Annotated in this window: 53 protein-coding genes and 1 other RNA gene (1 of these 54 running past the window's edge); 24 read left to right on the forward strand and 30 right to left on the reverse strand. The window is 67.4% G+C overall.

What is annotated here, in order from left to right:
- Positions 1–239, reverse strand: a 239-nt coding sequence (locus G369_RS36760) for an IS5/IS1182 family transposase (protein ID WP_019658341.1), incomplete at its 3' end; no start/stop codon positions are given.
- Here G369_RS36760 and G369_RS0132975 point away from each other — a divergent pair.
- Positions 207–758 (forward strand): porin, encoded by a 552-nt coding sequence (locus tag G369_RS0132975; RefSeq protein WP_279615618.1) that lies wholly within the window; start codon positions 207–209, stop codon positions 756–758. The genes G369_RS36760 and G369_RS0132975 overlap by 33 nt on opposite strands.
- A 423-nt stretch (positions 759–1181) precedes the next feature.
- On the opposite strand, the gene G369_RS0132980 is transcribed toward G369_RS0132975, so the two are convergent.
- Positions 1182–1640 (reverse strand): lysozyme inhibitor LprI family protein, encoded by a 459-nt coding sequence (locus tag G369_RS0132980; RefSeq protein WP_026346838.1) that lies wholly within the window; start codon positions 1638–1640, stop codon positions 1182–1184.
- 428 nt (positions 1641–2068) lie between these two features.
- Here G369_RS0132980 and G369_RS39175 point away from each other — a divergent pair, with 428 nt between their 5' ends.
- Positions 2069–2311 carry a hypothetical protein gene (locus tag G369_RS39175; RefSeq protein ID WP_167333986.1) on the forward strand — a complete coding sequence of 81 codons (243 nt, stop codon included), beginning with the start codon at positions 2069–2071 and terminating at the stop codon, positions 2309–2311.
- Here the strand turns inward: G369_RS39175 and G369_RS0132985 are convergent.
- From G369_RS0132985 to G369_RS37925, 4 genes are all read right to left on the reverse strand, one after another.
- Positions 2288–2626 carry a hypothetical protein gene (locus tag G369_RS0132985; protein WP_019658344.1) on the reverse strand — a complete coding sequence of 113 codons (339 nt, stop codon included), beginning with the start codon at positions 2624–2626 and terminating at the stop codon, positions 2288–2290. The genes G369_RS39175 and G369_RS0132985 overlap by 24 nt on opposite strands.
- Positions 2627–2911: 285 nt before the next feature.
- Positions 2912–3910 (reverse strand): uracil-DNA glycosylase, encoded by a 999-nt coding sequence (locus tag G369_RS37920; protein WP_244164423.1) that lies wholly within the window; start codon positions 3908–3910, stop codon positions 2912–2914.
- A gap of 128 nt (positions 3911–4038) precedes the next feature.
- Positions 4039–4746, reverse strand: a complete 708-nt coding sequence (locus G369_RS38890) for a thymidylate synthase family protein (protein WP_157773851.1) — start codon at positions 4744–4746, stop codon at positions 4039–4041.
- The gene (locus tag G369_RS37925; RefSeq protein ID WP_502266758.1) at positions 4724–5590 is read right to left on the reverse strand and encodes a nucleoside triphosphate pyrophosphohydrolase family protein; all 867 of its coding nucleotides are present in this window, start codon (positions 5588–5590) and stop codon (positions 4724–4726) included. Before G369_RS37925 ends, G369_RS38890 begins: the two co-directional genes overlap by 23 nt.
- A gap of 530 nt (positions 5591–6120) precedes the next feature.
- Here G369_RS37925 and G369_RS0132995 point away from each other — a divergent pair.
- Together G369_RS0132995 and dkgB are read left to right on the forward strand one after the other, a co-directional pair.
- Positions 6121–7323, forward strand: coding sequence for an MFS transporter (locus G369_RS0132995; RefSeq protein WP_019658346.1), 1203 nt, complete (start codon positions 6121–6123; stop codon positions 7321–7323).
- Positions 7324–7394: 71 nt separating this feature from the next.
- Positions 7395–8207, forward strand: a complete 813-nt coding sequence (gene dkgB, locus G369_RS0133000; protein WP_019658347.1) for a 2,5-didehydrogluconate reductase DkgB — start codon at positions 7395–7397, stop codon at positions 8205–8207.
- A 19-nt stretch (positions 8208–8226) separates the two neighbouring features.
- On the opposite strand, the gene G369_RS0133005 is transcribed toward dkgB, so the two are convergent.
- From G369_RS0133005 to G369_RS0133015, 3 genes are all read right to left on the reverse strand, one after another.
- Positions 8227–8781 carry a ricin-type beta-trefoil lectin domain protein gene (locus G369_RS0133005; RefSeq protein WP_019658348.1) on the reverse strand — a complete coding sequence of 185 codons (555 nt, stop codon included), beginning with the start codon at positions 8779–8781 and terminating at the stop codon, positions 8227–8229.
- Positions 8782–8837: 56 nt separating this feature from the next.
- Positions 8838–9827, reverse strand: coding sequence for a patatin-like phospholipase family protein (locus tag G369_RS0133010; protein WP_019658349.1), 990 nt, complete (start codon positions 9825–9827; stop codon positions 8838–8840).
- 189 nt (positions 9828–10016) lie between these two features.
- Positions 10017–10277 carry a hypothetical protein gene (locus tag G369_RS0133015; protein WP_019658350.1) on the reverse strand — a complete coding sequence of 87 codons (261 nt, stop codon included), beginning with the start codon at positions 10275–10277 and terminating at the stop codon, positions 10017–10019.
- Between the two features lie 302 nt (positions 10278–10579).
- Here G369_RS0133015 and G369_RS38895 point away from each other — a divergent pair, with 302 nt between their 5' ends.
- Entirely contained in the window at positions 10580–12310 is a 1731-nt protein-coding gene (locus G369_RS38895) for a sialidase family protein (RefSeq protein WP_167333987.1), read from the forward strand.
- Positions 12311–12334: 24 nt separating this feature from the next.
- Here the strand turns inward: G369_RS38895 and G369_RS0133025 are convergent, their stop codons facing one another.
- From G369_RS0133025 to G369_RS0133045, 5 genes are read right to left on the reverse strand one after another with little or no spacing between them, the layout of a single operon-like run.
- The gene (locus G369_RS0133025; protein WP_020723431.1) at positions 12335–12829 is read right to left on the reverse strand and encodes a nucleoside deaminase; all 495 of its coding nucleotides are present in this window, start codon (positions 12827–12829) and stop codon (positions 12335–12337) included.
- Between the two features lie 5 nt (positions 12830–12834).
- Complete coding sequence (locus G369_RS0133030; RefSeq protein ID WP_019658353.1) at positions 12835–14136, reverse strand: cyanate transporter; 1302 nt, start codon at positions 14134–14136, stop codon at positions 12835–12837.
- Positions 14133–15335 carry an amidohydrolase family protein gene (locus G369_RS0133035; protein ID WP_019658354.1) on the reverse strand — a complete coding sequence of 401 codons (1203 nt, stop codon included), beginning with the start codon at positions 15333–15335 and terminating at the stop codon, positions 14133–14135. Before G369_RS0133035 ends, G369_RS0133030 begins: the two co-directional genes overlap by 4 nt.
- 31 nt (positions 15336–15366) lie before the next feature.
- Entirely contained in the window at positions 15367–16842 is a 1476-nt protein-coding gene (locus G369_RS0133040) for a sodium:solute symporter family protein (RefSeq protein ID WP_019658355.1), read from the reverse strand.
- Entirely contained in the window at positions 16839–17051 is a 213-nt protein-coding gene (locus G369_RS0133045; protein WP_019658356.1) for a DUF3311 domain-containing protein, read from the reverse strand. The genes G369_RS0133040 and G369_RS0133045 overlap by 4 nt, the downstream gene beginning before the upstream one ends.
- Positions 17052–17217: 166 nt before the next feature.
- On the opposite strand from G369_RS0133045, the gene G369_RS0133050 reads away from it, so the two are divergent.
- The 3 genes from G369_RS0133050 to G369_RS0133060 all read left to right on the forward strand — a co-directional run bounded on the left by G369_RS0133050 (position 17218) and on the right by G369_RS0133060 (position 19891).
- Entirely contained in the window at positions 17218–17997 is a 780-nt protein-coding gene (locus G369_RS0133050) for a GntR family transcriptional regulator (protein ID WP_019658357.1), read from the forward strand.
- Between the two features lie 63 nt (positions 17998–18060).
- Positions 18061–18987, forward strand: coding sequence for a DMT family transporter (locus G369_RS0133055; protein WP_019658358.1), 927 nt, complete (start codon positions 18061–18063; stop codon positions 18985–18987).
- Positions 18988–19060: 73 nt separating this feature from the next.
- On the forward strand, positions 19061–19891 hold the full coding sequence (locus tag G369_RS0133060) for a TorF family putative porin (protein ID WP_019658359.1): 831 nt from the start codon (positions 19061–19063) through the stop codon (positions 19889–19891).
- A 97-nt stretch (positions 19892–19988) separates the two neighbouring features.
- Here the strand turns inward: G369_RS0133060 and G369_RS0133065 are convergent, their stop codons facing one another.
- Positions 19989–21017, reverse strand: coding sequence for a Bug family tripartite tricarboxylate transporter substrate binding protein (locus G369_RS0133065; protein WP_019658360.1), 1029 nt, complete (start codon positions 21015–21017; stop codon positions 19989–19991).
- 138 nt (positions 21018–21155) lie between these two features.
- Between G369_RS0133065 and G369_RS0133070 the strand changes: the two genes are divergently transcribed.
- The 3 genes from G369_RS0133070 to G369_RS0133080 all read left to right on the forward strand — a co-directional run bounded on the left by G369_RS0133070 (position 21156) and on the right by G369_RS0133080 (position 24247).
- Positions 21156–22826, forward strand: coding sequence for an MBL fold metallo-hydrolase (locus G369_RS0133070; protein ID WP_019658361.1), 1671 nt, complete (start codon positions 21156–21158; stop codon positions 22824–22826).
- Positions 22827–22831: 5 nt separating this feature from the next.
- On the forward strand, positions 22832–23551 hold the full coding sequence (locus G369_RS0133075; protein WP_019658362.1) for an RNA pseudouridine synthase: 720 nt from the start codon (positions 22832–22834) through the stop codon (positions 23549–23551).
- A 153-nt stretch (positions 23552–23704) separates the two neighbouring features.
- Positions 23705–24247 (forward strand): hypothetical protein, encoded by a 543-nt coding sequence (locus tag G369_RS0133080; protein ID WP_019658363.1) that lies wholly within the window; start codon positions 23705–23707, stop codon positions 24245–24247.
- On the opposite strand, the gene G369_RS0133085 is transcribed toward G369_RS0133080, so the two are convergent.
- The 7 genes from G369_RS0133085 to rnpB form a co-directional block, all read right to left on the reverse strand.
- Positions 24237–25472: a multidrug effflux MFS transporter gene (locus tag G369_RS0133085; RefSeq protein WP_019658364.1), complete on the reverse strand. Its 1236-nt coding sequence runs from the start codon at positions 25470–25472 to the stop codon at positions 24237–24239. The genes G369_RS0133080 and G369_RS0133085 overlap by 11 nt on opposite strands.
- The gene (locus tag G369_RS0133090; RefSeq protein ID WP_019658365.1) at positions 25469–26944 is read right to left on the reverse strand and encodes an efflux transporter outer membrane subunit; all 1476 of its coding nucleotides are present in this window, start codon (positions 26942–26944) and stop codon (positions 25469–25471) included. Before G369_RS0133090 ends, G369_RS0133085 begins: the two co-directional genes overlap by 4 nt.
- Complete coding sequence (locus G369_RS0133095) at positions 26941–27882, reverse strand: efflux RND transporter periplasmic adaptor subunit (RefSeq protein WP_019658366.1); 942 nt, start codon at positions 27880–27882, stop codon at positions 26941–26943. Before G369_RS0133095 ends, G369_RS0133090 begins: the two co-directional genes overlap by 4 nt.
- 16 nt (positions 27883–27898) lie before the next feature.
- Positions 27899–28105 carry a DUF1656 domain-containing protein gene (locus G369_RS0133100; RefSeq protein ID WP_019658367.1) on the reverse strand — a complete coding sequence of 69 codons (207 nt, stop codon included), beginning with the start codon at positions 28103–28105 and terminating at the stop codon, positions 27899–27901.
- Positions 28102–30237 (reverse strand): FUSC family protein, encoded by a 2136-nt coding sequence (locus tag G369_RS0133105; protein WP_019658368.1) that lies wholly within the window; start codon positions 30235–30237, stop codon positions 28102–28104. Before G369_RS0133105 ends, G369_RS0133100 begins: the two co-directional genes overlap by 4 nt.
- Positions 30238–30241: 4 nt before the next feature.
- Positions 30242–30703, reverse strand: coding sequence for a MarR family winged helix-turn-helix transcriptional regulator (locus G369_RS0133110; RefSeq protein ID WP_020723432.1), 462 nt, complete (start codon positions 30701–30703; stop codon positions 30242–30244).
- 178 nt (positions 30704–30881) lie between these two features.
- Positions 30882–31210: RNase P RNA component class A (gene rnpB, locus G369_RS37290), an RNA gene on the reverse strand.
- A gap of 116 nt (positions 31211–31326) precedes the next feature.
- On the opposite strand from rnpB, the gene cysK reads away from it, so the two are divergent.
- The 4 genes from cysK (at position 31327) to G369_RS0133130 (ending at position 35706) form a co-directional block, all read left to right on the forward strand.
- Positions 31327–32247 carry a cysteine synthase A gene (gene cysK / locus G369_RS0133115; RefSeq protein ID WP_019658370.1) on the forward strand — a complete coding sequence of 307 codons (921 nt, stop codon included), beginning with the start codon at positions 31327–31329 and terminating at the stop codon, positions 32245–32247.
- A gap of 152 nt (positions 32248–32399) precedes the next feature.
- Positions 32400–34070, forward strand: a complete 1671-nt coding sequence (locus tag G369_RS0133120) for an NAD(P)/FAD-dependent oxidoreductase (RefSeq protein WP_019658371.1) — start codon at positions 32400–32402, stop codon at positions 34068–34070.
- Positions 34071–34072: 2 nt separating this feature from the next.
- Entirely contained in the window at positions 34073–34636 is a 564-nt protein-coding gene (locus G369_RS0133125; protein WP_207902222.1) for a VUT family protein, read from the forward strand.
- Positions 34637–34761: 125 nt separating this feature from the next.
- On the forward strand, positions 34762–35706 hold the full coding sequence (locus G369_RS0133130; protein WP_019658373.1) for a ProQ/FINO family protein: 945 nt from the start codon (positions 34762–34764) through the stop codon (positions 35704–35706).
- Between the two features lie 127 nt (positions 35707–35833).
- Here the strand turns inward: G369_RS0133130 and htpX are convergent, their stop codons facing one another.
- The 7 genes from htpX to G369_RS0133165 form a co-directional block, all read right to left on the reverse strand.
- Positions 35834–36709, reverse strand: coding sequence for a protease HtpX (htpX, locus tag G369_RS0133135; protein WP_019658374.1), 876 nt, complete (start codon positions 36707–36709; stop codon positions 35834–35836).
- 160 nt (positions 36710–36869) lie between these two features.
- The gene (locus G369_RS0133140) at positions 36870–37643 is read right to left on the reverse strand and encodes a DUF3025 domain-containing protein (protein ID WP_019658375.1); all 774 of its coding nucleotides are present in this window, start codon (positions 37641–37643) and stop codon (positions 36870–36872) included.
- Positions 37640–38467 carry an NYN domain-containing protein gene (locus G369_RS0133145; RefSeq protein ID WP_019658376.1) on the reverse strand — a complete coding sequence of 276 codons (828 nt, stop codon included), beginning with the start codon at positions 38465–38467 and terminating at the stop codon, positions 37640–37642. Before G369_RS0133145 ends, G369_RS0133140 begins: the two co-directional genes overlap by 4 nt.
- Positions 38464–39495 (reverse strand): dihydroorotase, encoded by a 1032-nt coding sequence (pyrC, locus tag G369_RS0133150; RefSeq protein ID WP_019658377.1) that lies wholly within the window; start codon positions 39493–39495, stop codon positions 38464–38466. Before pyrC ends, G369_RS0133145 begins: the two co-directional genes overlap by 4 nt.
- Before the next feature lie 43 nt (positions 39496–39538).
- Positions 39539–40279: a papain-like cysteine protease family protein gene (locus G369_RS0133155; RefSeq protein ID WP_026346842.1), complete on the reverse strand. Its 741-nt coding sequence runs from the start codon at positions 40277–40279 to the stop codon at positions 39539–39541.
- 132 nt (positions 40280–40411) lie between these two features.
- Positions 40412–41929: a UdgX family uracil-DNA binding protein gene (locus G369_RS0133160; RefSeq protein ID WP_019658378.1), complete on the reverse strand. Its 1518-nt coding sequence runs from the start codon at positions 41927–41929 to the stop codon at positions 40412–40414.
- A 25-nt stretch (positions 41930–41954) separates the two neighbouring features.
- Positions 41955–43217: a putative DNA modification/repair radical SAM protein gene (locus tag G369_RS0133165; protein WP_019658379.1), complete on the reverse strand. Its 1263-nt coding sequence runs from the start codon at positions 43215–43217 to the stop codon at positions 41955–41957.
- A gap of 438 nt (positions 43218–43655) precedes the next feature.
- On the opposite strand from G369_RS0133165, the gene G369_RS0133170 reads away from it, so the two are divergent.
- The 8 genes from G369_RS0133170 to G369_RS0133205 all read left to right on the forward strand — a co-directional run bounded on the left by G369_RS0133170 (position 43656) and on the right by G369_RS0133205 (position 53796).
- Positions 43656–45968: a DUF6351 family protein gene (locus G369_RS0133170; protein WP_020723433.1), complete on the forward strand. Its 2313-nt coding sequence runs from the start codon at positions 43656–43658 to the stop codon at positions 45966–45968.
- 72 nt (positions 45969–46040) lie between these two features.
- Positions 46041–47042: a tripartite tricarboxylate transporter substrate-binding protein gene (locus tag G369_RS0133175; protein ID WP_019658381.1), complete on the forward strand. Its 1002-nt coding sequence runs from the start codon at positions 46041–46043 to the stop codon at positions 47040–47042.
- Positions 47043–47164: 122 nt separating this feature from the next.
- Positions 47165–49234: a sensor histidine kinase gene (locus tag G369_RS36765; protein ID WP_051127688.1), complete on the forward strand. Its 2070-nt coding sequence runs from the start codon at positions 47165–47167 to the stop codon at positions 49232–49234.
- On the forward strand, positions 49227–50618 hold the full coding sequence (locus G369_RS0133185; RefSeq protein ID WP_019658383.1) for a sigma-54-dependent transcriptional regulator: 1392 nt from the start codon (positions 49227–49229) through the stop codon (positions 50616–50618). Before G369_RS36765 ends, G369_RS0133185 begins: the two co-directional genes overlap by 8 nt.
- 23 nt (positions 50619–50641) lie before the next feature.
- Positions 50642–51025: a Rieske (2Fe-2S) protein gene (locus tag G369_RS0133190; protein ID WP_019658384.1), complete on the forward strand. Its 384-nt coding sequence runs from the start codon at positions 50642–50644 to the stop codon at positions 51023–51025.
- A 74-nt stretch (positions 51026–51099) separates the two neighbouring features.
- The gene (locus tag G369_RS0133195) at positions 51100–51663 is read left to right on the forward strand and encodes a YbhB/YbcL family Raf kinase inhibitor-like protein (RefSeq protein ID WP_019658385.1); all 564 of its coding nucleotides are present in this window, start codon (positions 51100–51102) and stop codon (positions 51661–51663) included.
- A 100-nt stretch (positions 51664–51763) separates the two neighbouring features.
- Positions 51764–53266, forward strand: a complete 1503-nt coding sequence (locus G369_RS0133200) for a sensor domain-containing diguanylate cyclase (protein ID WP_019658386.1) — start codon at positions 51764–51766, stop codon at positions 53264–53266.
- A gap of 20 nt (positions 53267–53286) precedes the next feature.
- Positions 53287–53796: a hypothetical protein gene (locus G369_RS0133205; RefSeq protein WP_019658387.1), complete on the forward strand. Its 510-nt coding sequence runs from the start codon at positions 53287–53289 to the stop codon at positions 53794–53796.
- A 6-nt stretch (positions 53797–53802) separates the two neighbouring features.
- On the opposite strand, the gene G369_RS0133210 is transcribed toward G369_RS0133205, so the two are convergent.
- Complete coding sequence (locus G369_RS0133210; RefSeq protein WP_019658388.1) at positions 53803–54696, reverse strand: LysR family transcriptional regulator; 894 nt, start codon at positions 54694–54696, stop codon at positions 53803–53805.
- A 139-nt stretch (positions 54697–54835) separates the two neighbouring features.
- Here G369_RS0133210 and G369_RS0133215 point away from each other — a divergent pair, with 139 nt between their 5' ends.
- Positions 54836–56660 carry the 5' portion of a 3-hydroxyacyl-CoA dehydrogenase NAD-binding domain-containing protein gene (locus tag G369_RS0133215; RefSeq protein ID WP_019658389.1) on the forward strand. The gene runs 314 nt beyond the window's last position, so only the first 1825 of its 2139 coding nucleotides appear in the window; it begins with the start codon at positions 54836–54838; its stop codon lies off the right edge, out of view.

Genomic DNA, 56660 nt, shown 5'->3' on the forward strand with positions numbered 1-56660 from the left:
AGGGCTTCTTCCATCGACGGATCGCTCAGCGCGAACCAGTTCTGCATGAGGTGCACGCGCAGCATGGCTTGCAACGGGTAGGGCCGACGGCCTCGGCCAGCCACTGGATAGTGGGGTTCGATGACCTTGAGCAGCGCCTTCCACGGCACCACCAGCTCCATCTCGCCAAGGAAGACTTCGCGCCTCGTCTTCTTCCTCTTGCCCGCTTGCTCCGCATCCGCAAAACTGATCTGGCTCATCGCTCGTGCTCCTTTTACAGGGTCAATCCTTCATGCAAGAAACGTGCTCTTGATCAGACCTTCCTTAGCGCTTCTGCGTCGCTCCCCGAAGGCAACGGCGGGCGAAAGGTCGGCGCCGGCGTCACGTACATGCGTTCGGGCTTCGGCATTGGGGCCGCGTGGCAGAAAGCCAGGAATAGCGCCACGAGCGCGGACACAGAGACCTCGCAGCTGAGTACGTCATACGATTTTGGCGTCGCGAAACTCTTCGCTCAGACAGGGCGAGTCAACAATCAATCGACACGGAACCGATTCGACATCCATGGTGTGGGCCTTTCCGTACCACTCGGGCCGGGGCGGGCCTTTGCCCAGTACGGTGTTCTCCTCGACGCATCCGCGGCCGACCGTCGTACCGTGACCCTGGGCTACAGCCATTTCCTGTCGAAACGGACTGACGTCTACTGGGCCGCCATGAGCGAACGTGTCGACGGCCTTTCCTCGGGCCGCTCCTTCGCGCTGGGATTGCGGCATCGGTTCTGAGCGGGGCCCGTATCGCTGGCTCATTCAAAGAGGGATACCGAGAAAGGGGAAGCGCCGACCTTGTAATCAACGACTTTGCGGTGATACAGCTATATCCGAACTTGAAGACTTCGAAGCTGCCGGGATGCAATCCCGGTCGGCCCGATGGTTTGGAGCGTTGATGCGAGTGCAAAGGCATATCTCCGCCTTGACGAAATCGCCGGCCTTCTGAAGACGCTCAGCGACGGGACTTCTTTCGAAGTGGAAACCCATGTCGATGAACTCGAAAACCCGCCGACAAGACGCTTGGAGCGCCTGGACAGGCTTCGAGCCACTGTTCAACCAGCTTGCGCCGAGACACGCTCATGCTGCAAGTCGATTGAAGGCCCAGCGGCATCGTCCAAGCAGCAGTAAGCCCATGTACGTGGAGGACCTCGGAAGCACTTAGCGATCGCAGCTGCGCTGGCGCCCGATCTTCATCGCCATCCGCTCGTTCTCGTGCTGAACGCACATGGACATGGCCATCGGCTCAAGCGATCCGCCACCGTAGGCCTTGGCAGCGCTGCGTTTGCAGCCTCGATCACGCTCGATTGCCCAACGGGCAATCCTGGCTTCGAGCCGATCCTTGCAGGCTGGCAACTGCTCTGCCTTGTTGGCGACAGCGTGCTGAAGAACCAGTTCTGCTGCTACAGCATCGCGGTACGCACAGATGTTCATCGCGGACTGACTGGCATCGCAGTTGGAGAGGGGGCCGCGCAGCGCGTCTTCGGTCAACCCGGAGCGATACGCCAATGCAGCCAGCACTTCTTCGGGGCTGGGTTGGTATTTCGCGGGAGAGGAAGAAGACGCGGCCGCGCCTGCAATGGCGAGTAACCCCAGCAATAGCGTAACTACGCGCTTCATCGTGCAGGCCTTGCATCAAGTTGTGTGGGCTGAAACGGCGCTGTCTCCTCACGCCGACGGTTTGCCAATCCCTGCGATCGGATGGCCCGCAACCGACGGCCCTGAGCATCACGCGGACGCACAAAAACGTTGTTGTTCATGTGAGTCACGACATCGGCATCGGCACCTCGGTTAGCCGCGTCAAGTCATTGGCCATTTCAACTCCCTTGATTTCTTTCAGTGGCTCATGCTTGAGTCGCCGAGGGCGCCACCATGTTTTTGTCTTAGCTCACTCGGCGGAGGGCCGATATGGCCCTCGCAAAATCATAGTGTCGCTTTACGACAGGCTGTCTTCGCTGACGCGCTCCCGAGTATTCGCAGGAGAGCAGAGGACCAAGGAAACCGGGCGGCCCACTGCATGAAGATCACGCCCAAGAAACGTGCAAGCCATGACTAAAGAATCATTGACAGCATTTCTGATCGGCCCTGCGGGGTTGCCTCTGGCCATCTCACTCGCCATCTACGCTCGCCATGCGTACAAGCGCAGGAAGTTCAACCTGAAAGATGGCCGGGAGCTGCCAGCAGAAGCAGCCCCCTTTCGATTTTGGGTCGAGGTACTCGGAGCGCTAGGGCTGGCCCTTGTGCTGAGTGTCAGCGGAAGCGTCTGGCTATGGCGCAACCACTTCGCTTGATGAACCGTACGACGCAGCGACGGTGCCTTGCAGCGCTTCGCGCACCGCGCCGGCCGCGAGGTTGATGGCGTCGATGCGCGCCGTCAGCGCGTCGTTGAGCACACCGAGCAAGGCGCTCAGTTCGGTGCGGCTGGGGGTGAGTTCCTCGCTGTCGTTCAGGGCGCTGGTGTCGACGAGCTTCCTGAGCGCGGCGTAGGCGCGCATCACGTTGTTGAGGTTGTCGGCGTCGTCGCAGGCTTGCAGGGCGAGGTCGTCGAGGTTGGGGGATGTGGATCGAGCGCTTGACTGCGCTGACGCGGATGCAGATTCAGCCATCTATGGCCTCCCAGAACTTCGGTTTTGCAACAACCGCCGCAATCGCTTCCAAACGGTGGCGGCAGCTCGAACGGGTTGGAAGACCGGGAAGCTCTGACGAGAACCGGCAAGGCTCGCGCCTTCCCGTTCGAGCCGCCAAAAACTGGAGGCGCAAACAGAAAAGCCGCAGACCATGTGCGGTGGCTGCGGCTTTCGTCGCAGAACTTCGACGGGCTTCCAAACCCGGCCGCGCTTTTTTTGCACGGCAGGGCAGTATATCTAGGAAGAGTGGACGTTTCGGGGTCTCTATTCCCCATCTAGAGAAGCGAAGGGCAACACTGCCGCGTTGTACAAATTTTCCCCAGTCTTCCGCTCTCTTCGCAGCAGGGCACGCATGTATTTGCTCAAATACACAACACGCTTGAGTTCCGCATCTCGCCATGAACCGTACTTGATCAGCACTCGCTCGACCATGACTCGCTCTTGATCCGAGAGATTCATCTTGGTTGCTGGCGAAAGTAGCTGCATTTGCGAAGAAAGATGCAATGACAGTTTGCCCGAATTATTGCGAAATTGGATACCTGGAACGAGCGTTGGCAGCTTTGCCGGATGCAGATCAACAAAGTACGGACCATCTTTTTGCCGGACAACGTACGAATTCGTGAGCCGCTTTCCGGAAGTCTCTAAGCAGGCAACTTCGGCCAAGAAACAGAGTTTATGGAGCGCGAAGTAGCTAAGCCCCTCAGGATGTGACTCAAGAATTTGACGAGCCACATCCCCCAGTTTCTCTGAACCGGACCGCCTTTTCTTTGATGTGACGCGACGAGGAGATTGATTCAAACGCCGTAGGGTTTCAGCTATGAATTGATAGTCCGAAAGCTGATTGGCGAAACTGCGATGAACCATGGCTCGCTGCCCAGGGTGGTATACAGGAATGAGTGCCCGATTCATCCAGCGATTATTGCTTCGGACGCCCTCTTTGAGCGAAATTCCATGGGTCTGGACGATACCGCAGGACTTTAGGGCAACCGCCCCCAAAGTGACTACCATTGACGGATCAAGAATTTCGATGGTCTCCCGCAAGAAGGGAACGCAATTTTCTATTTCTGAGCCAGTTGGCGTCGCATTGTTTCCACGCTCATCCTTCGGATTGCAAAGAACTGCATTGGTGACAAAGACGTCATATCTGCTGATGCCAACCTGTTCAATCAGTTTTTCAAAATTATGCCCCGACTTATCTCCATGAAATGGAAGATGAGATCCGTCTGCTCCCAAGCGTCCGGGAGCCTCACCGACAAACAGCAACGGAGCATCCAATGGCCCACAACCGAGGCCTAGGACACGTGCGCTCCCCTCCATTCTTGGGCACTTCGTGCACCTCTGTACTCTGCCAACTAAGTCTAAGAACTTAGCTTCTTTGTCTTTCTTTTCGGTCATGTAATCAGCGAACGTAGTTGCTGCCGAGAGCAGTCGAAGTAGGCATGGACAGAATGACAGATCAATTTTCCTGGAGTTTTCCCGGAAGCTTCGCAAATGAATTTCAAAAGGTGTCCAAGCCCCACGAAATTGCCTAGGACTTTGTTGAAATAGTCGTGATTTCGATAGACAACAACCAAGTCCAAAGACTCATCGGCGTTCCAGAGAATCTCACCGAAGTGCCAGCAAGGGCCGCCCCTTGTGCGAGGAGCATCAACGGTCGGCGAGGATAGATGAAACACAAGTCCTGTTGTGTTCCGCTGAGGCCATGTGTTGAGCTTCTCTATTGCCCGTTCAAGTTGATTGACCCCCTCAGGAGGAAATCGAACGAGTCGCTCGAAGTAAGTTCCCCACGCATGACGCCCAGACCTCCAATTATGGGCACGATCATGAGCAGCTAAATATCGCTCATAGAGTGCAGATCGATCCGCGAGTCTTTGGTAAATCTTCTCAGGGAATAAGGTATTGGCAACATCTCGAGAATCATCTGCCGTGGCTTTCACGGCTCGAGGTGAATGAGCCTCGAGCCAATGCTGCGCTATTGAGCAGGGCTCACTGATCGTAGTGATCAAGTTGCAAACCTCGCCATGTTCTCGTAGCAAAAGGCTCGCGCCTGCCTTCCAAGCATCAAGCGCCGTCACCTCATTCAGGACGTGCACGGTCATGCTTTTTTCCTTTGATTCCATTCGATGGAGTTTTATAGGTCAATCGTTGCCTATCTAGATCGACAACAATATCGCCTCCACCATTTGCTTTCAATTCATAAAAAGCAGAATAGCCTTGGCGGATTGCTTCTTGCCACTGCTTTGCGGTGCACGCTCTAACTTCCAGTCCAGCTACCATTCTTCGTATTGTTTTCAGGAGTCCGATATCGATGGAACTCCGATCAACATACCAGTTGCGCTCCTCGCCTTGATGAAATACCAAGATTGAAACTGCTTCTTCAATAATTGCCGCGCGTGCTCCATCTTCGACTTCGTCGATTTTTGGATTTGATTTTCGCTTGCACTTTAGCAACGCACGGCAGACGGGTGACCAGCCCAGAACTGCTGCATACGCAAGATGAAATACGTCGTGAAATCGATAGCCATCATCTTCATGTGAGTTATCAGTCAACGCATCTCCAATAACCACATCATTCACCGAAACCTTTACATAAATGCTGCGCTCCAAGGGCTTTTCATAGAAATTCACCGTAAAACGCCTTGGCAAACGCTCGTCTTTCGGAAAGGTAACGTCAAAAATGTTGACGCCACCCTTTGTATACAAAGATTCCGCCTTTTCCGCGTTAGCCTGCGCGATTTCTTGGAGAGAGATCTCATACAAAGAGGCGAGGCTTGTTAAGTACCACATAAGGTCGCCAAACTCTTCTCGAAGCTCAGTACGAAAAAGAGGATTGTCCTTTTGAAGGAGCAGCTTCTTCATCATGCTATGAAGATCACCTACTTCCCCGACCAACCCCATAAGGGAGACAGCACGAGAAGGCCGCTCATTTGTGCGTTCCACCATCTCTTGATATTGGGTGAAAGTGGTAATCGGCTTACTTTCTCCCTTGCCCTCATTTTTTCTCGTTGATTCGATCGAAAGATCTCCATTGAGCATTGCCATCCTCCTCACAAGGTATAACCTTTCCATAAGACCATGCGATCCACAGCTGGTCACATGCGCAAAGAGATCTGCGAGAGAGAGACGAGAGCATTCGCACCACTCTCAACGCGTCCTGCTTTTTAGCTACCCCACTCAATCGAGGGAATGGCTTCTTAAATATGAGAAAACCTCAGATCCGTTACAAACTTATACAGGACCATTAATTAAATAGGGAGCGGTTTTTCCCTTAGTAGAAATGCAAAACTGCAACAGGAGATATACGCCACTCTCAATCCCTATCCATGCCATATTTAGGTGATTGCGGGAAGCCCCGAACGCATTTACCTCTCAGTCTTATCATTGATTTTTAGTCAAATATATTCTGATAAAAACCATATTTATCCGCAAAGGTAACCGCAAGACACTCCTCCACATCCATTCAGGAGTGCCTCATGCCCATCGCCCTACTGGCGCTAACCCTCAGCGCCTTCGCCATCGGAACGACAGAGTTCGTCATCGTTGGCCTCATCCCCACAGTCGCTGCCGACCTCCACATCGGCCTCCCCTCCGCCGGCCTGCTGGTCAGCCTTTATGCACTGGGCGTCGCCATCGGCGCACCGGTGCTCACCGCGCTCACGGGCAAGCTGCCGCGCAAGGCGCTGCTGCTCGGGCTGATGGCGCTGTTCACGCTCGGCAATCTGCTGGCGTGGAAGGCGCCGAGTTATGAATCGCTGATTGCCGCCCGCGTGCTCACGGGGCTGGCGCACGGGGTGTTCTTCTCCATCGGCTCGACGATTGCCACCGGCCTGGTGCCGAAGGAAAAGTCGGCGAGCGCCATCGCGATCATGTTCACGGGCCTCACGGTGGCGCTGGTCACGGGCGTGCCGCTGGGTACGTTCATCGGGCAGCACTTCGGCTGGCGCGAGACTTTCCTTGCCGTGTCTGCCCTGGGCGTGATCGCGTTCATCGGCAGCTGGGTGTTCGTGCCCGGCAACATCCGCCACACGCCGCCGGCCTCGCTGGCGCAGCAGGCCAAGGTGCTGGCCGAGCCGCGCCTGCTGCTGGTGTATGCGAAGACGGCCATCGGCTATGGCGGCTCGTTCATTCCGTTCACGTTCCTCGCGCCGATCCTCACGGAGGTGTCTGGCTTCAGCGCGGGCGCCGTGGGCTGGGTGATGCTGGTGTACGGCGTGTCGGTGGCGGTGGGCAACATCTGGGGCGGCAAGCTGGCCGATCGCAAGGGCCCGATTCCGGCGCTGAAGATCATCTTCGCGTCGCTGGCCGCGGTGCTGCTGCTCTTCAACTTCGCGGCGCCGAACAAGTGGCTGGCCCTGCTGGCGGTGCTGATGTGGGGTGCGGTGGCTTTCGGCAACGTGCCGGGGCTGCAGGTGTACGTGGTGAAGCAGGCCGAGCGCTTCACGCCGCAGGCGGTGGACGTGGCCTCGGGCCTGAACATCGCGGCGTTCAACCTGGGCATTGCCGGCGCGGCCTGGGCCGGTGGGCTGATCGTGACGCACCTGGGGCTGATGCACACGCCGTGGATCGGTGCGCTGGTGGTGCTGGTGTCGCTGGCCCTCACGCAATGGAGCGGAACGCTCGACCGCCGTGCCGGCATTCCGGTGCGGGCCTCGGGGCCGGTGCCTGCCGGCCACTGAGTTCTGCTCTTCCTCTGTCTTTCTCTTCTCGTCTCTCTCTTCTTCTCTTTTCAACGCACAAGGACGACACCATGAACACGAACCCCATTCCCGCCTTCGGCCTCGGCACCTTCCGCCTGAAGGGCCAGGTGGTCATCGACTCGGTGAAGAACGGCCTCGACGTGGGCTACCGCGCCATCGACACGGCGCAGATCTATGGCAACGAGGCCGAGGTGGGCCAGGCCATCGCTGAAAGCGGCGTCGCCCGCGAAAGCCTCTTCATCACCACCAAGATCTGGACCGACAACTACGCCAAGAGCAAGCTGGTGCCCAGCCTCAAGGAAAGCCTCGCCAAGCTGCGCACAACCCACGTCGACCTGACGCTGATCCACTGGCCGTCGCCCGGCAACGCGGTGCCGGTGGCCGAGTTCATGGGCGCGCTGGCCGAGGCCAAGGCGCAGGGGCTCACCAAGCACATCGGCGTGTCGAACTTCAACATCGCATTGATGAAGGAAGCCATCGCGGCCGTGGGCGCGCAGAACATCGCCACCAACCAGATCGAGCTGCACCCCTACCTGCAGAACCGCAAGGTGGCCGAATTCGCGAAGAGCGCGGGCATCCACATCACGTCTTACATGACGCTGGCCTACGGCAAGGTCATCAACGATCCGGTGATCGAGGCGATTGCCAAGGCCCACGGCGCGACCACTGCGCAGGTGGTGCTGGCCTGGGCGATGCAGCTGGGCTACGCAGTGATTCCGTCGTCCACCAAGCGCGCGAACCTCGAGGGCAACCTGAAGGCGCTGCAATTGACGCTGACGGACGCCGAGATGGCGCAGATCGCGGCGCTCGACCGCAATGAGCGGCTGACGGACCCGGCCGGTCTGTCGCCGGCCTGGGACTGAGCTCCCTGAGCAATGCCCTTCAGCCCGCGTTGCCCACGGGCCTGAAGCCCCAGGCCTGCGCGCGGAACCCGCTGAAGCTGATGGGGCCGGCCACGGCGCCGGCCTCCGACTTGTTGTCCGTGAGTCCGATGACGAGCGGCGCATTCGAATTGCTCGCCCCGGACTTGCACTGGATGTACCAATAGCCGGGCTCCTCGGTGGACAGCAGGCTCCAGAGCTGCCTGTCGGCATCGGCCAGGCCGGGAGGCATCATCACGAGGGGCGTGGGCACGATCGTGGAATCGGGCTTCAGCGTGACGACGAACCCGGTGCCCATCTGCGTCTGCAGATACCACCAGCCCGGTGCATCGGGCGCGGGAATGAACAGCCATTGCTGGTTGCCGGCCTGCGGAAGCTTGAGCTTGTACCCGATGACCCCTGCACCCTTGACGGGGCTGTTGCCGTTCACGTCCAGCACGTAATGGCCGTCTGGCAGGTACTGGATGTTGTAGGGTCCGAGGTCCAGCTTCTCGATGGGAATCGCGGGTGTGGATGCGGGCGCCGGCGCTGCGGCACCTTGTGCGGTGATCGACATCGTCGTTTCTCCTTTCCTGGAATGCGTTTTCTTGCTTGCAGGTGGTTGATCGGTGCTCAGCCGAGCGCGTGTTCGACCCAGTACTGCCGCACCAGGTTCTCGGCGTACGTGGTGTCTGCGTTGGCGCCCTTGTCCTGCAGCAGCTGCAGGGCCTGCGGGTAGACCGTGTTCTCCGGCACGAAGAAGGGCAGCTTCGGGTTGATGTTGGTATAGCGGTCGCCCAGCAGCATCTTCGCGAGCATCGGCATGAGCTCGGTCGAAGTGCCGTTCAGGCTCATGTCGAGCACCGGCGACGACTTCACCTGGTTCATGAGGAACGGCGGCGAATTGTTGAAGGGGTTCGCAACGCCGTTCATCCACTGGTCCGCGCCCCAGTCGTGGGTGTCGCTGGCGATCCAGTCGGGCATGTAGCCGGTACCGATGGTGATGGCCGCGATGTCCTCGAGCGCATGGCCCGCCTTCACCGCGAGCGCGATCGCCGCGACTGTCGGATCGTGGTTGAAGAAGCAGCCGTCGACGTTGCCGTCGAACGAGCCCAGCTGTCCCGGCATCGCGCCGCTGGACGTGGCCGCCTTGGCGATCTCCACGTCGCCATGGCCGGGGATCATGTTGGTGTACATGACCGGCTGCCACGGTATGGCCGTCTGCACCGAGTTCTTCACCTCGAGCCCGCCGACGTTGAAGGTGACGAAGAGCACCTTCCTCGTGACGATGTCCTGGACCTTGGTGTTGCCGTGCAACGCGACCTGCGAGGCGTAGACCTCGTCGATGGGGTACGCGGGCCGCTTCGGGTCGGTGTTCATCTTTTCGTAGAACCCGATCTCGCCGTTCTGGCTGGTGAAGAGATCGATGAGGTCCTGCGGCGACTTGCCCGCCAACAGCTCGCTCGTGATGATCGAGCCCGTCGAGCAACCTGCGATGAGGTCGCTGTTGTCGATGATCTGGGGGTACTTCGCGTACAGCTTGTTCAGGACCGATACCGACATCAGCCCTCGTATGCCGCCGCCTACGAACGAGAGGATGGTGAATTTCTGCGTTCCCGCCATAGCCAACTCCTTTCAAGAGAAATGACTTCCATGAAATGACTTCCCGGCCAGGGAAGCGGAGTCTGGGCGCCTCTGACGTTTGCCGCTACGAGTGGAATCCCGTTCAATCCAACTCTGTAATTCCGCAAGCCGCGCAAGCATTCGGAATGAAACCTGGAGCGGCTGAAATTGCCGCGAAGGTTCTCTTCTTCAGGCAACGCTCGCGCAGGAGGCATTGAGCGCGTACCTAAGTTCGCGCTCTTCGTTCGCGGTCATTGCGAGCACGAGGGTGCGGAATTCGGCCTTGTAGCAAGGCAGCATCAGCGCTGCTGTGAGTGCGTGAGTGGCTTCGCTGCCGCGCGCGATGTGCGCGTTGCACGCCATCACGCTGCGATGGATTTCGAGTGCACGCGCGACGCGGGTGGAAGGCGGCTTCGTCGTACTGCTGCCGCTGCTTCTGGTGATGAACATTGCCAGCTCCTCTTGGCGCGCTTCGAATGGCGCCGTGAGGTCACTCTATTCAGTGGCCGGCGGAGTGGTGAGTAACAACATCGTCGTGAATTTCGAAGCTGAGATCAGAATCACAGCTTTGTTGTTCGACCCCGCGGATACAGTTCATCCTGAGCTTTCCGGCCGTTGCGCAATTGGATGGCCCTTGCCGGCCAAAAACAGTGAATAGACGCATGCGACTCTTTCTCGGACTACTCTCTCTCGGGGTATGTTGGATGGCCCATGCCAGCATGCCCATATGGCGAGGCGTGGAAATTCGGCAAATGGCTCAATCCGCCACGCAGCCGGATTGGGTCTACGGCATGGGCGGCGGCCTTGTGTTTCGCTCCGATGATCGCGGCAAGACATGGAGCCCTTTGCGGCTGCCTCAACCGGCCGAATACAAAACGCTGCACCTCGACCCGAAGGATGCACGGCACGTACTAGTGCTTGCTCGCAGCAACGATTCCAAGGAAAAGCCCACGCTGCTGGAATCATTCGACGGTGGGCTGCACTGGATTCAGCGCGCGCCGTTGAAGTTTTTCGAAGCGAATGGATCGATCGGCGATGGCTTCTTCCCCACGCAGTTGGTCGTCCCAACAGGCCAGCAATTGGCCGACTGGTGGGCTTACGACGGTCGCTGGCTCCGCTCGTCCGACAGTGGTCAGACGTGGCATCGGCAAACTGGCGGGCAACCGGTCTTTGGCGTAGTACAGGGCGGCTCGGTCAGCTACAGCCTGGACGACAAGGTACTCCAACGGTCTCGCGATGGAGGGAGGTCATGGGAAAAAGTCTATGAATTCGAGCCCCAGATAAAGTCCGACCACCACTCACGCAATCCATCCAACCTCATTGCTCTCAGCGACAACGAACTTGTCATACGAAACAGCGAAGGCAATTGGCTTCAAAGCAAGGACCAAGGCTCGAGTTGGACACCAGCGAGCAATGGCTTCCAGAACCTGGACCGCCAGCAACCAGCATCTGCCGCCCAATGGATGGGAGAGACATGGTGCAGGGCCCAGCAATCGCCCGCTATGGCACAAGTTCTGCTTGCACGCTGCACCTGGGACAACGGGTCATGGCCGAGTTCGACCTGCTTTCATTTCAGCAAAGATGGAGGGAAGTCATGGACGCCGTCACGAGGGCCGGGAACCCAATCGAACCAGGACTGTCAGTCACCAGGGTTGCGCAAGGGATGGGCTCCGACTTCTGTGCTGCTCGACGCAACGAACCCGCAAGTCATCCTTGCCGCTTGGCAGGCCGGCGGCCTCTATCGAAGCGACGATGGGGGCAAGACTTGGCAGGCATCGGATACCGGACTCCTATTCAGAAGCACGCCCGGGACCAACATCGACTGGATCGCGGCGGGCGAGCCTCCGCATATCCAGGCTGTTCTCTACAGAGATCGCGTAGCGCTCATGCGCGCACTTGAGAGCGGCATCGACATCAACAATCCGGGCAATCGCCTTGGGGGTGTACTAGAGGCCGATCTGGCCGCGCGCGAAGCGCAAAGCCAATTGGGCGACGTCGTCCAACCGATGATGTGGCCCGAGTTGCGCAAAGCGGGGGCCACGTCTTTCGCCGTCTGGCGCCAAGACGCAAGGCTTCTTACACGCGCGCTGGACCTGAAGCTGGATGACATTCCGTACGACCTGATCCGCTCCGGCTACGACTGGGGTGCCAGCGCCACCGTACGGACAGATTTCCCCGATGGCGAGCTTTTCGATTTGCTGCGACGGAGCGAGCGCTTTGGATTGGCGCCGGCTCAAGTCGAACGCTGGGTAAACACATACATCACCGCAGCCCGCTTTCCTTCTGCGGATCAGACAACGCTGGATCTGCTCAACACTGGTCATCCCGAGTTGGCCGTGCGAGTGCTGAAGGCAAGCAGTCGGCGCACCCCTTTTGATCGCCAAAGCACGGAGCTTCGAACGCCCACGCGATTGATTGTGGAGAGCCTTGAAAAGGCTGGAAAGAAGTACTGGGCGAAGCGGGTCCTTGCCACGATGCAATGATCTGCGGCAAATCCCCACCAACGCTCAGGAACCTCGGCGCGTCGCAGCCCAGTCCGAAAGCACCTCCACCGCCTCCCGATCCATCTTCTGCTCCGCAGGCAAGCTTCTCTGCGCCAGTGTCGCCCCGGCCTCGGCCCGCAACGCCTCCACATCGATCGGATGCCGCGCCGCCACGGTCACGCCCTCGAAGGCCTTGCCCGACTGGGCGAGCGAGGCCGCGTAGTAAAGCTTCGCGATGCCCGCGATGTGCATCGCCGCCACGCACATTGCGCAAGGCTCGCACGAGGTGTAGAGCTCGCAGCCCTGCAGGTTGACGGTGCCCAGCTTGCGGCATGCATCGCGGATCGCCTCGACCTCGCCGTGCGATGTCGGATCGTGATGCGCGACGGAGTGGTTGAAGCCTTCGCCGACGATGGTTCCGTCTTTCACAACGACGGCGCCGAAGGGCTCGGTGCCGGGCTCGCCCAGCGCTTGTGCAGAGAGGGCGATCGCCCGCTGCATGAATTGTTCCTGGTACATGGTGTTCAGACCTTTCTGGTGGCCGCGCCGTCGAGCGCGGCAATGGATGGTGCACCGGCTCGGCCGCCCCGCGCATCGAAAAGACCTGCCGTGGCGTCGGCATAGCGGCGCGGGTCGAATCGCAGCATGAGCGGCAGCAGCACCACGACGACCGTCGCGAGGTAGGCCCACGCAAGCGTGAAGCCACCGGTGTGTTCACGCACCCAGCCGGTGACGAAGGGCGCGAGCGCGGCGATCATGAAGCCGACGCCCTGCATGAAGCCCGCGAGGGCTCCGGCCTGTGCGGGGTCGGGCAGGTGGTCGAGCGCAAGCACCATGCACAGCGAGAACGCGCCACCAAGGCCGAAGCCGAGCAAGATGGCGATGGCGACTGCGGGAACGGGCGCGTCGAAGGTGAGCGCGCAGAAGCCTGCGAGCTGGGCAGCGAGCGTGAGCAACAGCCAAGGCCGCAGGTCGCGCCCGCGGCTGCGCGCGATGGCGGGCATGGCGAGTGCGGAGACCACCTGCGCGGCGGTCATCAGCGCGAGCACCGATCCGCCCTGCTGCGCGGTCCAGCCCTGTTGCGCATAGAAGTGCGGCAGCCATGCGACGAGGCTGGTGTAGCCGCCGTTGATGAGGCCGAAGCATGCGGCCAGCAGCCACGCGCGGCGGCTCGTGAAGCAGCGCAGCCACGAAAGGCTGCGAAGCTCCGGCCCCTCGGTGGCGGATGTGAATTCGATGCGCCGCATGTTGAGCCAGTACAACAGCGCGAAGACGGCGAGCAGCGCCCAGATCGCGAGGCCCGCGTGCCAGTCGGGCTGCGCGCCGCCGAATGCGTGCGCCACCCACGGGCTGGCCATGGCGCCCAGGCCACCGCCGCCCATGATGGCGGCGGAGTAGAGCCCCGTCATCACGCCGATGCGCGCCGGATAGGCCTGCTTCACCACGCCGGGCATCAGCGCCTGCACCAGGCCCACGCCCGCGCCGGCGAGCGCGGCGCTCCACAGCAGCGCCGCCGCGCCGCCGGCCACGTATCGACTGGCGCAGGCGACGGCGATGGCCGCGAGCCCTAGCGCGACGCCGCCTCGCGGGCCGATGCGCTGGCCCACGGCCGCACCGAAGAGCGAGGTGGCCCCCATCGCGAACATCGGCAGCACTGTCAGCAATGCCACCGCATGGAAGCCGATGCCGGTCGCGATGCGGATGGGTTCGAGCAGCGGGCTGCTCGATGTGAGAAAGGCGCGCAGGTTCAGCGCCACCAGCACGATGACGATCGCGAAGGCGATGCCTCCGTCGCGGCTGTTCCGGCTTGCTTGCGCCGCCTTCACAGGAAGGTCAGGTCGGCTCGCAGCACGCCGTTGCGCGCCGCGACGCAGCCGCCCGCCACCACGAGCTTGCGCACGGGGCGCGAGACGACGGCGTGCGCGACGGTCTGCGCATCGACCAGCACGAGGTCGGCGCGGCAGCCCGCTTCGAGGCCATAGGCCTCGAAGCCGCAGCCGCGTGCGCCGGAGTGCGTGACGGTGTCGAGCGCCACTTCGATCTCGTCGTCGCGGCGCAGGTTGTAGCGCAGGCCGATGATCATGGCGCGCTCGAGCATGTCGGGGCTGCCGTAGGGCGACCAGGTGTCGCGGATGCCGTCGTTGCCGCCGAGCACGGTCACGCCGGCCTGCCTGCAGGCCATGAGCGGCGGCACGGTGCGCGAAGGCGGCGCGCTGGTGACGAGCACCACGCCCAGCTTCGCCATGCGTGCGAGCAGTGCCTCTCGCTCGCGTTCGGTCACGTCGCCCAGGCAGAAGCCGTGGCTGATGGCGACCTTGCCCTGCATGCCCAGCGCCTCGGTGCGCTGCAGGATCAGGTCGAGCGAGAAGGCGCCCATGGCGCCGGGCTCGTGCAGGTGGATGTCGACGGGGCGTTGGTGCTTGTGTGCAATGCCGAAGAGCACGTCGAGCGACTTCACCGGATCGCCGTCGATGGCGCAGGGGTCGAGGCCGCCGAGCACGTCGGCGCCCATCGCCAGCGACTGGTCGAGCAGCTCGGCCGTGCCGGGCCGGCCCAGCAGGCCCGACTGCGGGAAGGCGACGACCTGGATCTGCTGCAGCGTGCGCAGCGCCTCGCGTGTGCGCAGGGTGCCTTCGAGATGGCGCAGGCCGGCCTGGGTGTCGACGTCGACGTGCGTGCGCAGCCGCGTGGTGCCGAGCGCGAGGAAGGCCTTGGCCAGCACCAGCGACTGGGCGGCTGCGTCATGCCCGCTGGCGTGGCGGAAGGCGCGTTCGTTCTCGATCTTGTCGATGAGGTTCACGCCGACTTCGTTGCGGTACCAGTCCATGCCCCACATCGTCTTGTCGAGGTGCGTGTGGCCTTCGACGAGGCCGGGCAGCAGCAAGGCGCCGTGGCCCTCTTCGATGGCGGCGCCGGCGGGAGCTGCGAGCTCCGGGCCGATCGCGGCGATGCGGTCGTCCTGCACCAGCACGTCGACGGGGGATGCACCCATGGGGCGCACGTTGCGGATCAGGAGCGATGGCATGTGGGGCGTTCCGTTTCTTTGTCTTCAGGCGTCAGGCAGGCTGGGCGGCGATGGCGCGGCGGGTCGTGTTCGGGGTGAGCAGCGCCACCAGGACGAACACCAGCGCATTCGTCGCCAGCGCCACCAGGCCGGTGTTGAGCGACTTGAACATCACCGGGGCGGCCGGGAACAGCGTACCCAGGTTCGAGCCGGTGGTCATCATGAAGGCCAGCACCGCGCCGCCCGCCAGGATGCCCGCGAAGGCGGCGTGCCTGTTGCCGAAGGGCTTCTTCATGAGGCTGAAGAGCAGCGAAGGCAGCAGCTGCGTGAGCAGACTGGAGGCGAAGATCGCCACCGACACGATGGTGGTGCCGCCGCGCAGCACGAAGTACACCGCCGTCAGCGCGAAGAGCGGGAGCACCCAGCGTGCGACGCGCGAAACCTGCCTGTCGGTGGCGTGGGGCGCGAAGCCTTCCTTGTAGACGTTCTTGCCGATCACGGTGGAGGCCGTGAGCAGGATCATCGAGCCCGGCACCAGCGCGGTGAGCACGCCCGTGCCGCCGATCACGCCGACGAACCACGGGTCGAAGGTGTGCTTCACAAGGCCGAAGAGGGCCAGGTCGACGTCGGAGCCCTTGAGCCCCGGCACCTGCAGGATGGCTGCGAAGCCGACCAGGAACAGGAAGGCGATGACCACCTGGTACAGCGGCATCAGGATGGTGTTGCGGCGCACCGCGCTCGCGCTCTTGGCCGCGTACACCGAGGTGAGGTTGAACGGGTAGAGGTAGTAGCCCAGCGCCGTCAGCAGGATGGTCGAGTTGTACCAGGTGAGGTTCAGGCCCTCCTTCGGGAACTCGAAGAAGCCGGGGTTGGCCGCGTGGATGGCGGTGAACATGGGCGCGACGCCGCCGTAGTAGTGCCACGGCAGGTAGATGCCGAGGAACACGGCGAGCGCGAGGATCAGGATGTCCTTCACGATGGCGATGCTGGCCGAGCCGTGGATGCCGGAGAACAGGATGTAGCTGACCATCACCAGCGTGCCGATCCAGATCGCCACCTGCGGCGCGATGGAACCGTACGAGGCCTCCGACACGATGATGCCGAGCCCGCGCAGCTGGATGGTGAGCAGCGCGACCATGCCCATGAGCGCCACGATGGACACCAGCACGCCCAGCGCGCGGCTGTCGTACTTGTGGGCGAAGAAGTCCGAGAACGACACCAGCTTGTTCGCCGTGGCGTAGCGCCAGATGGCCGGCAGCATCCAGAAGGCCATGAGGTAGGCGAGCCCGCCGTAGGCCAGGATGTAGAAGGCCGGCGAGCCCTTGCTGTACGACCAGCCGCTCGCGCCCAGGAAGGTGAAGGTCGAGAACGACTCGCCCGCCATCAGCAGGAACACCATGATGGTTCCCAGCCCGCGCCCGCCGAGCGCCCACTGCTCCAGGCTCATGGTGCGGCCGCGCCGTGCGAGCACGGCCAGGCCCAGCGCGCCGACGACGAACAGGGCGATGACTCCGAGCGCGGCGTTCATCGTGCGTCTCCGGTCGAGGAAGGCGCGTCGATGTCGCCCTCGGCGCGGTCGATGACCACCATGATGAGCGAGGTCAGCACCAGCCAGCTGACGTTCCACACCATCAGGAAGGGCATGCCGAGCACGAAGGTGGGCGCGACGGAGGACAGCCATCCCCCGCTGAAGAAGGCGGCGACCGGCAGTGCGGCAAGCCATTTGGCGGATTTCATCGGGGCCTCGATTCCTGTCTCTGGTTGGGATTCTCTGGTATTTTGGTTAACCATACAATTTAATTTGGTTAACCAAACGGAGGCGGATGGTACGGAGCGCCGGCGGCCGAGTCAATCCGGGGGCTTTCCCTGAGGCCGCGGTGCGCAGGCAATAATCCGCCTGCCTATGCCCTCCGCCGCCCGCAAGCCCCCAGCGACAACCCCCTCCCCCGAACCCTCGGAAGCCGACGACGCGAACGTGGACGAACGCGTCTACGCCGCTGTCTCCAAGGCCCTGCTCAGCGGCAAGCTGCGCCCCGGCACGCCGCTGCGCGAACGGGCGCTGGCCGAAGCGCTGGGCTGCACGCGCGGCGCGGTGCGCAAGGTGCTGGCGCGGCTGGGCATGGAAAAGCGGCTGGTGCTGGAGCACAACCGCGGCGCCTTCGTGCCCAACCCCTCCATCGAGGACATGCGCGGCATCTACCGCGCACGTCGCATCGTGGAGGCCGGCCTGGTGACCACGCTCTTCGGCAATCTCTCGCGCGACCAGGTGGCTGCGCTTCGCAAGCACGTGCAGGAGGAGCAGAAGGCCTTCAAGGAAGGCCGGCGCGAGGACGCGATCAAGCTGGCGGGCGACTTCCACCTGCTGCTGGCGCAGATGGCGAACAGCGAGGAGCTGCTGTCGTACATCAGGCGGCTGATATCGAACACCGAGCTATACAAGGCGCTGTACGACTCCGCCGAGGCCGCGAGCTGCGCGCCGCGCGAGCACGAGCAGATCATCGAGGCGCTGGCCACGGGCAAGTCGCTCGACAAGGCATTGGAGGTGGCGCTGGAGCACCTCGACGAGCTGGAGCAGCGCGTGATCGCCGGGGCGGCCGCCGAGCAGGAGGTGGACCTGGCGACGCTGCTGAACGGCGGCAGCGGCAGCAGCGGCAAAGGCAAGCCGCACGCGCACGATCACTGAGGCATCCACGCTTCGCTCGCGGCCGAAGTGTGGCCGCGCCGGTGGGGGAATGATCGGCGCACCATGCACGCATCGACACCCTCTTCCATCGACAAGCCCCGCGCCGGCCTCGCCCTCGAATGGGCCCTGCTCGCGCTGCTCGCCACCTGCTGGGGCGCCTCGTACACCTTCATCAAGATCGGCGTCGCGACCATTCCGCCCGTCACGCTGATCGCCGCGCGCACGCTCATCGCCGGCGCGCTGCTGCTCGCGGTGCTGCGCATGCGCGGCGTGAAGCTGCCGACCGAACCCTCGATATGGCGCCGCTTCATGCTGCAGGCCTGCCTCAACAGCGTGCTGCCCTTCACGCTCATCGCATGGGCGGAGCGCAGCGTCGATGCCGGGCTGGCGACCATCCTCAACTCGACCTCGCCGATCTTCATCTTCCTGCTGGGGCTGGGCCTTGGCGGTGCGGATAAGCCCACGCTGCGCCGCCTGTTCGGCGTGGGCGCGGGCCTTGCGGGCATCTGCCTGATCGTGGGCTTCGAGGCACTGAACGGGCTCGGGCATTCGCTGATCGCGCAGCTCGCCCTGGTGGCGGCCGCCGTCTGCTACGGCTGCGCCGCGATGTTCGGCCGCGTGTTCAAGGGGCTGGACCCGATGGTGCCGGCCGCAGGTTCGCTGGTGAGCGGCGCCGCGATGCTGGTGCCCGCGAGCCTGGTCGTCGACCGGCCGTGGACGCTCTCGCCGTCTGCCGCGTCGATGTCGGCAGTGCTGGCGCTCGCGGTGCTTTCCACGGCGCTGGCTTTCACGATCTACTTCCGCCTCATCAAGACGCTGGGGCCGATGTCCACCGCCGCCCAGGCCTACCTGCGCGTGCCCATCGGCGTGACGATCGGCGTGATGTTCCTCGGCGAAGCGCTGGCACCCACGGCATGGATCGGCCTGGCCTGCGTGGTGACCGGTGTGGTGGCGATGACGATGCCCGAGACGAAACTTTTGCGCCGCTGAGCGCAGTTTTTACGCGGCGTTTAGACGGGTGCCCATACGCTGCCGGCTCCTCCATTCGTCAGCGATTTCTTCGATGAAAAACCTTCTGCGCATCGCACTGCCGGTGCTCGTTCTTCCCACCCTCGGCGCGCTGCCGACGCTCGCGAGCGCACAGCTCAGCGGCAATGTGTCGCTCACCACCGACTACAAGTTCCGCGGCCAGGACCAGGACATGCTCGGCAAGAACGACTACGCCAAGACCAGCGCCTTCAAGCCGGCCATCCAGGGCGGCTTCGACTACGCCTTCGGCGACAGCGGCTTCTACCTGGGCAACTGGAATTCGAGCGTCAACTGGCTCAAGGGCAACAGCATCGAAAGCGACATCTACGGCGGCTACAAGTTCAAGGCCGGACCCTTCGACATGGACGTGGGCGCGCTCACGTACATCTATCCGGGCAACTCCTCGGGCAACACCACGGAGCTCTACGGCAGCGCCGGCTACACCGACGAGACCATCGGCTCGTTCACGCTGAAGTACTCGCACACGGTGTCGAAGGATTACTTCGGCTACGCCGGCAACAAGGCGGGCTCGGGCCTCAAGGGCACCAACACCGGCTACCTGAACCTGGCCTACAGCAAGGAGATCCTGCCCAAGCTCACGCTGAAGGCGGCCGTGGGCTACACGAACATGTCGAGCGACATCCGCAGCCTGGGCTACAAGAGCTATGTCGACTACAACTTGGGCGCGAGCTACGACTTGGGCAACGGCCTCTCGCTGGCGGGCTCGGTGCAGGGGGCCAACAAGCAGAGCGCGTATCTGTCGGTGAGCAACCCGGGCATCGACCTGGGCTTCGGTCCGTTGGGCAGGCAGACCTACTCGCCTAACAAGGCGCGGTTCATCCTCACGCTGACGAAGACGCTGTAAGCCGCGTGGTTGCCGTGTTTCGGGGGTGCGATCACGCCGACGGGGACATTCGCGGAGGGGAGTACCCGGCGGCCTGTGCACACGCCCCGAACAAAGTTCAGTCGATGCTGATGTTCGCCGCCTTCGCGACCTCGGCCCACTTCACGCGGTTGTCGTGCACCGTCTTCTTGAACTGCGCCGGCGACTCGATGCGCACGGTGTTGCCCTGGCTCTCGAAGCGCTCGCGGATCTCGGGCGTCTCGAGCACCGCCTTCACCGCGGCGTTGAGCTTGTCGACGATCTGCGGGTCGGTGCCCTTGGGCGCGAAGATGCCGAACCAGATCGAGCTGTCGAAGCCCTTGGTGCCGGGCAGGCCGCTCGATGCGATGGTGGGCACCTCCTTCACCGCGGGCACGGCGGCCGCGGTGGTCACGCCCAGCAGGCGCACCTTGCCGGCCTTGTAGTGCGGCAGCACGGTCTGCACCTGGTTCATGATGCAGCAGGTCTCGCCGCGCACCACCGAGGTGATGGCCTCGGGCCCGCCCTTGTAGGGCACGTGCACCATGTTCAGGCCCAGGCGCGAATTGAACTCGGCAAAGGCCATGTGCGTACCGGCGCCGTTGCCTGTAGACGCATAGTTGTACTTGCCGGGGTTGGCCTTGACCAGCTCGACGAATTCCTTCAAGGTCTTGACGTTGATCACGTCGGGATTGATGGTGAGCACGTTCGACACGTCGAGCACCGGTGCCACCGGCACGAAGTCGGCCTCCACGTCGAAGGGCAGCTTCTTGTAGAGCGCCGCGTTGCTGCCGTGCGTGGCGGCAGTGCCGAACGAGAGCGTGTAGCCGTCGGGCTTGGAGTGGGCAACGTAGTCGCTGGCGATGTTGCCCGCGGCGCCCGACTTGTAGTCGATGATGACCGGCTTGCCCAGCTGCCTGGAAAGCGGCTCCTGGATGGCGCGGGCCACCACGTCCACGCCCGAGCCGGCCGGGAAGCCCATGATGAGCGTGACAGGTTGCTGCGGCCAGTCGTGCGCGGCGTGCTGGGCGAAGGCGGCGCCTGCCGCCAGCGAGGCAGCGGCCAGCAGCAAGGTGCGGCGGGCGGGGCGGGTGAATCCGGCAAGACGGGTGAATGGAGAATGAGCCATGGCAGTTTTTCGGTCGTTCAGTCTTTTGTCTTCAATGCAGACGGTGCAGCCGCGCATTGTGGCGCGCGGCTGATGCCCGATTCCATATGAGCTTATGCGCGACATGCAGGTATCGCGCCCGCTCCCGATAATCGACCCATGGTCCGTTCCACCCAACAACTACACGCCCCACGCGAGCCCGCGCCCCTGCGCCCGGCCGCCACGGTGCTGCTGCTGCGCGACAGCGCCGCCGGCATCGAAGTGCTCATGACCCGCCGCTCCGCCACCGCCAGCTTCGCGCCCGGCGCGTACGTGTTTCCCGGCGGACACATCGACGAAGCCGACGAGGCCGCCAAGCGCATCGCCACGCGCCGCCCCACGCAGAGCCGCGTGCAGCGCACGCAGGCCATCGCGGCCATCCGCGAGGCCTTCGAGGAGCTGGGCATCCTGCTCGCGCACCGCCAGGCCGACGGCCAGCCCGTGAGCGCCAGCGAGGTCGCCTCGATGGACCGCAACGCCACAGCCGGCACCGCCTTCGCCGACCAGTGCGCCGCGCGCGGCCTGGTGCTCGACACCGATCGCGTCTTCACCTTCGCGCACTGGATGACCGACCGCGACCTGCCCCGTCGCTTCGACGTGCCCTTCCTCGTCGCGCGCATGCCCGAGGGACAGGTGCCCAAGGCCGACGAGAGCGAGCAGTTCGAGCCCTGCTGGGTGCGCCCCGCCGACGCGCTCGCGCGCCACGAGGCCGGCAGCTTCTTCATGATCTTCCCGACCGTGCGCACGCTGCAGCGCATGGCCACCTACGCCACCGTCGACGCCCTGCTCGCGGCCTGCGCCAGCGAGGTGCCCCTGTGGACCAGCTGCCCGCGCGCCGGCCTGCTCAAGGGGGAGGACGCGCGCTACATGGAGCACGAGTCGCCCTATGGCGAACTCGCGCTGGTGTGCCCCGACGGCCAGGTGCTGCATGCGCTCGACTGGCAGAGCGAAACCCCGGTGCCGCTGCTGAGGAACGTGATGCGCCTGACCGCGCCCAACGCCAGCATCATGACCGGCCCCGGCACCAACAGCTACATCGTGGGCGACGCGGCCACCGGCTACATCGTGATCGACCCGGGCCCGAACGACTTCGACCACATCGGCCGGCTGTGGCGCGCCACGCATGGCGACATCCGCATGATCGTCTGCACCCACTCGCATGCCGACCACTCGCCGGGCGCGGCGCCGCTGCAGGCGCTGTGCACGAAGGGCGGCAAGCCGCCGATCCTCGGGCTGGCCTCGAAGCCGACGGCACGCTCCACCGCGCGCTTCACGCCGGAGCGCGAGCTGGAAGACGGCGAGCGCCTGGTGCTCTCGGGCACCACGGAAGCCGGCGAGGCCGTCACGCACACGCTGCGCGTGATCCACACACCGGGTCATGCGGCCAACCACCTGTGCCTGGTGCTGGAGGAAGACGGCCTGCTCTTCTCGGGCGACCACATCCTCAACGGCAGCACCACGGTGATCGACCCGCCCGACGGCGACATGAGCGCGTACCTCGATTCGCTGGACGCGCTCGACAAGGCCTGCGAGGCCGGCGGCATCGAGTTCATCCTGCCCGCGCACGGCTACGTGATCGGCTTCGCGCGCACCGCCATCGGCATGCTGAAGGCGCACCGCCTGAAGCGCGAGGCCAAGATCGCCGCCGCGATGCAGAAGCTGCCCGAGGGCACTCCCGAGCAATGGCTGCCGCTGGCCTACGACGACGTGCCCGAGCGGATGTGGCCGGTGGCGGCGCGCTCGCTGGCCGCGCACGTGGCGCGCATCCGCCAGCTGGCCGCGCACGGATGAGCGCAATGGCCAACACGGCGCCCGTCGACAGCGAAGGCATCCGCCTGGCCAAGCGCGTGGCCGCGCAGGCAGGCGTGTCACGGCGCGATGCGGAACTGCTGATAGAGAACGGCGCGGTGCGCGTCGACGGTGTGCAGCAGACGCTGCCGCAGTCGCGCGTGCTGCCGCACCAGCGGGTGGAGATCGATGCCGGCGTGAAGCCGCAGCCTGTGGAGCCCGTCACGTTGCTGCTGTACAAGCCTGCGGGCATGCCCATCGACACCGCGCACGAGCTGCTCGTTGCCGCCAACCACCACGAACCCGAGCGCGCCGGGCGGCGTTTCCTGCCGGCGCATGCGAGGGGGCAGCGGTGCATGACGCCGCTCGAAGCCGGCGCGAGCGGGCTGGTGGCGTACACGCAGGAATGGCGCGTGGAGCGCAAGCTGCACGAAGACGCCGCCTTCCTCGAGCACGAGGTGATGGTCGACGTGGCCGGCGCAGTGAGCCCCGAGGCGCTCGCGCGGCTCGAACGCTCGCCCGCGCGCGTGAGCATCGGACGGCAGACCGCCGAACAGACAGGACTGCGCTTCGCGCTCAAGGGCGAGCGGCCCGGGCAGATCGCGCACATCTGCGACGGCGCGGACCTGCGGATCCTGGCGATGCGGCGCATCCGCATCGGCCGCGTGCAGCTGGCGGGGCTGCAGCCCGGGCAGTGGCGCTACCTTGCACCCCACGAACGCTTCTGACGACAACAGCAAGAACACAGAAGAGAAGACAAGAAGAGAACCGTCGAGAGAGAGAAGACAGAGGACGACAACGACGATGCACCGCATGTTCGCGGCCCGCAATTTCCAGACCGCGGCCTCCAGGGGCCGCAAGCCTCAGGGAGAGACTGAGTCATGAAGTTCGCAACACCGGGCACTGCCCTGGCCTGCACCGTGCCGCTGGCGCTGGCCACGGGCTGCTCGATCATCACGCCACCGCCGCCTCCGGCGCCGCCCGCTCCACCGCCGGCGATCGTCTCGAAGGACGGCCTCGCGCCCATCACCGACGAGCAGGTCGAGCGCATCCGCGAGGCCATTGCGAGCAAGCCGCCCAGCCCCGCGGTGGGCAAGGTGGTGCGCAGCGCCTCGCCGACCATCGAGTCTTTCGTGCGCACCGAGGGCTGCATCACCGCGCGCAATGGCGCGGTGCTCAACCCCTTCGCCGCGCCCGGGCGCCTGTTCGACGGCAGCGGCTTCCAGGGCGGGCCGATGTCGGAGATGCAGTACCACGACAAGACCGCGTGCGTGACCGTGAAGCGCATCCAGAACTGGAAGATGGTCTCGCCGAAGCTGCTGCGCTTCGAGGTGGTCTACGTGGGCGACGACGGCGAGGAGCGCGCCGTCAAGCGCCACGAGCTGATGCGCCAGCCCAAGGGCGGGTGGCTGTTCACGCGCTGAGCTTTGCTGCGGCGGCTACCCGCTTCTGCGTGCGCAGCGCGACCGCGAACGACAGCTGCGCCACGATGCCCGCGCCCGCGAGCACGATGGCCGATGCCAGCGCCGGGTTCGCGTGCCCCATGCCCGCGAGCGCGGTGCACAGCGCGCCCACCGCCATCTGCGTGAAGCCGTAGAGGCCCGAGGCCGAGCCGATGACCTGCGGGTTGACGCTGATCGCCTGCGTGAGCGCGGGCGGCGAGGCCATGCCCACGCCGACGGTGAAGAGGAACATGCACGCGACGATCAGCGGCACCGAGAGATGCTCGGTGAGCGCCGCGCCGAGCAGCACGAAGGCCGCCACCACGCTCAGCGCGTTGGAGCGGGTCATGAGGCGGTCGACGCGCACGCGCGAGATCAGGTGGCTGGTGAGGAAGCTGCCGAGCCACACGCCCGACACCAGGATCGCGAGGTAGATGCCCGCCTCGTGCGCCGGCCGGTGCAGCTGGTCGACGAAGATGAAAGGCGCCGAGGCGATGAAGGCGTACATCGAGGTGGTGGCGCAGCCGCCGCCGATCGAGAAGCCCAGGAAGGCTGGCGATGCCAGCAGCTTGCGGTAGTTGCGTCCGAGCTCGCGCGCGTTCACGGCGGCGCCGGGCGCGCCGGTCTCGGGCAACAGGCGCCAGGTGAAGAGGAAGCCGACCACGCCAAGGCCGAAGAGCGCATAGAAGATCGAGCGCCAGCCCAGCGCGGTGGCGAGCGCCCCGCCGACCAGCGGCGCAAGGCTGGGGCCGACGGTGACCATCAGGTTCATCAGCGCGAGGCGGCGCGTGGCCTCCTGCGGCTCGGCCGTGTCCCGCACGATGCTGCGCCCCAGCACGAGGCCGGCGCAGCCCCCCACCGCCTGGAACAGCCGCGCCGCGATGAGCGAATGCACCTCGGGCGCGAGCGCCGCGGCAAGGCCCGCCACGCAGTAGATGCCAAGCCCGCCCAGCAGCACCGGCCGCCGCCCGAAGCGGTCGGCCAGAGGGCCGTACACCAGTTGGCCCAGCGCGAGGCCGAGGATGTAGAGGCTCACCGTCATCTGCATCTGCCCGATGCCGGCGCCCAGGCCTTTCGCCGCGATGGGCAGCGCGGGCACGAAGATGTGCATGGCCAGCGTGCCGCTGAAGGTGACCAGCGCGAGCAGCCACAGCGGCGCGTGCGGACGACGCTGCTGCGGCTGCGCGGATGCGGCGGTCGGCGTCATTGCCCGGGGTTGGCCGGCGCAGCGCCCTGCGCGAGATGGGCGTCGTCGGGTTCCCACCCACCGCCCAGCGCCATGAACAGCACCACCTGGTCGTCGGCCAGCTGCGCCTCGCTGGCGGCAAGCGCGGCTTCGCTGGCGGCCAGCGAGCGTTCGGCGTCGAGCGCGTCGAGGTAGCCGGTGCGGCCGTTCTGGTAGAGCTGGCGCGCCTGCGCGGCGACTTTGGCGCTCTCGTCGCGAGAGGCCTGCAGCGCAGCGCGGCGGTCGAGCTCGCGTGCGTAGGTGGCGAGCGCGGTCTCGGTTTCGCGCAGCGCGGTGAGCACGGTACCGTCGAACTTCGCGAGTGCGGCGCGCGTGCCGGCCTCGGCCTGCGCGATGCGCGACTGCGCCACGCCGGTGTTCGGAATGGTCCAGGAGATCAGCGGACCGAGGCTCCAGGCGAAGGTGTCCTTGCGGCCGAAATCGTCGGCATGGCCTGCGGAAGAGCCCGAGAGGCCCAGCGTGACCTTCGGATAGAGCTCCGCAGTCGCCACGCCGATGCGTGCGGTCGATGCGGCCAGGCTGCGTTCGGCCTGGCGGATGTCGGGCCGGCGGCGCAGCAGCGCGGCGCCGTCGCCAACGGGCAGCACGCCGGCCACGCGCGGCGGCACGGTGCAGTCGGCCACCTCGCGCGGGAAGTCCTGCGGCAGCGCGCCGGTGAGCGTGGCGAGGCGATACAGCGCGCCCTGGCGCTCGGCCTTCAGCGGCGGCAGCGCGGCGTTGAGCTGCTGCAGCTGCGCGCGTGCGCGGTTCGCGTCGATGGCGCCGGCGCGGCCCGCGTGCTGCAGGCGGTCGGTGACGTTGACGGCGTCCTGCTGCAGCGCGACGGACTTCTGCGCGATCTGCAGCCGCAGGCCGGTGGAGCAGGCTTCGGCATACGCGCGCGCAGTGCCTGCCGCCACGTTCACGCGCACCAGGTCGAGCGCGGCTTCGGCGGCCTGCGTGCTGGCCTGCGAGGCCTCGATGGCGCGGCGGATCTGGCCGAACAGGTCGACCTGGTAGGAGAGCGACGCGCCCGCGCTGTAGTTGAAGGTGCTCGGCGGCTCGTAGCCCTTCTGCAGCAGCGACAGGCCCGAGACGTGGCCGAACGAGGGGCCGCCGTTCACGCCGATGGTGGGGTACTTGGCGCCGGCGGTCTCGTCCTCGATGGCGCGCTCGCGCTCGAGGTTCGCGACGGCCTGGCGCAGGTCGGTGTTGTGCGCGAGGGCCTGCTCGACCAGCTTGTCGAGCAGCGGGTCGTGGTACAGGCGCCACCAGTGCGCGGGCAGCGGCGCGGCATTCGCGGGCGCCTCGGCGAAGGGCTTGCCCGCCGCGGGCTGGCTGGCCAGCGCCTCGGGCGGCTGCTTGTAGTCGGGGCCGACCGCCGCGCAGGCCGCGAGCGCGGCGGCGGCGGCCAGCGATGCGATGCGGAAAGCGAAGCTGGTCATGTCGTTCATCCCTTCTGTGGCGTGGAAGCCGTTGCCGCCGTCTTCTGCACGGGCTTGTTCTCCAGCACCTGCACCGTGACCGTCTGGCCCGCGACGAGGCGCGCGCCCTGCGGCAGCGGATCGAGCTTGACGCGCACCGGAATGCGCTGCGCGAGCCGCACCCAGTTGAAGGTCGGGTTCACGCTGGGCAGCAGGTTGGCGCTGGTGGAGCGGTCGTGGTCGGCGATGCCGGCGGCCACGCTCTCTACCGAGCCTTCGAGCACGGCGCCGCCGCCCATGGGCGTGACGCGCACGCGGTCGCCGAGGTGGATGCGCGGCAGCTTCGTCTCTTCGAAATAGCCTTCGACGTAGAACGACTGCGCATCGACCAGCGCGAGCACCGGCCGGCCCGCCGCGGCATAGCTGCCCTGGCGCAGGTCGAGGTTGGTGACCAGGCCGTCGGCCGGCGCGCGCACCTGGGCGCGCTGAAGGTTGAGGCGTGCCGAGTCGAGCGCCACTTCGGCCTGGGCGACCGCGGCCTGCATCTGCTCGACGCGCGAGCGGGTCTGTTCGCGCGACTCCTTCGACACCAGCTCGTCGAGGCCGGCATTGCGCGCGTTCTCGCGCTGGGCCTGCGCGCTCACGGCACGCTGCGCGGCGAGCGCGGCCTGCGCCTGGCGCACGGCGAGGTCGTAGCGCGCACGGTCCACCTCGAAGAGCAGCGTGCCGGCGGCGACCGGCTGGTTGTCGTGGATGGGCACCGCCGTGACAAGGCCCGACACGTCGGGCGCGATCTGCACGACGTTGGCGCGCACGCGGCCGTCGCGAGTCCACGGCGCGAGTTCGTAGTGGTCCCACAGGCGCAGGCCGGCCCACACGGCGGCGGCCACCACGGCCAGGGTGATGAGGATGCGGCCCAGGCGCTGGGCCCACGGATTGCTGTCGGTTGGAGTTCGGGCGGCTTTCATTGGAATCTCGTTGTTGTCATTGAAGGTAGGCGCTGGCGCGGCTGAGCGCATAGAGCAGCAGCAGGTAGAGCGCCATGTCGAAGAGGGCTGGATGCCACACCCAGCGGTAGGCGCCGGTGGCCGCGAGCAGGCGGCGCACGCCCCACAGCACGAGCAGTGCCGCGAGCGCGAGCACCATGATCCAGGGCAGGTACAGGCCGTAGAAGCTGGCTTCGCCGATCATGCGGAAGCTCCTTGCGAAGTGAGGGACGTGCTCGCGAGCGAGGGCGGCGCATCGGGAAAGAGATTTCGGCGCAGGCCCACCAGTGCGGTGACGGCCGAGCGCGAGGCGGAAGAAGACGCGCTGTCCGCTGCGTTCGCGCTGTCGCGCGCATCGAGCACGGCGCCGAGCGCTTCATCGATCTGCGGCAGTAGCCCTGGAGGGCGCGGGTTCATGCGGCCCTCCGCACGCTGGCGGAAGAAGCCCGAGATGCCACCCAGCAGCGCGGCCGAAGTGGCCAGCGGCAGCTGGCCGCGCACGCGCTGCAGCACGGCGATGTCGGCGCCCATGCGCAGGTCGCGCAGCGCGTCGTTGGCCGCCACGCCCTCGACGGTGCCGCCGGCCTGCGCGATGCGCGGCGCGAGCAGGCCGATGCGGTCGAGCATGCGCACCGCATAGGCGTCGCTCTGCGCGTACTGCGGCTGCGAAGACGCGGCCATGTCGCCCAGCTCGCGCCAGGTGGCGCGCTGGATGCGCCGCGCGCTCCAGTCGGCGCCCACCGAGCGCACGAGACGCGTGACGCGCGCCGCGACGACCACGCCGACGATCTGGCCGATCATGCTGTTGAGAAAGCTCACCAGGTCGGAGCTGGCCGTGTCGTGCATCGCCAGCGTGCCGCACACGCCGAAGATCAGCGCCATCGCGGCCATGAAGTGCGTGGGGCGCGGCAGGTAGAAGCCCAGCAGCAGGAAGAGCGGCGCGCAGATGAGCACCAGCATGCCGAAGTCCTGCACCGTGGGCATGAGCACCAGCACGTAGACGGCCGAGATCGGGATCGACCACAGCGTCCACTTCAGGAAGCCGTGGATCGCCGGCACGGGGTCGTCCATCGTCGCGAAGAAGCAGCAGAAGACGGCGGCCATCATGGTCGCGGCCGAGCCCATGGGCCAGCCGGTGAGGATCCAGAAGGCGCCGCACAGGCAGATGGCGATGACGGCGGCCAGTGCCGACAGCAGCGCCATGCCGTAGTCGCGGTGCAGCACGCGGCTGCCGAGCGCGGCCGTGCGGCGCAGCGGCGCGGCGCCCTTCAGGCCTTCGTCGATGTCCTGGCGCAGCTGGGCGCAGGCGGTCCAGCCGTCGACTAGCTCTTCGAGGCGGCCTGCGAGGCCGATGCGAAGGGCGCGGCTCCAGCGGGTCTGCGGCTGTGCCTCGGGCGGCGTGGCGCCCAGAACCTCGATGGCACGGCGCAGCTCCTGCAGGCGCACGGCGCGGGCCGTCGCGTCGCCGGAGGCATCGGCCTCCTCGCGCAGCCACTGCGCGGCCTTGGCAAGCACGGCGGCCACGTCGGGCGCGATGGCGCCTTCGGCCTGCTCCAGCGCCAGCAGGCGGTCTTCGACGGCCGAGAGCGCCGGCGTGAGCGCGGCGACGCGGTCCTGCATCGCACGGATGGCGCCGGCCGTCCAGCGCAGGTGCGTGGTGTCGAAGGGAACGTGGGTGGAGAGCAGGCGCAGCTGCGTGATGTCGCCGGCGAGGCGGCGGCGGTCGTCGTCGAGGCGCCAGGGCTCGGCGCTGCCGCGGCCGGCGGGCTGGAAGAGATCGCCCAGCCACTTGCGCGCGTCCTGCAGCGTGCGGTCGAGCAGGCCCAGCACGGTCGGCGCCAGCCCCGCGGGCAGCACGAGGCTGTGGACGAGCGTGGCGCAGAAGATGCCCAGGCCGATCTCTTCGACGCGCGCCACGGCGGTGTCGAACAGCGCGAGCGGCGTCTGCACCGATGGGAAGCCGATCAGCGCCGCCGTGTAGCCCGCGAGCATGAAGACGTAGGAGCGCGGCGTACGGTCGAAGAGCGAGATGCACAGGCACAGCCCCACCCACAGCGCGAGCACCAGCGTGAGCAGCTCGGGCGCGTTGGACAGCGCCGGCACCAGCAGCACGGTGGCGGTACTGCCGATGAGCGTGCCGAGGAAACGGTAGACCGCCTTGGAGCGCACCGCGCCGGCCAGCGGATGGGCGACGACGTAGGTGGTCATCAGCGCCCAGAACGGGCGCGGCAGGCCGGCGCGGCTGGCGAGATACATCGCGAGCATGGCGGCGGCAAAGCTCTTGCTGGAAAAGAGGATCTCCGCGCGGCTGAAGCGCGGCAGGCTGAATGCGGCCATGGGACTACCCGCGCCCTTCCTGCGACGGCGGCGGCGGCAGGCTCTGCACGGCGCGAACGCCCATGCGCTCCTCGAGCACCGCGAACACCCGCAGGCAGGCCGCAACGTCCTCGTCGGACACGCCCTCGAACAGCGACACCCGCATCAGCGCCAGCGCCGCCTCGATGGGCTCGCAGACGGCCTTGCCGGCCTCGGTGAGGTGCAGGGTCTTGGCGCGCCGGTCGGCCGGGTCTTCGCGGCGCTCGACCAGGCCGGCTTCCACCAGCTGGTCGACCGAGCGGACCAGCGACGGCCCCTCGATCCCCAGCGCCTCGGCCAGCACGCCCTGGCGCACGTCGCCGTTCATGCGTCCGAGCATCACGATCGGATAGGCCAGCGTCTGCGACACGCCCACATGCGCCACCGCCTTGTCCGCCACGGCGCGATAGCCGCGCTGCAGCACCGCCAGCGAGGTGCCGATGCGCATCAGCGCCTGTTCGCGCGTCGGTCGGGGGGTGGAGGGGGTGGTCAAGGTAGCCACCTATTAATTAGCATGCTATCGATTATACGGGTAACTACCAATGCCTGCACGCGGCAAGGCTCGCGCCCGCCTTCGGTCAGGGCCGAAGGGCGCGGAAAAACGCAAAGGGGAGAAAAGAAGAAAAATGTGAAGCCCGCCGATAAGCCGGATTCTGTGCACCGCAGGCCCCTTGCGGAACCCGCGGCGTGACCGCCATTACTCTGGGCCGCCTGTCACCAGACGGCTCGATGCCACCTACCCGCCAGCTCAGCGGAACCACCTCGATACTGGCCTACTTGGTGTTGCTGCGCGCAGAGATTGCCCGTTTCACCCGAACTGAATCGGCTCGTCTCTGTTGCTCTGATCCTCACCTCACGGTGGAGAGTCGTTAACTCCTGCGCTGTCCTGTGCAGTCCGGACGTTCCTCCAGTGCGGCCTTTCGGCACTTGCACCAGCGGCGGTCTGGCGTGCTTCACGGGGTGGATTATCGCCCGGCGCGCAGGAGGGCATCGCCGGCCGCGCATCGCAGGCAGGTCTCACAATGCATTCCGTCCGTCCGACAAACGCATCGACCCAAGGAGATTGCATCCATGAAGGCCCAGAACATCCTCCAGACCATCGGCAATACGCCGCACATCCGCATCAACCGCCTGTTCGGCAATGCGAAGCAGCAGGTGTGGATCAAGTCCGAGCGCGCCAACCCCGGCGGCTCGATCAAGGACCGCATCGCGCTAGCGATGGTAGAAGACGCCGAGAAGAGCGGCGCGCTCAAGCCCGGCGGCACCATCGTCGAGCCCACTTCGGGCAACACCGGCATCGGCCTGGCGATGGTGGCGGCCGTCAAGGGCTACAAGCTGATCCTGGTGATGCCCGACAGCATGTCTGTGGAGCGCCGCCGCCTGATGCTGGCCTACGGCGCCACCTTCGACCTCACGCCGCGCGCCAACGGCATGAAGGGCTCCATCGCCCGCGCCGAGGAAATCGTGGCCGGCACGCCCGGCGCATGGATGCCGCAGCAGTTCAACAACCCCGCCAACATCGACGTGCACGTGCGCACCACGGCCGAGGAGATCGCCGCCGACTTCCCCGACGGCATCGACGTGCTGATCACCGGCGTGGGCACCGGCGGCCACATCACGGGCGTGGCGAAGGTGCTGAAGAAGAAGTGGCCGAAGCTGCAGGTGTTCGCGGTGGAGCCGGTGGCCTCGCCGGTCATCTCGGGCGGCCAGCCTTCGCCGCACCCGATCCAGGGCATCGGCGCGGGCTTCATCCCGAAGAACCTCGACACCTCGCTGCTCGACGGCGTGCTGCAGGTGGACGCGGAACCCGCCCGCGAAATGGCCCGCCGCTGCGCTCGCGAGGAAGGCATCCTGGTCGGCATCTCCTCGGGCGCCACGCTCGCGGCCATCGCGCAGAAGCTGCCGTCGCTCGCGCCCGACGCGGTGGTGCTGGGCTTCAACTACGACACCGGCGAGCGCTATCTGTCCGTAGAAGGCTTCCTGCCGGCCTGAACTGGTTCACCCCCAGGCTGCGCGCACTTCGGGTCGCTGCGCCAACCCCCTTCCGGGGGCAACACCTGCGGCCCGGCAAAGCCGGTTCCGCGGTGTTCCACGAACAGCAAAGCTAAAATGGCCGCCTGCTTGATAGTCACAAGCCCCACGCCATGCTGAGAATCTCCGAACTCAAACTCCCGCTCGACCACGCGCCAGAGGCGCTGGCCGCACTGATCGCCAGGACGCTCGGCGTCCCCGTCGAAGCGATCGTCTCCCACAACGTCTACAAGCGCAGCTTCGACGCCCGCAAGGTCGACCTGCTCACCGTCTACATCTGCGACGTGCAGCTCGCGGACGCGAAGCTCGAAGCCGCCCTGCTCGCGAAGCACGCGGGCCATCCGCACATCCAGAGCGCGCCTGACATGCGCTATGTGCCGCCGGCCAGCGCACCTGAAAGCCTGCAGACGCGGCCCGTGGTGATCGGCTTCGGCCCCTGCGGCATCTTCGCGGCGCTGATGCTCGCGAAGATGGGCTTTCGGCCCATCGTGCTCGAACGCGGCAAGACCGTGCGCCAGCGCACCCGCGACACCTGGGGCCTGTGGCGCAGGAGCGAGCTCAACCCCGAGTCGAACGTGCAGTTCGGCGAAGGCGGCGCCGGCACCTTCTCCGACGGCAAGCTCTACAGCCAGATCAAGGACCCGCGCTTCCTCGGCCGCAAGGTGATGGAAGAGTTCGTGAAGGCCGGCGCACCGCCCGAGATCCTCTACGTCGCGCATCCGCACATCGGCACCTTCAAGCTGGTGAAGGTGGTGGAGAACATCCGCGAGCAGATCGTGGCGCTGGGCGGCGAGATCCGCTTCGAGCAGCGCGTGACCGACGTGCACATCGAGGACGGCCACCTTCGAGGGCTCACCGTGCTCGACCAGTCCACCGGCCAGAGCAGCGAGCTGCGCGCCGACCACGTGGTGATGGCGCTGGGCCACAGCTCGCGCGACACCTTCGCGATGCTGCATGCGCGCGGCGTGCACATCGAGGCCAAGCCCTTTTCCATCGGCTTCCGCGTGGAGCATCCGCAGGGCCTCATCGACCGCGCACGCTGGGGCCGGCATGCGGGCCATCCACTGCTGGGTGCGGCCGACTACAAGCTGGTGCACCACGCGAGCAACGGCCGCTCGGTCTACAGCTTCTGCATGTGCCCGGGCGGCACCGTGGTCGCGGCCACCAGCGAGCCGGGCCGCGTGGTCACCAACGGCATGAGCCAGTACTCGCGCAACGAGCGCAACGCCAATGCGGGCATCGTGGTGGGCATCGACCCGCGCGATTTCCCGGGATGGGAATCCAATTCCCCCGGCGACGCGCTCGCCGGCATCGCGCTGCAGCGCGAACTGGAAAGCAACGCCTTCGTGCTCGGCGGCGGCGACTACCGCGCCCCCGGCCAGCTGGTGGGCGACTTCATCGCCGGCAAGCCTTCCACCGCGCTCGGCAGCGTGACCCCCTCGTACAAGCCGGGCGTGACGCCCACCGACCTGCACAAGGCCCTGCCCGCCTACGCCATCGAGGCGATGCGAGAGGCGTTCCCCGCCTTCGGCCGCAAGATCAAGGGCTTCGACACCCACGACGCGGTGCTCACCGGCGTCGAGACGCGCACTTCGTCGCCCATCAAGATCACGCGCGGCGACGACTTCCAGAGCCTCAACGTGCGCGGCCTGTACCCCGCGGGCGAAGGCGCGAGCTATGCCGGCGGCATCCTGTCGGCCGGCGTGGACGGCATCAAGGTGGCCGAGGCCGTGGCACGCAGCCTGGTGACCGAGACGGAGCGCGAACGCACCGCGAGCGTCTGATGCTGCAGCCCTCCTCCGTCCGCTTCGAGCGCCCGGCCGCGGGCCACCTGGTCGTCGCCACGCTGGCGATGGCGGCCGTGGTGCTCGCCTCCAACGTCCTCGTGCAGTTCGCCATCAACGACTGGCTGACCTGGGGCGCCTTCACCTATCCGGTGGCCTACCTCGTGAGCGACCTGGTCAACCGGCGCTTCGGCCCCGGCATGGCGCGGCGCGTGGCGTGGGTGGGCTTCGCGGTGGCGGTGGGCGTGTCGCTGCTGCTGGCGCCGGTACGCATCGCGGCGGCCTCGGGGCTGGCCTTCATCGCCTCGCAGCTGCTCGACATCGGCGTCTTCGACCGCCTGCGCCGCGGCCTCTGGTGGCGCGCGCCGCTGGTGGCCACGGTGATCGCCGCGGTGCTCGACAGCATCGTGTTCTGGGGCATCGCCTTCGCGGGCACCGAGGGCCCGTGGCTCACCTGGGCGCTCGGCGACCTCGCGGTGAAGCTGGCCGTCGGCGTGCTGATGCTGCTGCCCTTCAGGCTGCTGATCGGCCGGCAGGCCGCGCGCGCCTCGGCCGCCATGGGCTGACGGACGGCCGACCACGCAAACGACAATGCACCGAGCGCCCCATCCACTGCACCGCGCCGAACGCGCGAGCGCATTCCACTGAACCACTTCCTGCTTTCTTCGCGCCTTCGCGCCGGATTTCCAGAATGACCGAAGCAACCACCGCCAACCCGAACAACAAGTCGCGCCGCCCCCGTGGCGAGCGCCTGGACATGGCGCAGCAGCTGCAGGCCCTGCGGGCCGGCACGGACGGCTCGACGACGGCTTCCGAAGCCGCGGCCGGCACGCCCTCCGCTCCCGCGCAGGCGAAGCGGCCGCAGCAACAGCATCAGCAGCGCAAGTCGAAGAGGCCGCAGCAGGCGCAGTCTCCGCAGCAGCAACCGCAGCAGAAACAACCCCAGCAGCCGGCGCGCCCGCAACGCAAGGTGCATCCGGCGCTCGAGCGCCTGTTCGAGCTGTACCCGAACCTGTTCGGCGCGCGCTTCCTGCCGCTGAAGCTGGGCGTGTACGAGGAACTGCTGGCCCGCCACCCCGACGACTTCAAGGCCGAAGACCTGAAGGTGGCGATGGGCCTGCACGCGCGCTCCACGCGCTACCTCGAGAGCGTGGCCGCCGGCCATCCCCGCCATGACCTCGACGGCAACGTCGCCGAGCCGGTGGCCCCCGAGCACGTGCACCACGCCATCCTCGAGCTGCACCGCCGCCGCTCGCAGCGCACCGGCGAAGACCTGCGCCCGCAACTCGTCGCACGCCTGGCCCGCGCCGTCGAAGCCTCGGGCCTCGACCGCGAGGCCTACGCCGTGCTGGTGCGCTCGCGCGACGCGAACAACAACGCCGTGCTCGACGAAGCCCTGGCCCTGCTCGCGGAACAGGCCGCCAAGCGCGAGGCCCTGCTGCGCGCCTTCGAGGCCAGCGGGCGCAGCGAGAAGGAATTTGCGGACATGTACGGCATGACGCAGGGCGAGGTCGCACGCACGCTGCAACGTGCGCGGACCGACCGGACGGCAGCTGCCGCCGCCGTGCAGGAAGCTCCAGCAACGCCCGAAGCGACGGAAACCCCGGCCGCTCCCGAAGCTCCGGCTGCCGACTGACCCGGAAAGCCCCGCGTCGCAATTACGAGCCCACGAGCCTGCGAGCGCCCAAATGTAAAAGCCGCCACGGTGACGTGGCGGCTTTTTTCCTTATCGAGTCACGGGCCGGATGGCCGGCCCGTTCCGCTCAGCGCTGCGCGTTCTGCAGCGCGGCGATGCGCTCTTCGATCGGCGGGTGCGTGGCGAACAGCTTGCCGATGCTGCCGGTGATGCCCATGGCTTCCACCGCCTTCGGCAGTTCGCCGGCGGGCAGGCCGCCCAGGCGGGCCAGCGCGTTGATCATCGGCTGCTTCTGGCCCATCAGCGCGGCGGCGCCGGCGTCGGCGCGGAACTCGCGCTGGCGCGAGAACCAGGCCACCACCATCGCGGCGGCGAAGCCGAGCACGATATCGAGCACGATGGTGCTCACGTAGTAGCCGATGCCGGGGCCCGAGCTGCGGTCGTCGCCGCGGCGCAGGAAGCTGTCGACCGCATAGCCGATCACGCGCGACAGGAACACGACGAAGGTGTTCATCACGCCCTGGATCAGCGTCATGGTGACCATGTCGCCGTTGGCGATGTGCGCCACCTCGTGGCCGATGACGGCCTCGACCTCTTCGCGCGTCATGTTCTGCAGCAGTCCGGTGGACACCGCCACCAGCGACGAGTTCTTGAACGCGCCCGTCGCGAAGGCGTTGGGCTCGCCTTCGAAGATGCCGACCTCGGGCATGCCGATGCCGGCCTTGTCGGCGAACTTGCGCACCGTGCCGACGATCCAGGCCTCGTCGGGCGTCTGGGGGTTGTCGATCATGTGCAGGCCGGTGGTCCACTTGGCCATCGGCTTGCTGATGAGCAGCGAGATGATCGCGCCGCCGAAGCCCATCACCAGGGCGAAGCCGAGCAGCGCGGTCAGGTTGAGCCCGTTGGCCGTGAGAAAGCGATTGACGCCGAGCAGGCTGGCGACCACGCCGAGCACCGCGACGACCATCACGTTGGTCAGGACAAACAGAAGGATACGTTTCAAGTTGAATTCTCCGTGGGGAAATCTGCCACCCAGATGAGGGCCCCGGGGCCCTCTTCAAGCCGTTCTCGAGCAGTTCGCGGCCTGGAAGCCCTGGATGTTCGAGGTGTTCTGGGCGCTCCGGTCGGCGGCAGCCGGTGGAGCCATGATAGGAGCAAAAGTTCTAGGCCCCCGGTATTCCCCGACCGGTCAAGGGCCTGAAGACCTGCGGATCGTCATAGAACTGTGCTGCCTCGTTGTCGCGGCACCAGCCGGGCACGCCGAGCACCGGCAGCGGCACGAAGGGCTTGCGCCCGAGCCGCAGCGGGTCGAGCGCGGCGGCCACCTGGGCGTCGTCGAGCGCCGCCGGCCCGGTTTCGCCATTCAACGGCAGCAGCACGTGCGCGGTGATGGGCTTGCGCGGCGTGACGAGCTTCTCCAGCAGCGCATGGCCGAACAGCACCAGCCTGGCCTCGCGCCACAGCCGGCGCTCGCCGACGAAGAGCGTGTGCCAGTCGCGCGCGGCCAGCGCCCGCCACAGGGCCGGCGGCGCATCGAGCAAGGCGCCGTTCTCGTCGAACAGCGTGAGCGCGTCGCGCAGCGGCCCGCGCGTGGCGCCGACGCCGTCGCGCGCGATCTCGCCGGCCTGCAGCTCGTTGAGGCGGCGCTTCGCCTGCGGAAAGGCGAGCCACACCAGGCCGTTGAAGAAATCGTGCAGGTTGTCGCGTGTCGGGACCGTACGGGTGCGGAAGACGTGGGCCTCGTAGGCCTGGCCGGCGGGCAGCGCGTCCTGGCCTACGAAGTCGGGCGCCCACACCTGCCCTGATGCGTGCCTGATGTGCTGGAGCGCGGCTGCCACGCTGCCTTCGCCGTGCGCAATGGCCTGCATCGCCGCCTCGCCGCCGGCGCGATAGGGCGCGAGCCAAGGCTGCGCCCAGTCGATCGCCGACAGGGTCAAGGCGCAGGGGCGCCGGTCCAGCGGATGCGGTCCGGGTGCTGCATCAGCGCGAACTCGGCCGTGAGCTTCTCGAAGAGCTTGAGCGAGCTGCTGTTCTTGCCGAGCAGGCCCGCGGTGCGCAGAGCCTTGGCGACGTCGTTGAGCGGCACGTCCTTGCCGCTGCGCAGGGCCGGGGCGGCCTGCAGGATGAATTCGGCGGCTTCCGAAGGTTGCGGCTGCTGTGCCTGCTGCTGCGGCTCGGGCTTGGGCTCGGGCCTGCTGGCGGACTTCGCCGCCGTCTTGCGCGCCGCCGTCTTCGTCGCGGTCTTCTTCGCGGCGGGCGCGGCCTTGGCGCGCGTGGTCTTCGCGGCTGCGGTCTTCTTCGCGGGTACCGTGCGCGCGGCCGGCTTGGCGACGGCGTTGTGCGCGATGTCGGTGAAGGCGTCGTAGATGCCGACGGTTTCCTCGCCCGTCTTGCCCTGCTGGCCGATGCCGCAGACGCGGCAGCCCTTCTCGCGCAGGCGGATCACCAGCGGCGCGAAGTCGGAGTCGGAGGACACCAGCACCACCACGTCGGGCCGCTCGGCGATGGCGAGGTCGATGGCATCGACCGACAGCGCGATGTCGGTGCTGTTCTTGCCGGCCGACAGGTTCACCATCGGCCGCACCGAGAGGCGCTTGAAGAGCGCCTGCCGGTTCACCGCCATCTCGGCGTTGCAGTACGCGCGGCGAACGTGGATGGCGCCGTATTCGTCCATGGTGCGCTGCACGGCCTGCTCGATCACGTCCGCCGAGACGTTGTCGGCGTCGATCAGCAGCATCACGCGCAGCGATGAGACCGTCATGCCAGCTTCCAGTTGACCGTCTCGCCGCCGCGCAGCGGCTTGAGCGTGGCGTCGCCGTAGGGCACGGTCTCGGGCAGTGTCCAGCTCTCGCGCTTGAGCGTGACGGTGTCGGTGTGGCGCGGCAGGCCGTAGAAGTCGGGGCCGTGGAAGCTCGCGAAGCCCTCGAGCTTGTCGAGCGCGCCCGCGTTGTCGAAGGCCTCGGCGTACAGCTCGATGGCGGTGAGCGCGGTGTAGCAGCCGGCGCAGCCCAGCGCGTGCTCCTTCAGGTGTGCCGGGTGCGGCGCGCTGTCGGTGCCCAGGAAGAAGCGGTCGCTGCCGCTGGTGGCCGCCTCGACCAGCGCCACGCGGTGCGTCTCGCGCTTGAGCACGGGCAGGCAGTAGTAGTGCGGGCGGATGCCGCCGGTGAAGATGGCGTTTCGGTTGTAGAGCAGGTGGTGCGCCGTGATGGTGGCGGCCGTGAAGCGGCCGGCGTCGCGCACGTAGTGGGCGCCTTCCTTCGTGGTCAGGTGCTCGAACACCACCTTCAGTTCGGGGAAGTCGCGGCGCAGCGGGATCATCACGCGGTCGACGAAAACGGCCTCGCGGTCGAACAGGTCGATGGCCGGGTCGGTCACCTCGCCGTGCACCAGCAGCAGCAGGCCGTGCTTCTGCATGGCTTCGAGCGTCTTGTAGGTCTTGCGGATGTCGGTCACGCCGGCATCGCTGTTGGTGGTGGCGCCGGCCGGGTAGAGCTTGAGCGCGCGCACGCCTGCTTCGGCAGCCAGCGCGATTTCCTCGGGCGGCAGGTTGTCGGTGAGATAGAGCGACATCACCGGCTCGAAGCCGGTGCCTTCGGGCACGGCGGCGCGGATGCGGTCGCGATAGGCCACGGCCTGTGCGGCGGTGGTCACGGGGGGGCGGAGGTTCGGCATGATCAGCGCGCGGCCGAACTGGCGGGCGCTGTGGGGAACGACGGCTTCGAGTGCGGCGCCGTCGCGCACGTGCAGGTGCCAGTCGTCGGGGCGGGTGATCGTGAGGGTGTCTGTCATGGCCGGGGGATTGTCGCACCGGCCCCTTTCGGCCACGGGCCGGCTAGGTGCTGAACACCCGGCAGGTGCGCGAGCCGGCGCCCTGCAGCCACCTGAAGAAGTTGACCGAGCTTCGCGCGCCCTTCGTGGGCGGCCACGGGTCGAGGATGCGCAGCGTGGTGCCCCGCCCGCTGGGATCGTCGTCGCCCCGGATGCCCGCGATGACGACCATGTGGCCCGGCCGGCCGGCACTGGACGTGTCGCCTTTCCTGGCGTCCCACAGCATGTCGAGCATGAGCGGGCCCTCGTGCAGCGCCGCGCGCAGCGCCTTCAGCGACCAGGGCTGCGGCGGGCGCACTTCCAGGCCATGCGCGGCGGCGAGACGACTGCCTGCGTCCGTGTGCTCGTCATGCCCGCCATGCGTGTCGGCGAAATGATGCAAGCGGCCGTCTGGCGCGACCAGTTCGGCCGGCGTGCGCGCGAGCACCGCCTGCACGTTGGAGCGCGTCATCATCGCCACGCCCGCGGCCCAGCAGAGCGCGGCGGCGGGCGCCGGGATCAGCGCGACCGGATGCAGCACGGGCTCGGCGGCTTCGCCGTCGAAGGCGACGTTCTGCGTGCACGGGCCGGCCTCGCCGTCCTCCACCAGCCAGTGCGCGGCTTGCAGGCGCAGCACGGCCGCGCGCGTGAGCGGGCCGAAGTCGCCGTCGGTGGCGAGCGCGGGGATGGGCTTGAGTTTGCGGTTCAGGGCTTCCTGCAGTCGGCGGACGTCGATGCCGCGCCAACCCTGTTTAAGCGTGTTCATCCAGATACTTTTTCTCGAACGCTCGTTCGTATCGCGGACCCGGGAATCCGAGTGCCGATAGTCGAAACCAGGCCTGCGGGCGCACGGCCGCCAGACTGGCGCGCTCGGCGGCGCCGGACCATGGCGCTTGCTTTACGGAACCAGTACGCGCGCCGCGGCCGGCTGGATGCGGCCGCTGTCGCCGAGGGGACTTTCGAATGCTCCGTACAGGTCGGCCAGCCAGCTGTCGTAGGCGGCGGCGCGTTCGGCGTCGGGCAGCCGCAGCAGCGCGGAAGGATGCAGCGTGACGAACACCGGCCGGCCGTCGGCGCGCTCGTGCAGCCAGGCGCCGCGCTCGGCCTGCACCGCCACCGGGCGGCCGAGCAAGGCGCGCGCGGCGGTGGCGCCCAGGGCCACCAGCGCCCTGGGCTGCACGAGTGCGATCTCGCTGTCCAGCCAGTGGGCACAGGCTTCGGCCTCGCGCTGGGCGGCGGTCTTGTGGATGCGGCGCTTGCCGCGCAGCTCGTACTTGAAATGCTTGACGGCATTGGCCAGGTACACCGTGTCGCGCGGCCGGCCGAGCTGCGCCATCGCGCGATCGAGCAGCTGGCCGGCCGGCCCGACGAAGGGGCGGCCGGCCAGATCCTCCTGGTCGCCGGGCTGTTCGCCGACCAGCATGCGCTGCGCGCCCACGGGCCCTTCGCCGCACACGGCCTGGGTGGCGAGCGCGCCGATGGGGCAGTCGCGGCACGCATGCGTGACCGCGCGAAGTTCATCGAGGCTGGCCGGCGCCGCACGATCGGCCGGCAGCAGGTGCAGCGGCAGAGGGGCGCGGATGCGGCGCGCGGGCGTGGCCGGCGCGTCGATCATCGACTGGCTGCGCGCCTGCGCCGCGTCGGCCAGCGGCTGGATCAGCGCGGCCTCGGGCAGGTTGTGCCAGTAGCGGACCGGCATCTCGCGGCGCATCATCGCGAGCTTCAGCCGCGCGGGGTTGAAGATGTTCTCGTAATAAGTGAGCCAGAGTTGCTCGCCCGCATCCGGCGGCGGCCTCTCGCGCCGGTCGGCGCCGTCGCGGAAAGTCAGCGCCTGCCCGTCCCACGCCACGCAGCGCTCCGGCGTGAGGATGGCCCATTGCATCTGCGCGAAGCGGCGCGAGAAGAACGGCGCATTGGCCTCCACGATGCGGTGGTCGGGTTCGAACCACGCCACGTGGCGCTCGCCCTGCTCCCCTTCCACGCGGGTGAAACGCACGAAGGCGCGCATCTTGTGGATGTCGCGGCGCACGGCCTTGGCCATCAGCCCGGCACGCAGCATGTCGGCGTCGAGCGGGTCGTGCCGCAGCGAAGGTTCGTGCGCCAGCCGCCAGAGCAGCCGGTACATGAGCGCGAGGCGGCCCGGGTCGCGATGCAGGATCACGTCGGCACACAGCGCGAGGAACGACGCGGGCACCGGCTGGCGCGCGGCGCCGGCCGGTGCAGGCGGCGCGGCAGGCTCATCCGAAAACAGCCCGAGACCGCCCGCGGGGGCGTCCCCGAAAAGCTCCGCGCCGCCGCTGCCCTGCGTGCCGTCGCTCCACTCCACATGGTCGGGCGGCACGCCGTTGGCCAGCAGCTGGCGCGCCTCGCGGCGGAAGGCGTCGAGATCGACCGGGTCTTGGAGCCGCACGCGCATGCCGATGCCGATCTTTCTCTCGGCCTCAGAACAGCGCCGCCTGCGCCGGGACGGGAGCGGCCGCGGCGGACGCCGACATCGCCATCGCGTTCGCCGCCGGCCGGTGCCCGTCGGCCACCACGAAGGGCAGCACCTTGCGCGCCGGCACATGCAGGCGCCGCAGGTCGTCTGCCCTCACCCTTCGCACGCGACGCGCCTGCAGCAGCCGTTCGACCGCCTTCACCCCGAGGCCGGGCACGCGCAGCAGCATCTCTCGCGGGGCGTGGTTGAGGTCGACCGGGAAGCGCTCCGCATGCGCCAGCGCCCAGGCCAGCTTGGGATCGACGTCCAGCCGCAGCAGGCCGTCGGGCGAGGCCACGATCTCCTGGTGCTCGAAGCCGTAGAAGCGCATGAGCCAGTCGGCCTGGTACAGCCGGTGCTCGCGCATGAGCGGCGGCGCGGCCAGCGGCAGCGCGCGGGCCGCGTCGGGGATGGGACTGAAGGCCGAGTAGTACACCCGCTTGAGCTTGTAGGCGCCGTAGAGCGTGGCGCTGGAGGCCAGGATGTGGCGGTCGTCGGTGGCGTCGGCGCCCACGATCATCTGCGTGCTCTGGCCCGCGGGCGCGAAGGGCGGCGGCTTGGCGGCAGCCGGCGCGGCGCCCGGCAGCGCGCGGATCGGCACCACCCGGCGCGCCTCCTCGCCGGTGTCGTCGATGCGAAGCCGCAGCCGCGCCATCGAGCGGCGGATGGCGCTCTCGTCCTTCTCGGGCGCCAGCGCGCGCAGACCCTCGGCGGTGGGCAGCTCGACGTTGATGCTGAGCCGGTCGGCATAGCGGCCGGCGCGCGCCAGCAGTTCGTCGCTGGCGTCGGGGATGGTCTTGAGGTGGATGTAGCCGCGGAAGTCATGCTCCTCGCGCAGCTGGCGCGCGACCTCGACCACCTGCTCCATGGTGTGGTCGGGCGACTTGACGATGCCGCTGGAGAGGAACAGGCCCTCGATGCAGTTGCGCCGGTAGAAGTCGAGCGTGAGCTGAACCACCTCCTCGACCCGGAAGCGCGCCCGCGGCACGTTGCTCGACGCGCGGTTCACGCAATAGAGGCAGTCGTACTGGCAGTGGTTGGTCAGCAGCACCTTCAGCAGCGAGATGCAGCGGCCGTCGGGCGCGTAGCTGTGGCAGATGCCTGCGCCCTCGGTGGAGCCGATGCCGCGTCCGCCCAGCGAGTCGCGCGGCTGCGAACCGCTCGACGCGCAGGAAGCGTCGTACTTCGCGGCGTCGGCCAGGATGGCGAGTTTGCGCTGGATGTCCATGGGGCAGTCGATCGAAAACTGTATGAATATACAGTTTTAAGCCGATTGTGTCCTGCCCTGGCGTGCGGTTTTCCGGCCGACCCGCATCTGCAGTGGCTGGTTTTTCAGCCGCCGATTTGCGGGAAAACCGCAGGTCCGCTGAAAAAACTCCAATGGAATCAGCCACTTGGGTTTGGCGGCCCGCGTGGCACATGCGTTGCTATCCAAGCGGCACACCCGACAGAGGATGGCGACACGCCAATGACCGACCTACCCGCCCCCGCCGCCGCGCCGCCACCACCGGCCGGCCCCCGACTCACCACCTCGCACTGACGCGCCGCGCGTCGCGCTTCGATCCGGCCCGCGCCGGGTCGCGCCGCCGCATGGCCGTGCCGGCCAGGGGGAGCCGCCCCTTCCCCCATCGCTTGTTCAACCAGAACCACAACGGAGACAGAGAAGATGACCAGAACCGAGAAGAAGAGCCCTCGCCTTCGCCCGACCCCCGTGCGCATCGGCACGCTGCTGGCCGTGCTGGCGCTCACCGCCTGCGGCGGCGGCAGCGACGGAGGTGGAGGCGGCTTCAGCTTCATTCCGCCCGCTGCAGGAGGTGGCGGCGGGGGCGGCGGGGGAGGCGGTGGCGGCACCACGCCGACCGATCCGTCCGGCCCCGGCAACCCGCCGCCGGTCGATGCCACGGTGCGCATCGGCGTGCTGTCCTCGTCGCCGCAGCTGGTGACGGGCGACGACGCGCTGGTCGAGCTCGAATTGCTGCGCGAGAAAGCCGACGGCAACCTCGCGGTGTCGGTCGACGGGCGCGACGTGACGGCGGCGTTCTCGCGCGACCCCGCCAACGGCCGCCTGGTGGGCAAGGTCACGGGGCTGAAGCTGGGCTCCAACGAACTGGTCGCAAGCTATGGCGGCTACAGCGCGAAGCTGCAGCTGACGGCCTACCCGATCACCGGGCCGGTGATTTCCGGCCCGCATGAGGAGCCCTTCGTGTGCGGCTATGCCACTTTCACCCGCATGGGCGGCCAGGTGCTCAAGCCGCTGGACGACGGCAAGTGCTCGGTGGAGACGCGCGTCGACTACTACTACCGCACCACCGCCGGCAGCAACGTGCGCTTCGTGCCGGAATCGATCACCACCTACCCGGCCAACATGGCCTGGCTCACCATCAACGGCAAGCAGGTGCCCTACGTGGTGCGGCTCGAAAGCGGCACCATCAACCGCGGGCTGTACCAGTCGGCGATCCTGCACGACGTGCTCAACGAGCCCGCGCCCTCGCCCACCTCGCGCCCGGCCGGCTGGAACGGCACGCTGCTCTATCCGCTGGGCGGCGGCTGCCAGGGCGGCTGGTTCCAGCAGGGCAACGACTTCGCCACGCTCATCAACCCGACCTACCAGAGCCGCGGCTTCGCCGTGACCACCTCCACGCTCAACGTCTTCGGCACCAACTGCAACGACCAGCTTTCCTCGGAGACCATCGCGATGGTGAAGGAGCGCTTCATCGAGAACTTCGGCGTGCCGGCCCACACCATCGGCACCGGCGGCTCGGGCGGCTCCTACCAGAGCCACCAGACCAGCGACAACTACCCCGGCCTCTTCGACGGCGTGGTGGTGAGCCAGGTGTTCGCGGACGTCACCTCCTCCACCATCTTCAAGCTGCACGACTCGCGCGTGCTCAACAACTACTTCAACGACCCGGCCACCGCGGCGCTGGCCTACACCACGGCCGAGAAGCAGGCGATCTCGGGCTACCTGCAGATCGCCAACATCTCGAACATGAGCGGCCAGGCCGGCCGGCTCGACCCGACGGTGTCGTTCCCCGCGGGCGTGCCCACGGAGCAGCGCTACAACGCGCTGACCAACCCGACGGGCGCTCGCGCGACGGTGTTCGACCACACGGTGAACATCTACGGCAAGACCGAGGCCGAGGGCTTCGCGCTGCGCCCGATCGACAACGTGGGCATCCAGTACGGCCTGAACGCGCTCAACGAGGGCAAGCTCAGCATCGAGAAATTCCTCGACCTGAACGAGCGCGTGGGCGGCGTCGACCGCGACATGAAGCGCACCGCCACGCGCACCGTGGGCGACATCGACGCGCTGCGCCGGGCCTACCAGTCGGGGCGCATCGTCAACGGCGCGGGCGGGCTGGCGTCCACCGCCATCATCGACCTGCGCGACTACAACGACGGTGCAACGGGCGGCGACATCCACACCAAGATCCATTCGTTCTCGATGCGAGAACGCCTGCGGCGCGCCAACGGCAACATCGACAACCACGTGATGTGGACCATGGGCGGCGGCAACGCGGCCGCCTTCGACGAGATGGTGAAGTGGCTCACCGCGGTGAAGGCCGACACCTCCGATCGCACCAAGGCCAGGAAGATCGCCGCCAACCGCCCGGCCGACCTGCAGGACGCCTGCTGGAACGCGGGCCTGAAGTATACCGAGGAGCAGACCGCCTTCGGCAGCGGCGCGTGCAATACCTTCTACCCGGCCGGCACCACGCCGCGCATGGCTGCGGGCGGCCCTCTCGCCGACGACATCGCCAAGTGCCAGCTGAAGCCGCTGAATCCCTCGGACTACAGCGTGAGCTTCAACCCGGCGCAATGGGCGCGCCTGAATGCCGCCTTCCCCGACGGCGTGTGCGACTGGACCAGGCCCGGCGTCGGCCAGCAGCCGCTGACCGGCACCTGGTTGTCGTTCGGCCCCTCGCCGGTGAACCTGCTGTTCGACATCACGAAGAAGCTGGTGTCGAGCTTCATGTAAGCCATGTCGCGGGCGGGCCGGCTTGCGCGGCCCTCCCGCCCTTTCCCCCTGGAGTGAACCTTGAAAGCATCCATGAAGAAGACCCCTGCGCCCGCAGTCCATCTCGCCCTGACCCTGGCCCTCGGCCTGGCCGCAGCCACCGGCGCGCAAGCGCAGGACTTTCCCGGCGGCAAGCCCATCACCATCGTCGTGCCCTTCGCGGCCGGCGGACCCACCGACCGCGTGGCGCGCGACCTGGCGGAGGCAATGCGCAAGCCGCTGGACGGCACCAGCATCGTGATCGACAACGCCGCCGGCGCCGGCAGCACCATCGGCAACGCCAAGGTGGCGCGCGCCAGGCCCGACGGCTACACCCTGCTGCTCACCCACGTGGGCATGGCCACCACGCCGGTGCTCTACCGCAAGCTGCCCTACAACTACGAGACCGACTTCGAGTACCTGGGCATGATCAACGACGTGCCCATGACCGTCATCGGCAAGCCCCAGCTGCAGGCCCGCAGCTTCGGCGAGCTGCGCGAGTGGATCGCGAAGAACCCGGGCAAGACCAACCTCGGCAACGCGGGCATCGGCTCGGCCTCGCACCTGTGCGGCCTGCTGCTGCAGAGCGAGCTCAAGGCCGAGATGACCACCGTGCCCTACAAGGGCACCGCCCCGGCCATCGCCGACCTGCTGGGCGGCCAGATCGACCTGCTGTGCGACCAGACCACCAACACCACCTCGCAGATCGAGGCCGGGAAGGTCAAGGCCTACGGCGTGACCACGCTCAAGCGGCTGGGCACGCCCGCGCTGAAGGACCTGCCCACGCTGGACGAGTCGGGCCTGAAGAACTTCCAGGTGACCATCTGGCACGGCCTCTACGCGCCCAAGGGCACGCCCGCGCCGGTGCTCAGGAAGCTCAACGACGCGCTCAAGGCCGCGCTGAAAGACCCGGAGTTCGTCAAGAAGGAGGAGGGCCTGGGCGCGGTGGTGGTGGCCGACCGCCGCGTGGAGCCGGCCGAGCACAGGAAGTTCGTGCAGCAGGAAGTAGCGCGCTTCGGACCGGTGGTCAAGGCCGCAGGCGTGTACGCCGACTGAGGCACGGACATGGTGCGACGCATGGGCGACAGCGAGGGTAATTCCGCCTCGGCGCGGCGGGGAGTGCTGCATACCATCGGGGCCCCTTGCTGCCCGACGGCGGACTCCCGCTTCCCGCTCCCGTGTCGTCACTGCTCCTATCGGCCGGCCGCGCCGTGCTGAAGCTCTCCGCGCCTTACCGGGCCGGCTTTGCCGGATCGCCCGACGACCTGCGCGACAAGGCCGTGCTGGCGCGCTTCCATGGCGACGCCCCCGCCCTCGCGGCCGGGGCGCCGCCTCTTGCGCGCTGGCGCCTGTGGGCTGCCGTGTGCGTATGGCTGTGCCTCATCGCGGCCGGCGGCGCGCTGGCCTACCTGCTGGGCGAGCGCGCAGGCATCCGCTCGCTGCAGCAGGGCACGCTGCACCGGCTCGACATCTACGCCACCAGCCTGCGCAGCGAGCTCAGCCGCTACGAGTACCTGCCGCAGGTGGTGTCGCTGAGCCCCGACGTGCTCGACCTGCTGCGCAAGCCGCGCGACGCCGGCCAGCAGCTGGACGCCAACGTCTACCTGGAGACCGTCAACGCGCACGCGCAGGCCTCGGCCATCTACGTGATGGACGAGACCGGCCTCACGCTGGCCGCCAGCAACTGGAACCAGCCGGGCAGCTTCGTGGACATGAACTTCTCGTACCGCCCCTACTTCCAGGACGCGCTGCGCGGCGTGCCGGGGCGCTTCTACGGCATCGGCACGGTCAGCCGCGAGCCGGGCTACTACTTCTCCTTCGGCATCATCGACGGGCCGCGCCGGCTGGGCGTGGCGACGGTGAAGGTCAACCTCGACAAGCTCGACGCGGCCTGGTCGCACTCGGCCGACCGCGTGTTCGCCATCGACGGCAACGGCGTGGTGTTCCTGTCGTCCGACCCCGGCTGGAAGTTCCGCGCGCTGCGCCCGCTGTCGAGCGAGACCCTCAGGCAGCTCGCGCAGACGCGCCAGTACACCGAGGCCGGCGCGCTCACGCCCATCGACATGCGCGAGCACCGGCCGCTGTCGGGCGGCGCGGGCACGGTGGTGCAGCTGCGCGCGAGCGAGGCGCCGCAGCGCCCCGGCGCCACGCCCTTCGGCCCCGACTACCTGCTCGACAGCCGTCCGGTGGACGGCACCGACTGGAAGCTCATCATGCTGTCGGACATGAAGCCAGTGCATGCGCTCGCGCGCACCAGCGCGCTGGCGACGATGTTCGCGCTGGTGTTCCTCACGCTGCTGGTGATGTACCTGCAGCAGCGCCGCCGCATCGTGCACCAGCGGCTGGCCGCGCGCGAGGCGCTGCAGGGCGCCTACGACGAGCTGGAGCACAAGGTGCAGCTGCGCACCGAGGCGCTGAGCGAGGCCAACCAGCACCTGCAGACCGAGATCGCCGAGCGCAAGCGTGCCGAGGAGATCCTGAAGAACACGCTCGACGACCTGGTGCAGACCGGCAAGATGGCCGTGCTCGGGCAGATGTCGGCCGGCATCACGCACGAGCTCAACCAGCCGCTGGCCGCGCTGCGCACGCTGTCGGCCAACGCGGTGGTGTTCCTGGAGCGCGGGCAGTCCGAGCAGGTCGACCTGAACCTGCGCACCATCTGCGATCTGACCGACCGCATGGGGCAGATCACCGCGCAGCTGAAGAAATTCGCGCGCCGCTCGGCGGTGGAGCTGCAGTCGGTGGCGCTGGCCGACGTGATCGCCGATGCGCTCTTCCTGCTGGGCCAGCGCATCCGCCAGGAGCACATCGAACTCGAGCAGTTCGTGGAACCGGGACTCTTCGCGCGCTGCGAGGGCAACCGGCTCGAGCAGGTGCTGGTCAACCTGCTGGTCAATGCCTTCGACGCGGTCGCGGCCGCCGGCGCCAGCCCGCGCCGCGTGCGCATCGTGGCGCGCCGCAGCGCCGAGGGCGTGGCGGTGGAAGTGCACGACAACGGCACCGGCATCGCGCCGGAGGTGATGCCGCGCCTTTTCGAACCCTTCTTCACCACCAAGGAACAGGGCCTGGGCCTGGGACTGGGGCTGGCCATCTCGGCCGGCATCGTGCGCGACTTCGGCGGGCTGCTGCGCGCCGGCGAGAGCGAACTCGGCGGCGCGGCCTTCGTCGTCGCGCTGCGCGACGGGCTGCGCGATGCGCCCGCCACATTCGAAAAGCAGGGAGCCCTGCAGGGAACATTTCATGCCTGAACACGAACTCGAGGTTCTTTTCGTCGAGGACGACCCGGCCGTGCGCCTGGGCAGCACGCAGGCGCTGCAGCTGGCGGGGCTGCGCGTGACGGGCCTGGGCTCGGCCGAGCAGGTGCTGCCGCGCGTGGTGCCGGGCTTCGCGGGCGTGCTGGTCACCGACGTGAGGCTGCCCGGCATGGACGGCCTGGCGCTGCTGTCGCGCGCGCTGCAGATCGACCCGACGCTGCCGGTCATCCTGGTCACCGGCCACGGCGACATCACCATGGCGGTGCAGGCCATGCGCCTGGGCGCCTACGACTTCCTGGAAAAGCCCTTCTCGCCCGACCAGCTCACCGAGGTGGTCCAGCGCGCGCTCGAGAAGCGGGCGCTGAGCCTGGAAGTCGACCAGCTGCGCCGCAAGCTCGCGGGCTACGAGTCGATCGAGGCGCGGCTGATCGGGCGCTCCTCGGCCATGCAGCGGCTGCGCCGCCTCGTGCTGGACGTGGCCAGTTCCGACGCCGACGTGCTGATCCTCGGCGAGACCGGCACGGGCAAGGAACTGGTGGCGCGCTGCCTGCACGACTGCGGGCGACGGCGCGAAGGCAACTTCGCGGCCATCAACTGCGGCGGCATGCCCGAGGCGCTGTTCGAGAGCGAGATGTTCGGCCACGAGGCCGGCGCCTTCACCGGCGCCGCGCGCAGGCGCATCGGCAAGATCGAGCACGCGCGCGGCGGCACGCTGTTCCTCGACGAGATCGAGACCATGCCGATGAACCTGCAGGTCAAGATGCTGCGCGCCCTGCAGGAGCGCCAGTTCGAGCGGCTGGGCTCCAACGAGCTGCGCCCGATGGACAGTCGCGTGATCGCCGCCACCAAGGCCGACCTGCTGCAGGCCGCGCAGGCGCAGAAGTTCCGCGACGACCTCTACTACCGCCTGAGCGTGGTGGTGCTGCACCTGCCGCCGCTGCGCGAGCGGCGCGAGGACATCCCGCTGCTGTTCACCCACTTCGCGATGCAGGCCGCTCTGCGCCACGGGCGCGAGCAGCCTGCGGTCGCGCCGCGCCACCTGCAGGCGCTGATGGCACATGCCTGGCCCGGCAACGTACGCGAGCTGCGCAACATCGCCGACCGCTTCGTGCTCGGGCTGTGGGACGGCGAGGAGGGCTTCCGCAGCCTGGCGCAGGGTCCGCGCACGCTCGACGAGCAGATGGCGCAGTTCGAGCGCTACCTGATCCGCGAGGCGCTGGAGGCCTGCAACGGGAGCGCGGCCGCGGCAGCCGAACGCCTGGGCGTGCCGCGCAAGACCCTTTACGACAAGATGCGCCGCCTCGGCCCGCTGGACGCGGCGCCGTCCGACGACACGATGGCCTCGGCCCCGCCACGCCGCGCGTTGCGCAGCGCCTGAACCTTGGCTAGGCTCGCGGTCAGATGACCGAAGCCGCCACGACCGCCCACCAGCCCACCCCACCCGGCCCGTCCGCCACACCGGCCCTGCCGCTGGCCACCAGCCTTGCCGAAGGCGGCCTGGCCGCCAGGTTCAGCACCCCCGAGGGCGTGCCCGCCTTCGCGGTGCGCTGGCAGGGCGCGGTTCACGCCTACCTCAACCAGTGCCCGCATGCCGGCGGGCCGCTCGACTTCGAGGGCCAGGTGCTGGAGAGTTCGGGGCGCTTCCTGATGTGCGCCCGACACGGCGCCATCTTCGAGCCCGACACCGGCAAGTGCGTCGGCGGCCCGTGCCGGGGCGCGCGGCTCACGCCATTGGCCGTCCACGAGAAGCCCGACGGCAGCGTCTGGCCCGGGGCGGCCGGCTGAAGTCGGCACAAGATCCACCATCCAGGAGCAACGACATGCGCAACTGCACCAACCGATTCCGCACTCTCCCGCATATGGCGCTGCCCGCCGCGACCCTTGCCCTGGCCGGGCTGCTGGCAGGCTGCGCGAACATGTCCTCGCCCGTGGGCAAGGGCTCCACGGGCATGAAGGTCACTTCCAGCGCCTTCGCCGACAACGGCACCATCCCGGCCGAGCATGCGGGCGCCGGCGAATGCGGCGGCAAGAACATCTCGCCGCCCGTGGCCTGGAGCAACCTGCCGGCCAAGACCAAGTCGGTCGCGGTGCTGGTGTTCGACCCCGACGGCGCGGCCGGCCTGGGCGTGTCGCACTGGGTGGCCTACAACATCGCTGCCGAGCGCGGCGAGCTCAAGGCGGGCGAAGGGGCTGCGGGCTCGAACTTCGACTTCACCATGGGCCCGAACGTGGCCGGCGCGCCCGCCTACCGCGGCATGTGCCCGCCGGTGGGCGACCGGCCTCACCACTACGTCATGACGGTGATCGCCACCGAACTCGCGCCGGGCAGCCTGCCCGCCGGCCTCGGCCGCGACGCGCTGCTGGCCGCGCTCAAGGGCCGAGCCCTCGGCGGCCAGAGCGTGGTGGGCCTGTACAGCCGCTGAGTCCGGAGGCCTGCTGGCCACGGTTAATAATTAAGAACTCAGCCCGCCGGCAAATGCCCTGCCCACCCATGGCCGCGCCGCTTCCCTGAAAGCATCATCGATGGCCCTGCCCGCCACCAGCTCCGGCTCCACGCCGGCTTCACATTCCGCCGCCGGCGACCTCGACGCCATGTTCGACCTGGCGCCGGTCTCCCTCTGGATCGAGGACTACGGCGACCTCAAGCGCAAGCTCGACGGCTGGCGCGCCGAGGGCGTCACCGACCTGGTGGCGCACCTGCAGGCCGACCCGCGCCGGGTGAACGAATGCATGGCGCTGCTGAGGGTGCTGCGGGTCAACCAGCACACGCTCAAGCTCTTCGGCGCCGACAGCGAGCAGACCCTGCTGGGCGCGCTCGACCGCGTGTTCCGCGGCGACATGTCGGCCACCGTGGTGCACGAGCTCGACCAGCTCTGGCGCGGCCAGCTCAGCTTCGAGAGCGAGACCGTCAACTACGCGCTCGACGGCCGCCGGCTCGACGTGCGCGTGCGCGCCCGCGTGCTGCCGGGCTACGAGGACAGCTGGAGCCGCGTGCTGGTGGCGCTGGACGACGTCACCGAGCGCGTGGCCGCGCAGCGCCTGCGCGACGAGAGCGCCATCTACGCGCGCAGCCTGTTCGACCGCTCGCCGGTGTCGCTGTGGGTGGAAGACTTCAGCGCGGTGCGCTCGCTGATGGAGACGCTGCGCGCGCGCGGCATCACCGACTTCGCCACCTTCATCAAGGTGCACCCCGACTTCGTCACGCGCTGCATGCAGGAGATCCGCGTCATCGACGTCAACCACGAGACGCTGCGCATGTTCGGCGCACCCAACCTGCAGACGCTGCTGGGCAACCTCTCGCGCATCTTCCGCGACGAGATGCGCGAGTCGTTCGCCGAGCAGCTGCAGGACCTGTGGAACGGCAAGACGGTGCAGCACCGCGAGGTGCTCAACTACTCGCTGTCGGGCGAGGTGCTCAACATCCACATGCAGTTCGCGGTGCAGGACGACCGTCTCGACACCTGGGACCTGGTGCTGGTCTCGCTGGTCGACATCACCGCGCGCAAGAAGGCCGAGGCCTACCTCGAATACCTCGGCAAGCACGACGTGCTCACGCAGCTGTGCAACCGCACCTACTACACCGAGGAGCTCAACCGCCTCTCGCGCAAGGGCCCGTGGCCGGTGTCGATCGTGGCCATCGACCTCAACGGCCTGAAGCAGGTCAACGACCTCGAAGGCCACGCCGCCGGCGACACCCTTCTGCGCCGCATGGGCGAGGTGCTCGACAAGGCCGTCGACCTGCCCGCCTGGCCCGCGCGCATCGGCGGCGACGAGTTCGCGGTGCTGCTGCCCATGACCGACGAACGCGGCGCCGAGGCGATGCGCGAGCGCATCCTCACGCTGCTGGAAATGAACAACCAGTTCCACGCCGGCCAGAGCGGCCACGCGCTGAGCCTGGCCATCGGCTTGGCCACCTGCCACGGCGACGAGCCGCTGGAGGCCGCGCTGCAGCGGGCCGACCGGGCGATGTACGAGGACAAGTCGCGGTATTACCAGACCACACAGGCCGACCGGCGAGCCTCGTAGCCAAGTCCTGCAAATTCGCCGTGCTTCCGTTCTTCCGCAAACACCCCGTAAAGCTGCATCTCAGCGAGGTGCGAGTCCTGCCACGCAAGGACTTCCTGCGTCATCTGGAAGGCGGCTTCTTCGGTAAAGCGCCAGACAACCGGCTCGCCGCCGAATTGAAGGACGTCTTCGCTTACCCGTTCGCCGCCGATGTACCTGCTCCGAGCGATAAGGACTTTGCGATCGATGTTGCCATCGAAGGGCACAGTCGTGGCGGTTGGGGTGACTTGTCGGGCGGCGATCTTGCCTTTCCCATCGTCTGGCGACCCAAAGTCCGCATCAGTGCCCGGGTCTACAACCTGAAGAGCGGACAAAACCGGGCCGTGCTTCGCGTCGTGGAGCGGATGAGCTGGAGCGAATACCTCTCGCTTCTCGGTAGCTGGCGTGTGCAGCTCGGCCTGCGAGCGCCTGCAGACCGGCAGCGCATGCTGAGGCTGGTGCAGACAGCCGGACACAGGCTCAAGTCGAAAATCGAGGACAAGGTCCTGTGAAGTCCTTCACTCCGCCCCCCTCACCCGCTCCAGCACGAAATCGATGAACGTCCGGATCGCCCGCGTGTGCTGGCGGTTCGGCATGTAGAGCATGAACATCTGGGTGCCGAAGATCGAGAGGCGCCAGTCGTCGAGCGTGGTCACCACGTCGCCGCGGCGCACGTCTTCCTGCACCACGTAGTCGGGCACGAGGCCGATGCCCAGGCCGGCGAGGATGGCCTGGCGCAGGAACAGGAAGTTCTCGGAGATCAGCGTCGGCTCCAGGATCACCTCCCGGCGTGTCTCTCCCTGGTAGGCCGACACGCGCAGCTGCCGCCCGATGACGGCGGCGGTGACCACCGGCGCGCCCTGCAGCGCGTCGAGCTGCACCGGCAGCGGGTTCTTCGCGGCGTATTCGCTCGAGGCGCAGGCCACGTAGCGCACCGGCCCCATCGCGCGCGCCACCAGGTTCTGTGGCGGCTCGGGAATCACGCGGATGGCGATGTCGACTTCGTCGCGCAGCAGGTCCTCGATGCGGTTCTCGAACACCACGTCGAGCACGATGCCGGGGTACTGGCGCTTGAAGTCGATCAGCCAGTCGGCCATCACCAGCTGCCCGTAGCCGCTGGGCACGCTCAGGCGCACGCGGCCCTGCAGGCCCTGGCCCAGCGTGGTGACCGATTCGCGCGCCGCCAGCAGCTCGGCCTGGATGGCGATGCCGTGCTGGTACAGGCGCAGGCCGATCTCGGTCGGCTCGGCGCGCCGGGTGGTGCGGCGCACGAGCTGCGCGCCCACCGAGCGCTCGAGCTGGTTCAGGTGGTAGCTGACGTTGGCGCGGGTCATCTTGAGACGCCGCGCGGCCGCGCTCAGGTTGCCGGCGTCGAGGATTTCCACCAACAGGGTGAGCGACTGGAGGTCCATGGGCCGATTGTGTCAAAAATCCTTTGACAGTCTGTCAACCGCCTATGCAATTGTCAAAGCGCGGACACCGGCCAAGAATGCTTGGTTCATCCCAGAGCCTCGGACCCGCACGGTCCGCAACGCGAGAGACAAGCAGCACATGGCCACCAACGACACCTCCAGCCCCTCCACGTCCACCGGTCCCGTCACCTTCGAACGTCTAGGCGACGTGTTCGTGGTGACCATCGACAACCCGCCAGTCAACGCCCTGGGCGTGGACGTGCGCCGCGGCCTCGTGGCCGCCATCGACGCGGCCGAGGCCGACAGCGCGGCCAAGGCGGTGCTGATCGTCGGCGCGGGCCGCAACTTCATCGCGGGTGCCGACATCCGCGAGTTCGGCAAGACGCCGCAGCCGCCCTCGCTGCCCGAGGCCTGCCTGAAGATCGAGAACTGCACCAAGCCGGTGGTCGCGGCCATCCACGGCGCCGCGCTCGGCGGCGGGCTGGAAGTGGCCCTGTCGGCGCACTACCGCATCGCCTCGCCGACCGCCAGGCTGGGCCTGCCCGAAGTGGCGCTGGGCCTGCTGCCCGGCTCGGGCGGCACGCAGCGCGCGCCGCGCCTCATCGGCGTGAAGCCCGCCATCGAACTCATGCTCAGCGGCCGCCATGCGGGCGCGAAGGAAGCGCTGTCGCTCGGCCTCGTCGACCGCCTCGCCACCGAAGCCGACGCCCGCGCCGAAGGCCTCGCCTACGCGAATGAACTGGTCGCAGCCAAGGCCCCGGTGCGCCGCACCCGCGACGCCGGTGCGCTGGCCGACAAGGAAGCCGCCCGCGCCGCGCTCGAAGCCGCCCGCGCCGACACCGCCAAGAAGAGCCGCGGCCTGTTCTCGCCGATGAAGATCGTCGAGGCCGTGGAAGCCGCGCTCACGCTGCCCTTCGACGAAGGGATGGCGCTGGAGCGCAAGCTGTTCCTGCAGTGCATCGACAGCCCCCAGCGCGCCGGCCTGATCCACGCCTTCTTCGCCGAGCGCGAAGTGCTCAAGGCCCCCGAGACCAAGTCGGCCAGCCCCCGCGCGCTGGAGGCGGCCGGCATCGTCGGCGGCGGCACCATGGGCGCGGGCATCGCGGTGGCGATGCTCGACGCCGGCATGCCCGTGACCATGATCGAGCGCGACGACACGCAGCTCGCGCGCGGCCGCGCCAACGTCGAGAAGGTGTACGACGGCCTCATCGCCAAGGGCCGCATGACGCCCGAGGCCAAGGCGGCGGTCATGGCGCGCTTCTCGGGTTCCACGAGCTACGACGCGCTCGCCAATGTCGACATCGTGGTGGAAGCCGTGTTCGAGGACATGGCCGTGAAGAAGGCGGTGTTCGCCGAGCTCGACCGCGTGTGCAAGCGCGGCGCGGTGCTGGCCACCAACACCTCGTACCTCGACATCGACGAGATCGCCGCCAGCATCTCGCGTCCGCAGGACGTGGTGGGCCTGCACTTCTTCTCGCCCGCCAACATCATGAAGCTGCTGGAGATCGTGGTGCCCGCCAAGGTGAGCGCCGACGTGGTCGCCACCGGCTTCGAGCTCGCGAAGAAGCTCAAGAAGGTGCCGGTGCGCGCCGGCGTGTGCGACGGCTTCATCGGCAACCGCATCCTGGCCGTGTACCGCCAGGCCGCCGACCACATGATGGAAGACGGCGCATCGCCCTACGACATCGACGCCGCCGTGCGCAACTTCGGCTACCCGATGGGTCCCTTCCAGGTGTCCGACCTCGCGGGCGGCGACATCGGCTGGGCCACGCGCAAGCGCAAGGCCGCCACGCGCGATCCGAAGGCTCGCTACGTGCAGATCGCCGACCGCATCTGCGAGCGCGGCTGGTTCGGCCAGAAGACGCAGCGCGGCTACTACCTCTACCCCGAGGGCGCCCGCACCGGCCAGCCCGACCCCGAGGTGCTGGCCATCATCGACGCCGAGCGCGAGCGCGCAGGCATCA

The organism is Variovorax atrisoli 110B (assembly GCF_000382045.1).
GTDB classification, from domain to species: Bacteria; Pseudomonadota; Gammaproteobacteria; order Burkholderiales; family Burkholderiaceae_C; genus Variovorax; species Variovorax atrisoli.

Bases quoted from the DNA above. Each gene is read 5' to 3' on its own strand.
- G369_RS0133015 (WP_019658350.1), bottom strand. From the start codon at position 10,277: ATGTTCATCACCAGAAGCAGCGGCAGCAGTACGACGAAGCCGCCTTCC.
- G369_RS0133165 (WP_019658379.1), bottom strand. From the start codon at position 43,217: ATGGACATCCAGCGCAAACTCGCCATCCTGGCCGACGCCGCGAAGTAC.
- dkgB (WP_019658347.1), top strand. From the start codon at position 7,395: ATGAACACGAACCCCATTCCCGCCTTCGGCCTCGGCACCTTCCGCCTG.
- G369_RS0133100 (WP_019658367.1), bottom strand. From the start codon at position 28,105: ATGATCGGCGAAGCCAGCTTCTACGGCCTGTACCTGCCCTGGATCATG.
- G369_RS0133105 (WP_019658368.1), bottom strand. From the start codon at position 30,237: ATGGCCGCATTCAGCCTGCCGCGCTTCAGCCGCGCGGAGATCCTCTTT.
- G369_RS0133130 (WP_019658373.1), top strand. From the start codon at position 34,762: ATGACCGAAGCAACCACCGCCAACCCGAACAACAAGTCGCGCCGCCCC.
- G369_RS0132995 (WP_019658346.1), top strand. From the start codon at position 6,121: ATGCCCATCGCCCTACTGGCGCTAACCCTCAGCGCCTTCGCCATCGGA.
- G369_RS0133080 (WP_019658363.1), top strand. From the start codon at position 23,705: ATGAAGTTCGCAACACCGGGCACTGCCCTGGCCTGCACCGTGCCGCTG.
- G369_RS0133095 (WP_019658366.1), bottom strand. From the start codon at position 27,882: ATGAAAGCCGCCCGAACTCCAACCGACAGCAATCCGTGGGCCCAGCGC.
- G369_RS39175 (WP_167333986.1), top strand. From the start codon at position 2,069: ATGACTAAAGAATCATTGACAGCATTTCTGATCGGCCCTGCGGGGTTG.
- G369_RS0133145 (WP_019658376.1), bottom strand. From the start codon at position 38,467: ATGACGGTCTCATCGCTGCGCGTGATGCTGCTGATCGACGCCGACAAC.
- G369_RS37925 (WP_502266758.1), bottom strand. From the start codon at position 5,590: ATGGTGGAACGCACAAATGAGCGGCCTTCTCGTGCTGTCTCCCTTATG.
- cysK (WP_019658370.1), top strand. From the start codon at position 31,327: ATGAAGGCCCAGAACATCCTCCAGACCATCGGCAATACGCCGCACATC.
- G369_RS0133085 (WP_019658364.1), bottom strand. From the start codon at position 25,472: ATGACGCCGACCGCCGCATCCGCGCAGCCGCAGCAGCGTCGTCCGCAC.
- G369_RS0133200 (WP_019658386.1), top strand. From the start codon at position 51,764: ATGGCCCTGCCCGCCACCAGCTCCGGCTCCACGCCGGCTTCACATTCC.
- G369_RS38895 (WP_167333987.1), top strand. From the start codon at position 10,580: ATGGCTCAATCCGCCACGCAGCCGGATTGGGTCTACGGCATGGGCGGC.
- G369_RS0133010 (WP_019658349.1), bottom strand. From the start codon at position 9,827: ATGGCGGGAACGCAGAAATTCACCATCCTCTCGTTCGTAGGCGGCGGC.
- G369_RS0133185 (WP_019658383.1), top strand. From the start codon at position 49,227: ATGCCTGAACACGAACTCGAGGTTCTTTTCGTCGAGGACGACCCGGCC.
- G369_RS0133210 (WP_019658388.1), bottom strand. From the start codon at position 54,696: ATGGACCTCCAGTCGCTCACCCTGTTGGTGGAAATCCTCGACGCCGGC.
- G369_RS0133090 (WP_019658365.1), bottom strand. From the start codon at position 26,944: ATGAACGACATGACCAGCTTCGCTTTCCGCATCGCATCGCTGGCCGCC.
- G369_RS0133060 (WP_019658359.1), top strand. From the start codon at position 19,061: ATGAAAAACCTTCTGCGCATCGCACTGCCGGTGCTCGTTCTTCCCACC.
- G369_RS0133120 (WP_019658371.1), top strand. From the start codon at position 32,400: ATGCTGAGAATCTCCGAACTCAAACTCCCGCTCGACCACGCGCCAGAG.
- G369_RS0133005 (WP_019658348.1), bottom strand. From the start codon at position 8,781: ATGTCGATCACCGCACAAGGTGCCGCAGCGCCGGCGCCCGCATCCACA.
- G369_RS0133075 (WP_019658362.1), top strand. From the start codon at position 22,832: ATGGCCAACACGGCGCCCGTCGACAGCGAAGGCATCCGCCTGGCCAAG.
- G369_RS0133155 (WP_026346842.1), bottom strand. From the start codon at position 40,279: ATGAACACGCTTAAACAGGGTTGGCGCGGCATCGACGTCCGCCGACTG.
- G369_RS0133025 (WP_020723431.1), bottom strand. From the start codon at position 12,829: ATGTACCAGGAACAATTCATGCAGCGGGCGATCGCCCTCTCTGCACAA.
- G369_RS0133110 (WP_020723432.1), bottom strand. From the start codon at position 30,703: ATGCGCATCGGCACCTCGCTGGCGGTGCTGCAGCGCGGCTATCGCGCC.
- G369_RS38890 (WP_157773851.1), bottom strand. From the start codon at position 4,746: ATGACCGTGCACGTCCTGAATGAGGTGACGGCGCTTGATGCTTGGAAG.
- G369_RS0133050 (WP_019658357.1), top strand. From the start codon at position 17,218: ATGCCCTCCGCCGCCCGCAAGCCCCCAGCGACAACCCCCTCCCCCGAA.
- G369_RS0133190 (WP_019658384.1), top strand. From the start codon at position 50,642: ATGACCGAAGCCGCCACGACCGCCCACCAGCCCACCCCACCCGGCCCG.
- G369_RS0133045 (WP_019658356.1), bottom strand. From the start codon at position 17,051: ATGAAATCCGCCAAATGGCTTGCCGCACTGCCGGTCGCCGCCTTCTTC.
- G369_RS0133065 (WP_019658360.1), bottom strand. From the start codon at position 21,017: ATGGCTCATTCTCCATTCACCCGTCTTGCCGGATTCACCCGCCCCGCC.
- G369_RS0133175 (WP_019658381.1), top strand. From the start codon at position 46,041: ATGAAGAAGACCCCTGCGCCCGCAGTCCATCTCGCCCTGACCCTGGCC.
- pyrC (WP_019658377.1), bottom strand. From the start codon at position 39,495: ATGACAGACACCCTCACGATCACCCGCCCCGACGACTGGCACCTGCAC.
- G369_RS0133170 (WP_020723433.1), top strand. From the start codon at position 43,656: ATGACCAGAACCGAGAAGAAGAGCCCTCGCCTTCGCCCGACCCCCGTG.
- G369_RS0132980 (WP_026346838.1), bottom strand. From the start codon at position 1,640: ATGAAGCGCGTAGTTACGCTATTGCTGGGGTTACTCGCCATTGCAGGC.
- G369_RS0133070 (WP_019658361.1), top strand. From the start codon at position 21,156: ATGGTCCGTTCCACCCAACAACTACACGCCCCACGCGAGCCCGCGCCC.
- G369_RS0133040 (WP_019658355.1), bottom strand. From the start codon at position 16,842: ATGAACGCCGCGCTCGGAGTCATCGCCCTGTTCGTCGTCGGCGCGCTG.
- G369_RS0132985 (WP_019658344.1), bottom strand. From the start codon at position 2,626: ATGGCTGAATCTGCATCCGCGTCAGCGCAGTCAAGCGCTCGATCCACA.
- G369_RS0133195 (WP_019658385.1), top strand. From the start codon at position 51,100: ATGGCGCTGCCCGCCGCGACCCTTGCCCTGGCCGGGCTGCTGGCAGGC.
- G369_RS0133055 (WP_019658358.1), top strand. From the start codon at position 18,061: ATGCACGCATCGACACCCTCTTCCATCGACAAGCCCCGCGCCGGCCTC.
- G369_RS0133160 (WP_019658378.1), bottom strand. From the start codon at position 41,929: ATGCGCGTGCGGCTCCAAGACCCGGTCGATCTCGACGCCTTCCGCCGC.
- G369_RS0133035 (WP_019658354.1), bottom strand. From the start codon at position 15,335: ATGCCATCGCTCCTGATCCGCAACGTGCGCCCCATGGGTGCATCCCCC.